The 56832-nt window shown below is 68.3% G+C and carries 50 protein-coding genes (2 of these 50 cut by a window edge); 30 read left to right on the top strand and 20 right to left on the bottom strand.

Annotation, left to right across the window (positions count from 1 at the left end):
* Together HL658_RS29350 and HL658_RS29345 are read left to right on the top strand one after the other, a co-directional pair.
* Nucleotides 1–428, top strand: the 3' portion of a protein-coding gene (locus tag HL658_RS29350; protein ID WP_180285935.1) for a MarR family winged helix-turn-helix transcriptional regulator. It extends 31 nt beyond the left edge of the window; only the last 428 of its 459 coding nucleotides appear in the window; its start codon lies beyond the left edge, outside the window; its stop codon occupies nt 426–428.
* 18 nt (nt 429–446) lie between these two features.
* Entirely contained in the window at nt 447–2936 is a 2490-nt protein-coding gene (locus tag HL658_RS29345) for a PAS domain-containing protein (protein ID WP_211109887.1), read from the top strand.
* Nucleotides 2937–2960: 24 nt separating this feature from the next.
* Here HL658_RS29345 and HL658_RS29340 read toward each other — a convergent pair whose 3' ends face one another.
* Together HL658_RS29340 and HL658_RS29335 are read right to left on the bottom strand one after the other, a co-directional pair.
* Complete coding sequence (locus HL658_RS29340; RefSeq protein WP_180285934.1) at nt 2961–3890, bottom strand: response regulator transcription factor; 930 nt, start codon at nt 3888–3890, stop codon at nt 2961–2963.
* On the bottom strand, nt 3880–7251 hold the full coding sequence (locus HL658_RS29335) for a hybrid sensor histidine kinase/response regulator (RefSeq protein WP_343055383.1): 3372 nt from the start codon (nt 7249–7251) through the stop codon (nt 3880–3882). The genes HL658_RS29340 and HL658_RS29335 overlap by 11 nt, the downstream gene beginning before the upstream one ends.
* A gap of 319 nt (nt 7252–7570) precedes the next feature.
* Here HL658_RS29335 and urtA (HL658_RS29330) point away from each other — a divergent pair, with 319 nt between their 5' ends.
* The 11 genes from urtA (HL658_RS29330) (at nt 7571) to HL658_RS29280 (ending at nt 20494) form a co-directional block, all read left to right on the top strand.
* Entirely contained in the window at nt 7571–8830 is a 1260-nt protein-coding gene (gene urtA / locus HL658_RS29330; protein WP_180285932.1) for an urea ABC transporter substrate-binding protein, read from the top strand.
* 122 nt (nt 8831–8952) lie between these two features.
* Complete coding sequence (gene urtB, locus HL658_RS29325) at nt 8953–9879, top strand: urea ABC transporter permease subunit UrtB (protein WP_180285931.1); 927 nt, start codon at nt 8953–8955, stop codon at nt 9877–9879.
* A gap of 10 nt (nt 9880–9889) precedes the next feature.
* Nucleotides 9890–11017: an urea ABC transporter permease subunit UrtC gene (urtC, locus tag HL658_RS29320; protein ID WP_180285930.1), complete on the top strand. Its 1128-nt coding sequence runs from the start codon at nt 9890–9892 to the stop codon at nt 11015–11017.
* Nucleotides 11018–11031: 14 nt separating this feature from the next.
* Entirely contained in the window at nt 11032–11778 is a 747-nt protein-coding gene (gene urtD, locus HL658_RS29315; RefSeq protein WP_180285929.1) for an urea ABC transporter ATP-binding protein UrtD, read from the top strand.
* Nucleotides 11779–11820: 42 nt separating this feature from the next.
* Nucleotides 11821–12510 carry an urea ABC transporter ATP-binding subunit UrtE gene (gene urtE / locus HL658_RS29310; protein WP_180285928.1) on the top strand — a complete coding sequence of 230 codons (690 nt, stop codon included), beginning with the start codon at nt 11821–11823 and terminating at the stop codon, nt 12508–12510.
* A 33-nt stretch (nt 12511–12543) separates the two neighbouring features.
* A complete protein-coding gene (urtA, locus tag HL658_RS38265; protein WP_180285927.1) occupies nt 12544–14973 on the top strand; it encodes an urea ABC transporter substrate-binding protein in 2430 nt (809 codons plus the stop codon).
* 52 nt (nt 14974–15025) lie between these two features.
* A complete protein-coding gene (fmdA, locus tag HL658_RS29300; RefSeq protein WP_180285926.1) occupies nt 15026–16255 on the top strand; it encodes a formamidase in 1230 nt (409 codons plus the stop codon).
* Nucleotides 16256–16269: 14 nt separating this feature from the next.
* Nucleotides 16270–16617, top strand: a complete 348-nt coding sequence (locus HL658_RS29295) for an FmdB family zinc ribbon protein (protein ID WP_180285925.1) — start codon at nt 16270–16272, stop codon at nt 16615–16617.
* Between the two features lie 882 nt (nt 16618–17499).
* Nucleotides 17500–19101 (top strand): replication initiation protein, encoded by a 1602-nt coding sequence (locus HL658_RS29290; protein WP_180285924.1) that lies wholly within the window; start codon nt 17500–17502, stop codon nt 19099–19101.
* 192 nt (nt 19102–19293) lie between these two features.
* Entirely contained in the window at nt 19294–19854 is a 561-nt protein-coding gene (locus HL658_RS29285; protein ID WP_180285923.1) for a sigma-70 family RNA polymerase sigma factor, read from the top strand.
* A gap of 4 nt (nt 19855–19858) precedes the next feature.
* Nucleotides 19859–20494 (top strand): ChrR family anti-sigma-E factor, encoded by a 636-nt coding sequence (locus HL658_RS29280; protein WP_180285922.1) that lies wholly within the window; start codon nt 19859–19861, stop codon nt 20492–20494.
* Between the two features lie 22 nt (nt 20495–20516).
* Here HL658_RS29280 and HL658_RS29275 read toward each other — a convergent pair whose 3' ends face one another.
* On the bottom strand, nt 20517–21473 hold the full coding sequence (locus tag HL658_RS29275; RefSeq protein WP_180285921.1) for a glycoside hydrolase family 26 protein: 957 nt from the start codon (nt 21471–21473) through the stop codon (nt 20517–20519).
* Nucleotides 21470–22444, bottom strand: a complete 975-nt coding sequence (locus HL658_RS29270) for a glycosyltransferase family 2 protein (RefSeq protein ID WP_180285920.1) — start codon at nt 22442–22444, stop codon at nt 21470–21472. Before HL658_RS29270 ends, HL658_RS29275 begins: the two co-directional genes overlap by 4 nt.
* A gap of 200 nt (nt 22445–22644) precedes the next feature.
* Here HL658_RS29270 and HL658_RS29265 point away from each other — a divergent pair, with 200 nt between their 5' ends.
* Nucleotides 22645–23880 carry a glycosyltransferase family 4 protein gene (locus HL658_RS29265; protein ID WP_180285919.1) on the top strand — a complete coding sequence of 412 codons (1236 nt, stop codon included), beginning with the start codon at nt 22645–22647 and terminating at the stop codon, nt 23878–23880.
* A gap of 42 nt (nt 23881–23922) precedes the next feature.
* Nucleotides 23923–25422 (top strand): lipopolysaccharide biosynthesis protein, encoded by a 1500-nt coding sequence (locus HL658_RS29260; RefSeq protein ID WP_180285918.1) that lies wholly within the window; start codon nt 23923–23925, stop codon nt 25420–25422.
* Between the two features lie 39 nt (nt 25423–25461).
* On the opposite strand, the gene HL658_RS29255 is transcribed toward HL658_RS29260, so the two are convergent.
* Nucleotides 25462–26487 carry a glycosyltransferase family 2 protein gene (locus HL658_RS29255; RefSeq protein ID WP_180285917.1) on the bottom strand — a complete coding sequence of 342 codons (1026 nt, stop codon included), beginning with the start codon at nt 26485–26487 and terminating at the stop codon, nt 25462–25464.
* A gap of 380 nt (nt 26488–26867) precedes the next feature.
* Here HL658_RS29255 and HL658_RS29250 point away from each other — a divergent pair, with 380 nt between their 5' ends.
* From HL658_RS29250 to HL658_RS29235, 4 genes are all read left to right on the top strand, one after another.
* The gene (locus HL658_RS29250; RefSeq protein WP_180285916.1) at nt 26868–29063 is read left to right on the top strand and encodes a GumC family protein; all 2196 of its coding nucleotides are present in this window, start codon (nt 26868–26870) and stop codon (nt 29061–29063) included.
* 481 nt (nt 29064–29544) lie between these two features.
* Nucleotides 29545–31413: a sugar transferase gene (locus HL658_RS29245; RefSeq protein WP_180285915.1), complete on the top strand. Its 1869-nt coding sequence runs from the start codon at nt 29545–29547 to the stop codon at nt 31411–31413.
* Between the two features lie 28 nt (nt 31414–31441).
* The gene (locus tag HL658_RS29240) at nt 31442–32614 is read left to right on the top strand and encodes a glycosyltransferase (RefSeq protein ID WP_180285914.1); all 1173 of its coding nucleotides are present in this window, start codon (nt 31442–31444) and stop codon (nt 32612–32614) included.
* Nucleotides 32611–33918 (top strand): hypothetical protein, encoded by a 1308-nt coding sequence (locus tag HL658_RS29235; protein WP_180285913.1) that lies wholly within the window; start codon nt 32611–32613, stop codon nt 33916–33918. The genes HL658_RS29240 and HL658_RS29235 overlap by 4 nt, the downstream gene beginning before the upstream one ends.
* 15 nt (nt 33919–33933) lie before the next feature.
* On the opposite strand, the gene HL658_RS29230 is transcribed toward HL658_RS29235, so the two are convergent.
* Nucleotides 33934–35535, bottom strand: a complete 1602-nt coding sequence (locus tag HL658_RS29230) for a glycosyltransferase family 39 protein (protein WP_180285912.1) — start codon at nt 35533–35535, stop codon at nt 33934–33936.
* Nucleotides 35536–35735: 200 nt separating this feature from the next.
* On the opposite strand from HL658_RS29230, the gene HL658_RS29225 reads away from it, so the two are divergent.
* The gene (locus tag HL658_RS29225; protein WP_180285911.1) at nt 35736–37478 is read left to right on the top strand and encodes a uracil-xanthine permease family protein; all 1743 of its coding nucleotides are present in this window, start codon (nt 35736–35738) and stop codon (nt 37476–37478) included.
* A gap of 6 nt (nt 37479–37484) precedes the next feature.
* Here HL658_RS29225 and HL658_RS29220 read toward each other — a convergent pair whose 3' ends face one another.
* The 3 genes from HL658_RS29220 to HL658_RS29210 all read right to left on the bottom strand — a co-directional run bounded on the left by HL658_RS29220 (nt 37485) and on the right by HL658_RS29210 (nt 39395).
* On the bottom strand, nt 37485–38615 hold the full coding sequence (locus HL658_RS29220) for an ATP-grasp domain-containing protein (protein ID WP_180285910.1): 1131 nt from the start codon (nt 38613–38615) through the stop codon (nt 37485–37487).
* 96 nt (nt 38616–38711) lie between these two features.
* On the bottom strand, nt 38712–39062 hold the full coding sequence (locus HL658_RS29215) for a hypothetical protein (protein WP_180285909.1): 351 nt from the start codon (nt 39060–39062) through the stop codon (nt 38712–38714).
* 30 nt (nt 39063–39092) lie between these two features.
* Nucleotides 39093–39395, bottom strand: coding sequence for a hypothetical protein (locus HL658_RS29210; RefSeq protein WP_343055382.1), 303 nt, complete (start codon nt 39393–39395; stop codon nt 39093–39095).
* Nucleotides 39396–39621: 226 nt separating this feature from the next.
* Here HL658_RS29210 and HL658_RS29205 point away from each other — a divergent pair, with 226 nt between their 5' ends.
* Together HL658_RS29205 and HL658_RS29200 are read left to right on the top strand one after the other, a co-directional pair.
* Nucleotides 39622–39873, top strand: coding sequence for an antitoxin (locus HL658_RS29205; protein WP_180285908.1), 252 nt, complete (start codon nt 39622–39624; stop codon nt 39871–39873).
* Nucleotides 39804–40280: a type II toxin-antitoxin system VapC family toxin gene (locus tag HL658_RS29200; RefSeq protein WP_343055381.1), complete on the top strand. Its 477-nt coding sequence runs from the start codon at nt 39804–39806 to the stop codon at nt 40278–40280. The genes HL658_RS29205 and HL658_RS29200 overlap by 70 nt, the downstream gene beginning before the upstream one ends.
* Before the next feature lie 79 nt (nt 40281–40359).
* Here the strand turns inward: HL658_RS29200 and HL658_RS29195 are convergent, their stop codons facing one another.
* The 6 genes from HL658_RS29195 to HL658_RS29170 form a co-directional block, all read right to left on the bottom strand.
* Nucleotides 40360–41127 (bottom strand): KilA-N domain-containing protein, encoded by a 768-nt coding sequence (locus HL658_RS29195; protein ID WP_211109886.1) that lies wholly within the window; start codon nt 41125–41127, stop codon nt 40360–40362.
* Between the two features lie 352 nt (nt 41128–41479).
* Entirely contained in the window at nt 41480–41788 is a 309-nt protein-coding gene (locus HL658_RS29190; RefSeq protein ID WP_180285906.1) for a hypothetical protein, read from the bottom strand.
* The gene (locus HL658_RS29185; protein WP_180285905.1) at nt 41789–41995 is read right to left on the bottom strand and encodes a hypothetical protein; all 207 of its coding nucleotides are present in this window, start codon (nt 41993–41995) and stop codon (nt 41789–41791) included. It lies immediately after the preceding gene.
* Between the two features lie 232 nt (nt 41996–42227).
* On the bottom strand, nt 42228–43694 hold the full coding sequence (locus tag HL658_RS29180; protein WP_180285904.1) for a nickel-dependent hydrogenase large subunit: 1467 nt from the start codon (nt 43692–43694) through the stop codon (nt 42228–42230).
* A complete protein-coding gene (locus HL658_RS29175) occupies nt 43691–44689 on the bottom strand; it encodes an NADH-quinone oxidoreductase subunit B family protein (RefSeq protein ID WP_180285903.1) in 999 nt (332 codons plus the stop codon). The genes HL658_RS29180 and HL658_RS29175 overlap by 4 nt, the downstream gene beginning before the upstream one ends.
* On the bottom strand, nt 44686–46059 hold the full coding sequence (locus HL658_RS29170) for a sensor histidine kinase (RefSeq protein WP_180285902.1): 1374 nt from the start codon (nt 46057–46059) through the stop codon (nt 44686–44688). The genes HL658_RS29175 and HL658_RS29170 overlap by 4 nt, the downstream gene beginning before the upstream one ends.
* An 844-nt stretch (nt 46060–46903) precedes the next feature.
* Between HL658_RS29170 and HL658_RS29165 the strand changes: the two genes are divergently transcribed.
* The gene (locus tag HL658_RS29165) at nt 46904–47329 is read left to right on the top strand and encodes a hypothetical protein (RefSeq protein ID WP_180285901.1); all 426 of its coding nucleotides are present in this window, start codon (nt 46904–46906) and stop codon (nt 47327–47329) included.
* Nucleotides 47330–47346: 17 nt separating this feature from the next.
* On the opposite strand, the gene HL658_RS29160 is transcribed toward HL658_RS29165, so the two are convergent.
* From HL658_RS29160 to HL658_RS29150, 3 genes are read right to left on the bottom strand one after another with little or no spacing between them, the layout of a single operon-like run.
* The gene (locus tag HL658_RS29160; protein WP_180285900.1) at nt 47347–47949 is read right to left on the bottom strand and encodes a hypothetical protein; all 603 of its coding nucleotides are present in this window, start codon (nt 47947–47949) and stop codon (nt 47347–47349) included.
* A 14-nt stretch (nt 47950–47963) separates the two neighbouring features.
* Nucleotides 47964–49016, bottom strand: a complete 1053-nt coding sequence (locus tag HL658_RS29155) for a hypothetical protein (RefSeq protein ID WP_180285899.1) — start codon at nt 49014–49016, stop codon at nt 47964–47966.
* A 30-nt stretch (nt 49017–49046) separates the two neighbouring features.
* Complete coding sequence (locus HL658_RS29150; protein WP_180285898.1) at nt 49047–49277, bottom strand: DUF6471 domain-containing protein; 231 nt, start codon at nt 49275–49277, stop codon at nt 49047–49049.
* A 114-nt stretch (nt 49278–49391) separates the two neighbouring features.
* Here HL658_RS29150 and HL658_RS29145 point away from each other — a divergent pair, with 114 nt between their 5' ends.
* The 3 genes from HL658_RS29145 to HL658_RS29135 all read left to right on the top strand — a co-directional run bounded on the left by HL658_RS29145 (nt 49392) and on the right by HL658_RS29135 (nt 51405).
* The gene (locus HL658_RS29145; protein WP_180285897.1) at nt 49392–50375 is read left to right on the top strand and encodes an IS1595 family transposase; all 984 of its coding nucleotides are present in this window, start codon (nt 49392–49394) and stop codon (nt 50373–50375) included.
* A 186-nt stretch (nt 50376–50561) separates the two neighbouring features.
* Nucleotides 50562–51026: a Panacea domain-containing protein gene (locus tag HL658_RS29140; RefSeq protein WP_180287688.1), complete on the top strand. Its 465-nt coding sequence runs from the start codon at nt 50562–50564 to the stop codon at nt 51024–51026.
* A complete protein-coding gene (locus tag HL658_RS29135; protein ID WP_180285895.1) occupies nt 51007–51405 on the top strand; it encodes a hypothetical protein in 399 nt (132 codons plus the stop codon). Before HL658_RS29140 ends, HL658_RS29135 begins: the two co-directional genes overlap by 20 nt.
* Before the next feature lie 955 nt (nt 51406–52360).
* On the opposite strand, the gene HL658_RS29130 is transcribed toward HL658_RS29135, so the two are convergent.
* On the bottom strand, nt 52361–53059 hold the full coding sequence (locus HL658_RS29130) for a TetR/AcrR family transcriptional regulator (protein WP_343055380.1): 699 nt from the start codon (nt 53057–53059) through the stop codon (nt 52361–52363).
* A 216-nt stretch (nt 53060–53275) separates the two neighbouring features.
* Between HL658_RS29130 and HL658_RS29125 the strand changes: the two genes are divergently transcribed.
* The 4 genes from HL658_RS29125 to HL658_RS29110 are packed head-to-tail and all read left to right on the top strand — an operon-like array spanning nt 53276 to nt 56632.
* Entirely contained in the window at nt 53276–54055 is a 780-nt protein-coding gene (locus HL658_RS29125) for an SDR family NAD(P)-dependent oxidoreductase (RefSeq protein ID WP_180285893.1), read from the top strand.
* Nucleotides 54056–54069: 14 nt separating this feature from the next.
* Entirely contained in the window at nt 54070–55272 is a 1203-nt protein-coding gene (locus tag HL658_RS29120; protein ID WP_180285892.1) for an acyl-CoA dehydrogenase family protein, read from the top strand.
* On the top strand, nt 55269–56270 hold the full coding sequence (locus HL658_RS29115; protein ID WP_180285891.1) for a phosphotransferase family protein: 1002 nt from the start codon (nt 55269–55271) through the stop codon (nt 56268–56270). The genes HL658_RS29120 and HL658_RS29115 overlap by 4 nt, the downstream gene beginning before the upstream one ends.
* Nucleotides 56270–56632 (top strand): DUF6285 domain-containing protein, encoded by a 363-nt coding sequence (locus HL658_RS29110; protein WP_180285890.1) that lies wholly within the window; start codon nt 56270–56272, stop codon nt 56630–56632. Before HL658_RS29115 ends, HL658_RS29110 begins: the two co-directional genes overlap by 1 nt.
* 105 nt (nt 56633–56737) lie before the next feature.
* Here the strand turns inward: HL658_RS29110 and HL658_RS37880 are convergent, their stop codons facing one another.
* Nucleotides 56738–56832, bottom strand: the 3' portion of a protein-coding gene (locus HL658_RS37880) for a carbohydrate-binding domain-containing protein (protein WP_180287687.1). 3115 nt of this gene lie beyond the right edge of the window; 95 of the gene's 3210 nt are visible here — the last part of the coding sequence; the start codon falls outside the window, past its right edge — the gene reads right to left on this strand; its stop codon occupies nt 56738–56740.

Below are 56832 nucleotides of genomic sequence, written 5' to 3'. Positions count from 1 at the left end.
TCGCCAACCAGACCTGCTTCGCGCTCTACGCCGCCCAGCACGCGATGACCCGCGTCTACCGCCCGCTGCTGGAGGCGATCGGCCTCACCTACCCGCAATACATCGTCATGCTGCTGTTGTGGGAGGAGGATGGTCCGGCGGTGAAGGGGCTGGGGGAGCGGCTGGGGCTGGACAGCGGCACCCTGACGCCGCTGCTGAAACGGCTGGAGGGGCAGGGGCTGGTGCGGCGCACGCGCGACCCGGTGGACGAACGGATCGTTCGTATCCATCTTACCGCCGAAGGAAAGGCTTTGCGGGAAAAGGCCGTCTGCATGCCCGAGCGCATCCTCGCCGCGTCCGGCCGGTCTCCAGCCGAGCTCGCGGCGCTCCGCGAGGAGTTGTTGCGCCTGCGCACAGCGCTCGACCGTGCCGCCGGACAGACGGGCTGACGGAATGACGGAGCGGATGTGAGCGGTACGGGTGCGGCGGGCCACGGGCTCCATTTTCTCACCGGCGGCGGTGCCATGGGGCGGATGATCCGTGACCATGACTGGGCGGCCACACCGCTCGGGTCCCCGGAGGGCTGGCCGCCGGCCTTGCGCGCCGCCCTGTCCATCTGCCTGGGCGCCACCATCCCGACCGCCATCTATTGGGGGCCGGAGCTGCGCCTGCTCTACAACGACGCCTGGGCGCCGATCCCGGCGGAAAGGCACCCGTGGGCGCTCGGCCGCCCGGCGCGGGAGGTGTGGTCGGACATCTGGCACGTGGTCGGCCCGCAATTCGGGCGGGCGATGGACGCGGGCGAGGGCTTCACCACCTACGACCAGATGCTGCCGATGGAGCGCGGCGGCGCGGTGCGGGAGACCTACTGGAACTACAGCTTCACGCCGATCCGCGACGACGACGGCACCGTCGTCGGCGTCTTCAACCAGGGCAACGAGACGACCACCCGCATCCTGACCGAGCGTGCGCTGCGCCAGAGCGAGGAGCGGCTGGCCCTGGCGCTGGCCGCGGCCAACAGCGTCGGCATCTGGGATTGGGACGTGCGGGCCGATGTCGTCACCACCGACGCGCGCTTCGCCCGCCTCTACGGGGTGGAGCCCGCCCCGACCGGTGCCAACGCGCCGCTGAAGGACTTCTTCGCCCGCATCCATCCCGACGACGCGGCGCGTGTCGAGAGCGCCCTCGCCGAGGCGCTGCGCAGCGGCGACGAGTTCGCCGAAGAGTACCGGCTGCTGGCGCCCGACGGCAGCGTGCGCTGGGTGGCCGCGCAGGGGCGCTGCACCCTGGCCGAGGACGGCACGCCGCTGCGCTTTCCCGGCATCACGCTCGACATCACCCGCCGCCGCCAGACCGAGGAGGCGCTGCGCGAGGGCGAGGCGCGTCTGCGCGCCATCACCGACAGCATCGACCACATGGTGTGGTCGACCCGCCCCGACGGCTTCCACGACTACTTCAACCAACGCTGGTACGATTTCACCGGCGTCACCCCCGGCACCACCGACGGGGGGGGCTGGATGGGCCTCTTCCACCCCGACGACCACGAGCGCACGCGCGTCGCGTGGGCGCACAGCCTGTCCACCGGGGAGCCCTACCGCATCGAATACCGGCTGCGCCACCGCAGCGGCGCCTGGCGCTGGGTGCTGGGCCGCGCGCAGCCCGTGCGCGACGCCGACGGGCGGATCGTCCGCTGGTACGGCACCTGCACCGACATACAGGACATCGTCGACGCGCGCGAGGTGCTGGCCCGCTCCCGCGAGGATCTGGAACGGCAGATCGAGGCGCGCACGCAGGAGCTGATGCGGGCGGAGGAGGCGATGCGCCAGCTCCAGAAAATGGAGGCGGTGGGCCAGCTCACCGGCGGCATCGCGCATGATTTCAACAACATGCTGGCGGTGGTGCTGGGCGGGCTCAGCCTGATGGAACGCCGCCTCGCCCGCGGCGACACCGACGTCGGCCGCTATCTGGAAGGCGCCAAGGACGGCGCGCTGCGTGCCGCGGCGCTGACCCAGCGGCTGCTCGCCTTCTCCCGCCAGCAGCCGCTGGCGCCCGAGCCACTGGACGCCAACCGTCTGGTCACCGGCATGACCGAGCTTCTGACCCGCACGCTGGGCGAGCACATCCGGGTGGAGACGGTGCTGTCGGCCGGGCTCTGGCGCATCCACGCCGACGCCAGCCAGTTGGAGAACGCCGTGCTCAACCTGTCGGTCAACGCCCGCGACGCCATGCCCGCGGGCGGGCGGCTGACCATCGAGACGGCCAACGCCCACATGGACGACCGCTACGCCGCCGAGCACGCCATCCCGGCCGGACAGTATGTGCTGATCGCCGTCAGCGACACCGGCACCGGCATGGAGCCGGCCGTGGCCGCCCGCGCCTTCGACCCCTTCTTCACCACCAAGTCGGTGGGCCGCGGCACCGGTCTGGGGCTCAGCCAGGTGTTCGGCTTCGTGCGCCAATCCGGCGGCCACGTGAAGATCTATTCGGAGGTCGGGGTCGGCACCACGGTGAAGCTCTACCTGCCCCGTTTCTACGGCACGGCGCAGCCCGCCGCCGTCCGCCGCGCGGCACCACCACCCGGCCTCGGCCACCCGTCGGAGGTGGTGCTGGTGGTGGAGGACGACGACCGCGTCCGCGCCTGGTCGGTGGAGGCGCTGCGCGAGCTGGGCTACACCGTGCTGCACGCCGCCAACGGTCCCGAAGCGCTCACCCGCCTGCAAGCCGGCCAAGCCATCGACCTGCTGTTCACCGACGTGGTGATGCCGGACATGACCGGCCGCGAACTGGCCGACCGGGCGCTCGCCCTGCTGCCGGACCTGAAGGTGCTGTTCACCACCGGCTACACCCGCAACGCCATCGTCCACAACGGCATGCTGGACCCCGGCACCAACTTCCTTCCCAAACCCTTCAGCCTCGACCAGCTCGCCGCCAAGGTGCGCAGCGTGCTGGACGGGTAGCGGAGCCGTCGCGGGGATGACGCGTCACCCGCCCTCCAGCGTCCGCAGGGCGAGCGCCGCGGCGGCGGTGCGGTTCTCCACGCCGAGCTTGGCGTAGATCTGCTCCAGGTGCTTGTTCACGGTGCGCGGGCTGAGACCGAGGATCTGGCCGATGTCGCGGTTGGCCTTGCCGCGGGCGATCCACAGCAGCACCTCCGCCTCGCGCGCCGTCAGGTTCAGGCGCTGGCGGATGGCCTGCTCCTCGCCGCTCGGCTGTCCCTCGACCAGCCGCAGCAGCACTTCCTGCGAGCCGATGCGGCTGACCACGCCGACCTGGAAGGGCGGGCCGCCGGTGGGCGAGGACAGGGACATGCGCTCCGGCACCGCACCGGCCGGCCCCTCCACCCGCTTCACCAGCCAGTCCAGCAGGGCCGGCGGCAGCCGGAAGCCGCCCTCGTCCGGGCCGCCGGGGTCGCCCAGCAGCCGCCCCGCCTGCGGCGTGCACCACAGGATGCGGCCGTCGAGATCGACCGAGAGCAGGAAGCGGCCGGTGGCGTCCAGCGCCGCCTGGGCGCCCTGGGCGATGCGGGCGTTCACCAGATGCACCCGCATGCGGGCGAACAGCTCCTCCGCGATGATCGGCTTGGTGAGGTAATCGACGCCGCCGGCGGCGAAGCCCTTGACGATGTGCTCGGTCTCGCTGAGGCCGGTCATAAAGATCACCGGGACGTGGGCCAGCGTCTTGCTGGCTTTCAGCCGGCGGCAGGTCTCGAACCCGTCCATCCCCGGCATCACCGCGTCCATCAGCACCACGTCGGGCGTCAGCCGCTCCAGCAGCGACAGGGCGCTGGGGCCGTCCATCGCCACCAGCACGGTGGCCCCGGCCTCCTCCAGCGCGTCGGTCAGGAAGCTCAGCGTGTCGGGGCTGTCGTCCACGACCAGCACGGTTTCGCGCGATGTCCGGTCATCCGTCATGACGGCGGTGGGCCTCCAGCGTGGCCATGAAGCGGTTGAGGGCGAAATCGCGGACATGTTGCCTCAAGAGGTCGATGAAGGTTCCGGCTTCGGGGTGGAGATGCGCCAGCTCTTCCAGCTTCGCCTGGATGCCGCGCACATAGCCGATGCGCCCCAGTTCCATCAGGTCGTCGAGCTGGTGGGGCGGCGGCACATGGTCGGGGTGGAAGGCGCCCGCCGACAGGGCGGAGGAGGGCGACGGGGGGGCGGACGGGGCGTCGGCCTCGCGCACCCAGACGACGCCGGTCACGTCGTGCACCAGCGTGAGCAGGCGTGACACGTCCAGCGGCTTGCAGGCGAAGGCGTCGTGGTCGTCGCCCGGCTGCCCGCCCGGCCGCATCTCGCCGGCGTTCGCCGACACCATGACGATGCCGGCGGTGGAGCCGGCGGCACGCAGCGCGCGCGCCACCTCCCACCCGTTGCGGCGGGGCATGGTGATGTCGAGCAGCACGAGGTCGGGCCGGGTCTCCGCCGCCATCTCCAGGCAGCGCTCGCCATCCTCCGCCGCCAGCACGGTGAAGCCGAGCGGCGTCAGGAACTGGGCAACGAGGTCGCGGTGGGTGGCGTCGTCGTCGGCCACCAGCACGGTCAGCCGCGGCCCCTCGTAACCGGTGATGCGCCCGCCGCTGGGGAGGACGCGGCGGGGCGCCATCACCTCCGACAGCAGGATCTTCACGCGGAAGACGCTGCCGCGCCCGACCTCGCTGGTGACCGAGATGCCGCCCCCCATCACCTCCACCAGCAGCTTGGTGATGGTGAGGCCGAGGCCCATGCCCGGCACGTCGGGGCGGCCGGTGCCGCGCGAACGCACGAAGGGGTCGAAGATGCGGGGCAGATCCTCCTTGGGGATGCCGGCCCCGCTGTCCTCGATCTCCACCTCCGCCACCTGCCCACGGTAGCGCACGCGCACCGCCACATGGCCGCGGTCGGTGAACTTGATGGCGTTGGACAGCAGGTTGATGAGGATCTGCCGCAGCCGGCTCTCGTCGGTGTGGACCACCGCCGGCAGCCCGTCCGGCGGCTCGAAGCGGAAGGCGATGCCCTTGGCTTCCGCCTGCAGCCGGAACATGTCCATGATCTGGGCGAGGAAGGCGTGGATGCGCACCTCCTCCCGGTGGAGCTGGAGCCGCCCCGCCTCGATCTTGGAGATGTCGAGCAGCCCGTCGATCAGGCCGGACAGATGCTCCACGCTGCGGCGGATCACCCGCACCGCGTTCTGCCGGTGGTCGGGGATGGTCGGGTCGCGCTCCAGGAGCTGGGCGTAGCCGAAGATGGCGTTCAGCGGCGCGCGCAGTTCGTGGCTGATGCCGACCACGTAGCGGCTCTTGGCGAGGTTGGCCGCCTCCGCCGCCTCCTTGGCGCGCTGGAGCTGGGCGTCGGTGCGCTCGTGCGCCTCGATCTCGCGCACCAGAAGCTCGGTCTGGCGGCGCGACTCCTCCTCCGCCACGCGCCGGCTCTCCTGCGCCAGCACGAACAGCCAAGCGGCGACGCCGATGATCAGGACCAGCACCAGGAACACCTTCCACAGGATGGCGCTGACCACCGCCCGCTCCAGCCCGATGCCGGCCACCGTCTGCTGGAACACCAGCCACAGCACCACACCCGTGACCGCCCCCATCGCCAGCACCAGCGCGATGTAATGGCCGAGCCGGGAGTTCAGCCGCACCACCACCCGCTGCGGCGCCACCGCCCCCAGAGCGGCCAGCACCTGCTCGGGGAAGCGCGCGCCGGTCTTGCACAGGTCGTGGCAGCGGGCGTCGAGCGAGCAGCACAGCGAGCAGATCGCCCCGCCATAGGCCGGGCATTGCGCCATGTCCTCCGGCTCGAACACCAGCTCGCACACCCGGCAGCGCGCCGGCCCCGCCGCCGGGGGCGAGCGGCGCGCGATGTAGTGGCGCCCGCCGGTCGCCCAGGCGATCAGCGGGGCGGTCACGAAGGCGACGGCGAGCGCGATGAAGGGCGACAGAACCTGCGCCACCGCCCCGAACAGGCCGGAGAAGGCGGCCACCGACAGCACCGAGGCGATCAGCATCGCCCCCACGCCCACCGGGTTGATGTCGTAGAGGTGGGCGCGCTTGAACTCGATGTGCGGCGGGCTGAGGCCCAGCGGCTTGTTGACCACGAGGTCGGCGACCAGCGCCCCCACCCAGGCCACCGCGATGTTGGAGTAGAGCCCCAGGATCTGCTCGATGGCGTGGTAGATCCCCATCTCCATCAGCAGCAGCGCGATGGCGACGTTGAACACCAGCCACACCACCCGCCCCGGATGGCTGTGGGTCAGCCGCGAGAAGAAGTTCGACCACGCGATCGAGCCGGCGTAGGCGTTGGTCACGTTGATCTTCATCTGCGAGACGATGACGAACAGCGCGGTCAGCACCAGGGCGACCTGCGGGTGGGCGACGAACTGCTCGAAGGCGGCCAAATACATCCGCGTCGGTTCCGCCGCCTGATCCGCCGGCACCCCGTGGCCCAGCGCGAAGACCACCAGGAAGGACCCGGCCAGCAGCTTCACCACTCCCAACAATATCCAGCCGGGACCCGCCGCCATAAGCGCTGTCCACCAGGCGAGCCGCCCCCGGCGCCCCTTTCTCGCCGGCGGCGGCAGGAAGCGCAGGAAATCCACCTGTTCCCCGATCTGCGCCACCAGCGAGAAGACGACCGACGCGGCGGCGCCGAACATCATCAGGTCGAAGCCGTGGCCGCGTTCCGGGTCCGGCCCGGCGTGGTCCAGCCAGCGCGAGAAGGATCCCGGATCCTGCACCGCCACGAACAGGAAGGGGGCGACGTGCAGCACCAGCCACAGCGGCTGCGTCCACAGCTGGAAACGGCTGATCCCGGTGATGCCGTGCGTCACCAGCGGGATCGCCACCAGCGATCCGACGATGTAGCCGAGCCACAGCGGCAGCCCCGTCAGCATCTCCAGCGCCATGGCGAGGATCACCGCCTCCAGCGCGAAGAAGATGAAGGTGAAGGACGCGTAGATCAGCGAGGTGATGGTGGAGCCGATGTAGCCGAACCCGGCGCCGCGCGTGAGCAGGTCGATGTCCACCCCGTAGCGGGCGGCGTAGTAGCTGATCGGCAGGCCGGCGGCGAAGATCAACGCGCCGACGGCGAGGATGGCGTAGATGGCGTTGGTGGCGCCGTAACCCAGCGTGATGGCGGCGCCGATCGCCTCCAGCGCCAGGAAGGAGATGGAGCCCAGCGCCGTGTTCGCCACCCGCAGCGGCGACCAGCGCCGCGCGCCCTTGGCGGTGAAGCGGAGCGCGTAGTCCTCCAGCGTCTGGTTCGCCACCCACCGGTTGTAGGTGCGTCGTACCGGCACGATTTTTTGCGGCGCCGCATTGACGGACGCCTGCTGATTCAAGTCCCCGAACCCCGTCCCACCGTCTGCCATTGTATTGCGCACTCGCAAAGTCGAACGTCCGCACCGGCACGGACGCATCGTGCAAGAGTTGGCTGCCCCAATCTTTCTGGGGCACGGTTCTTATCTTATGGGCGGAAGGATGAGCGCGTCGAGCGATGTTTCATATACGTCATTGTGCGTATTGCTGCGACGCACACATCGGCCGGACGATCCCCCCGACACCGCGAATTCGCGAAGCCGACCGCTTCCCCCAATCGCCAAAAATTCAGGAGGGTTCATGTCCTCGGACGATATCCGCAAGGATTCGCACGACGCGCTGCGTCGCAAGCTGCTCCTCGGCATGGCGGCACTCCCCGCCGCCGCGATGATGCCGCGCCTGGCCTTCGCCCAGGCCCCGGCGACCGCCGCCATCAACACCACCGGCCTTGCCGTCACCGACAGCACGGTCAAGGTCGGCATCCTGCATTCCGTCACCGGCACCATGTCGATCAGCGAGACCGGCTCGGTCGAGGCGGAGAAGCTGGCGATCCAGCAGATCAACGAGATGGGCGGCGTGCTCGGCCGCAAGATCGAGTTCATCCAGGAGGACGGCGCCAGCGACTGGCCCACCTTCGCCGAGAAGTCGCGCAAGCTGCTGGTCAACGACAAGGTGGCGGCCGTGTTCGGCTGCTGGACGTCCGCCTCGCGCAAGGCGGTGCTGCCGGTGTTCGAGCAGTACAACGGCATGCTCTACTACCCCACCTTCTACGAGGGGCTGGAGCAGTCGAAGAACGTCATCTACACCGGGCAGGAGGCCACCCAGCAAATCCTGGCCGGGCTGGACTGGGTGTTCAAGGAGAAGGGCGCCAAGTCGTTCTACCTGATCGGCTCCGACTACATCTGGCCGCGCACCTCCAACAAGATCGCGCGCAAGCACATCGAGAAGAACGGGTTCAAGGTCGCCGGCGAGGAATACTTCCCGCTCGGCCACACCCAGTTCAACTCGGTCATCAACAAGATCAAGCTGACCAAGCCGGATGTGATCTACGCCATCGTGGTGGGCGGCTCGAACGTCGCCTTCTACAAGCAGCTCAAGGCGGCCGGCATCGACCTGAAGAAGCAGACGCTGATGACCATCTCCGTCACCGAGGACGAGATGCTGGGCATCGGCGGCGAGAACATCGCCGGCGCCTACGCCTGCATGAAGTATTTCCAGTCGCTCGACAACCCCAACAACAAGGCCTTCGTCGAGGCCTTCAAGAAGATGTGGGGGGCCGACAGCGTCATCGGCGACGTGACGCAGGCCGCCTATCTCGGCCCCTGGCTGTGGAAGCTCACCGTCGAGAAGGCCGGCAGCTTCGACATCGACAAGGTGGCGGCGGCCTCGCCGGGCATCGAGTTCAAGGGCGCGCCGGAAGGTTACGTGCGCATCCACGAGAACCACCACCTGTGGAGCAAGACCCGCATCGGCCTCGCCAAGGCCGACGGCCAGTTCGACGTGATCCACGAGACCGCCGAGCTGATGGAGCCGGATCCCTTCCCGAAGGGCTACCAGTAAGCGGCGTTGCCGCGGCCGGCCCCCACCCCGGCCCTCCCCCGTCGAAGATGGGGGAGGGCCGGGGTGGGGCCGAATGCGACCAATCCCCCGCCCACAACGCACCACCCGCCGCGGAGGGCTCCATGTTCGACGGCTACAGCCTCAGCGAGCTCGGCTCGATCTTTGCGATGCAGGGATTCGCCGGCCTCATCCTCTTCTCGGTCTTCGTCCTGATGGCGCTCGGCCTCGCGATCATCTTCGGGCAGATGGGCGTCATCAACATGGCGCACGGGGAGTTCATGATCCTCGGCGCCTACGTCACCTTCGTCTGCTCGCATCTGGTCGGCGAGCACGCGCCCTGGCTGTTCCCCGGCTATTTCTTCATCGCCATGGCGCTGGCCTTCGTCGCCAGCGGGTCGCTGGGCATGCTGGTGGAATGGTCGCTGATCCGCTTCCTCTACCGCCGGCCGCTCGACACGCTGCTGGCGACCTGGGGCCTCAGCCTGATCATGCAACAGATCTTCCGCTCCACCTTCGGCGCGCGCGAGGTGGGCGTGACCCTGCCGGACTGGCTGATGGGCTCGCTCAGCCTGACCGACACCATCGAGGTGCCGATCAACGGCCTGTTCGTCATGGCGCTGACCATGACGATCAGCGCGGTGGTCTATGCGGTGCTGTTCCGCGCCCGCTGGGGCCGGGGGGTGCGGGCGGTGATGCAGAACCGGGTGATGGCCGGGGCCGTCGGCATCAACACCGAGAAGGTCGACCGCTACACCTTCGGGCTGGGCTGCGGCATCGCCGGGGTGGCGGGCAGCGCCTTCACCATGGTCGGCTCGACCGGCCCGACCTCGGGCCAGCTCTACATCGTCGACACCTTCCTGGTGGTCGTCTTCGGCGGCGCGCAGAGCCTGATCGGCACCATCGCGTCGGCCTTCACCATCTCGCAGGCGCAATCGACCATGGAGTTCTTCCTGAGCGGCTCCATGGCCAAGGTGCTCACGCTGCTGACGGTGGTCGGCATCCTGATGCTGCGCCCGCAGGGTCTCTTCGTCCTCAAGGTCCGTCGCTGAGGGAGCCGCCATGACCCGCTCATTCCTTACCGGCACCCGCGGCGAGCTGCTGGGCGTGGGCGTCCTCGCCCTCCTCGTCCTGCTGGTGCTGCCGCTGTCGCTCGACGTTTTCCGGCTCAATCTGGTGGGCAAATACCTGACCTACGCCTTCGTCGCGGTCGGGCTGGTGCTGTGCTGGGGCAGTGCCGGCATCCTCAGCCTGGGCCAGGGCATCTTCTTCGGGCTCGGCGGCTACTGCATGGCGATGTTCCTGAAGTTGGAGGCGTCCAACCCCGAGGCCACGAAGATCCAGTCCACCCCCGGCATCCCGGACTTCATGGACTGGAACCAGCTGACATCCCTGCCGTGGTTCTGGGAGCCGTTCCACAGCCTGACCTTCTCCCTGGCGGCGGTGGTGCTGGTGCCGTCGGCGCTGGCCTTCGTGATCGGGGTGGCGATGTTCAAGCGCCGGGTGGGGGGCGTGTATTTCGCCATCATCACCCAGGCCATCGCCGCCATCCTGACCATCCTGATCGTCGGCCAGCAGGGCTACACCGGCGGCATCAACGGCATCACCGACCTGCGCACGCTGAAGGGCTGGGACATCCGCACCGACGAGGCGAAGCTGGTTCTCTACTTCGTCAACGCCGCCCTGCTGCTGGGCTGCATCCTGCTCTGCCTGGCCGTGCGCCGCTCCAAGCTCGGCCGCATCCTGGTGGCGCTGCGCGACAAGGAGGACCGGGTCCGCTTCTCCGGCTACGACGTGGCGAACTTCAAGACCTTCGTCTTCTGCCTGGCGGCGGCGCTGGCCGGGGTCGGCGGGGCGATGTTCACGCTGCAGGTGGGGTTCATGTCGCCGTCCTTCGTCGGCATCGTGCCGTCCATCGAGCTGGTGATCTACTGCGCGGTCGGCGGCCGGCTGTCGCTGCTGGGAGCGGTCTACGGCACGCTGCTGGTCAACTGGGCCAAGACCAGCTTCTCCGAAAGCTTCCCGGAGCTGTGGCTGTTCGCCATGGGTGCGCTCTTCATCGGCGTCGTCATGGCCTTCCCCAACGGGCTCGCCGGCCTCTTCCAGACCCATGTGGTGCCGCGGCTGGACCGGCTGCGGGGGCGCGGCCTGCCGCCGGTTCCCGGCCCCACCCGCATGGCGGCCGAGTGAGGAGGGCTCAACCCATGACCAACGCGACCGATTTCCTGCTGTCGGTGGAGGGGCTGACCGTGTCCTTCGACGGCTTCAAGGCGGTGGACGATCTCTCCTTCTATGTGGACGAGAACGAGATCCGCGTGATCATCGGCCCCAACGGGGCGGGCAAGACCACGGTGCTCGACCTGATCTGCGGGCGCACGAAGGCGTCCGGCGGCTCGGTCAAGTTCCGCGGCAAGGAGCTGACCGCGATGCGCGAACACCAGATCGTGCACGCCGGGGTGGGCCGCAAGTTCCAGAACCCGTCCATCTACGACGACCTGACGGTGTTCGAGAATCTGGAGATCTCCTACCCCCGTGGCCGTTCGGTTTGGGGGGCGCTGGCCTTCAAGCGCGACGCCGCGGTGCGCGAGCGCATCCACGAGATCGCCGAGATGATCTTCCTCGCCGACCATCTGGAGCAGCGGGCCGAATATCTCAGCCACGGCCAGAAACAGTGGCTGGAGATCGGCATGCTGCTGATCCAGGACCCGCAGCTCCTGATGCTGGACGAGCCGGTGGCGGGCATGAGCGTGAACGAGCGGGTCAAGACCGCCGAGCTGCTCAACCGCATCATCGCCGACCGCTCGGTGATCGTGATCGAGCACGACATGAAGTTCGTCGAGGACATCGCCCACAAGGTCACCGTCCTCCACCAGGGGAAGATCCTGTCCGAAGGCTCGATGGAGCGGGTCAAGAACGACCCGAAGGTCGTCGAAGTCTATCTCGGCCACTGAGCCGCCCACCCGATCACCCCACCGGATCACGAGGAGGATCGCATGCTGTCGGTCACCGACCTGCGCGTCGCCTACGGGCAGAGCGAGGTCCTGCACGGCCTGACCTTCACCACGGCACCCGGCGAGATCGTCGCCATCATGGGGCGCAACGGCATGGGCAAGACCACGCTGATGAAGTCCCTGATGGGCATCGTGCCGTCGCGCTCCGGCGCCATCCGCATCGGCGGCGACGAGCTGACGGGGCTGAAGAGCTACGAGCGCGTGGCGAAGGGTGTCGCCTACGTGCCGCAGGGCCGCATGGTCTTCCCGGCCATGACGGTCCGGGAGAACATCGAGACCGGCCTGACCGTGCGCGGCGAACGGCAGGTGCCGCCCGACATCTACGAGCTGTTCCCGGTGCTGCTGGAGATGCGCGGCCGGCGCGGCGGCAACCTGTCGGGCGGCCAGCAGCAGCAGCTCGCCATCGCCCGCGCGCTGGCGAGCCGGCCCAAGGTGCTGCTGCTCGACGAACCGACGGAGGGCATCCAGCCCTCCATCATCCGCGAGATGGCCCGCACGCTCCGCCGCATCCGTGACGAGCGCGGGCTCAGCATCATCGTGTCGGAGCAGGTGCTGAGCTTCGCGCTCGACATCGCCGACCGCGTGCTGGTCATGGAGAACGGCGAGATCGTTCACGAGGACAGCCGCGACCGGGTGGACGAGGCCAAGGTCGCCCGCCTGCTGTCGGTCTGACCCCCGGTTCCCCCAAAAGGAGGACGCGGCCCGATGCGGATCGCCCATCTCACCACACTGGTGTCCGTCGCCACCCCGCTGCTCGCGGCAGCGGCGGCGGCCTGCCTTCTCTCGCTCAGCGGACCCGGCACGGCGTCGACGCTGGGGCTGCTGCTGCTCGCCGCGATCGGTGTCGGCGTGCCCGCGATCATCGGCACGCTGGGCGGCCGGCTGGCCGGGGGCCTCACCGCCCTGGCCATGGACGCCGCGCCGGTGCCCTCCGGCCTCGCCGAGCTGGACGCGGTCGCCACCGTCCTGCGCCGCCTGCGCGACGAGGCGGCGGCGGACGCCGCCCGCAGTGCCGGGCGCGACACCGAACGCACCACCATGGAGGAGCGCGCCCGCCGGCTGGAAAGCCTGACCCGGGATTTCGAGAGCCGGGTCGGGCAGCTCACCCACGCCCTGACGGTGGCGGCGTCGGAGATGACCGACACCGCCCGCAACATGGCCGGTACGGCGGAGGTCTGCAGCCGGCTGTCCGGCACCGCGGCGACCGCGTCGGGCGAGACCTCCGCCAGCGTGCGGACGGTGGCGGTCTCGGCCGAACAGCTGTCCGCCTCGATCGCCGACATCGGACGCCAGGTCGCCGGCTCCGCCGAGATCGCCGGGCAGGCGGTGCAGGACGCCCAACGCACCGACAGCGTGGTCAAGGGGCTGGCCGACGGCGCCCAGAAGATCGGCGAGGTGGTCACACTGATCCAGGGCATCGCCGGCCAGACCAACCTGCTGGCGCTCAACGCCACCATCGAGGCGGCCAGGGCGGGCGAGGCCGGCAAGGGCTTCGCCGTGGTGGCGAGCGAGGTCAAGACGCTGGCCAACCAGACCAGCAAGGCGACCGAGGAGATCGCCGCCCAGGTCTCCGCCATCCAGACCGCAACCGCGGAGGCGGTGGAGGCGATCCGCGGCATCGCCCAGACCATCGGCCGCATCAGCGACATCGCCACCGGCATCGCCGGCTCCGTCCGCGAGCAGGGCGGCGTCACCGGCGCCATCGCCGAGAACGTGCGGACGGCGTCGGCCGGTGCCGCCAGCATGGCGCGCAGCCTCGCCGACATGACGGACGCCACCGGCAGCGCCGGCACTGCGGCGGGGCAGGTGCTCAGCGTCGCCGGAACGGTGGCCGGCCACATCGAGCAACTGACCCGCGAGGTCGACGGCTTCCTGTCGGAGGTCAGCCTGCAATCCGCCCTGCGCCGGCGGCGCACCGGCAACGGGCTGACCATCGGCAGGCCAGGGGCCGGCCCCGCCATCCCGCGCGGCCCCGCGACGGCGCTGGTCAACACCCGCGGCCTCGCCGTCACCGACGACACGGTGACCGTCGGCATCCTGCATTCCGACACCGGCACCATGGCGATCAGCGAGGCCGGCTCGGTGCAGGCGGAGCTGCTGGCGATCCAGCAGATCAACGACAGCGGCGGCGTGCTCGGCCGGCGCATCGACGTGGTGCAGGCGGATGGCGCCAGCGACTGGCCCACCTTCGCCGCCCGCGCCGACACGCTGCTGGGGCGCGACCGCGTGGCCGCGGTGTTCGGCTGCTGGACATCGGCGTCGCGCAAGGCCGTGCTGCCGGTGTTCGAGACGCACAACGGCCTGCTCTACTACCCCACCCAGTACGAGGGGCTGGAGCAGTCGCGGCAGGTCATCTACACCGGCGAGGAGGCGACCCAGCAGATCTTCGCCGGGCTCGACTGGGTGATGCGGGAGAAGCGGGCGAAGACCTTCTTCCTGATCGGCTCCGACTACGTCTGGCCGCGCGCCTCCAACGCCATCGCCCGCCAGCACATCGAGTCCAAGGGCGGCCGCGTGGTGGGCGAGCAGTATGTGGAGCTGGGCGACACCCGCTTCGCCGGCGTCGTCGCCCGCATCAAGGCGGCGAAGCCGGATGTGATCTACGCCATCGTGGTGGGCGGCTCCAACGTCGCCTTCTACAAGCAGCTCAAGGCCGCCGGCGTCGGGCTCGACCAGCAGATCGTGCTGACCAACTCGGTGGGCGAGGACGAGGCGCTGGGCATCGGCGGCGAGCACATCGCCGGCGCCTTCTCCTGCTGCAAGTATTTCCAGAGCATCGACAGCGCCGACAACCGCGCCTTCGTCGCCGCCTTCAAGGCCATGTGGGGCGAGGACAGCGTGATCGGCAACGTCAGCCACAACGCCTATCTGGGCCCCTGGCTGTGGAAGCGGACGGTGGAAAAGGCCGGCAGCTTCGACATCGACCGTCTGGTCGCCGCCTCGCCCGGCGTGGAGTTCCCCACCGCCCCCACCGGCTTCGTCCGCATCCACGACAACCATCACCTGTGGAGCAAGACCCGCATCGGCCGGGCCCGCGCCGACGGCCAGTTCGACGTGGTCCACGAGACCCCCGACCTGATCGAGCCCAATCCCTTCCCCGCGGGCGTGTCCGCCGACGCGCTGCGCGCGGCCTGACCGTCCCCCCCGCAACCCGACAACGACGAACGAAACGCAAAAGGAGAGCATCGTGGCCGAGACCCTGATCAAGATCGACCTGTCGGAGACTCCCTACAAGAACGACATGATCCACAACCGCTGGCACCCGGACGTGCCGATGGTGGCGACGGTGAAGCCGGGCGACGATTTCATCGTCGAGTGCTACGACTGGACCGGCGGGCAGATCAAGAACGACGACAACGCCGCCGACGTGCGCGACGTCGATCTCAGCCAGGTGCATTTCCTCAGCGGCCCGATCGGAGTCGAGGGGGCGGAGCCGGGCGACCTGCTGGTGGTGGACCTGCTCGACATCGGCGCCTTCCCCTCGATGACCTGGGGCTTCAACGGCTTCTTCTCCAAGAAGAACGGCGGCGGCTTCCTGACCGACCATTTCCCGCTGGCGCAGAAGTCGATCTGGGACATCTCCGGAGTCTACACCCACTCCCGCCATGTGCCGGGGGTGAAGTTCGCCGGGCTGGTCCATCCCGGCCTGATCGGCTGCCTGCCGTCGCACGACCTGCTCGCCAAATGGAACGCGCGCGAGCAGGCGCTGATCGACACCAACCCGGAGCGGGTGCCGCCGCTCGCCAACCCGCCCTTCGCGCCGACCGCCCACATGGGCCGGCTGAAGGGCGAGGCGCGCGACAAGGCGGCGGCCGAGGGTGCGCGCACCGTGCCGCCGCGCGAACATGGCGGCAATTGCGACATCAAGGACCTGTCGCGCGGTTCGCGCATCTATTTCCCGGTCTATGTGAAGGGCGGCGGGCTGTCGCTGGGCGACCTGCACTTCAGCCAGGGCGACGGCGAGATCACCTTCTGCGGCGCCATCGAGATGGCGGGATGGGTGCACATGAAGGTCGACCTGATCAAGGACGGCGTGGCGAAGTACGGCATCCGCAACCCGATCTTCAAGCCCAGCCCGATCGTCCCGACCTACAACGACTACCTGATCTTCGAGGGCATCTCGGTGGACGAGGCGGGAACGCAGCATTACCTGGACGTGCACGTCGCCTACCGCCAAGCCTGCCTGAACGCCATCGAGTATCTGAAGAAGTTCGGCTATTCCGGCGCCCAGGCCTACGCCATCCTCGGCACGGCCCCGGTGCAGGGCCACATCAGCGGGGTGGTCGACATCCCCAACGCCTGCGCCACCCTGTTCCTGCCGACGGAAATCTTCGACTTCGACATCCGCCCGAACGCCAAGGGCCCGGTGAAGCACATCACCGGCGAGGTCGACGTGCCGCTGGCTCCGGACCTCTGAGGCGGGAGACGCCGATGCCCGCCTACGACTACGCCTGCGCCGCCTGCGGCGGCGACTTCACCGCGATCCGGCCGATGGCGGAGTCGGCGGCCCCGCAGCCCTGTCCGGGTTGCGGGGCGTCGGCCCCACGGGTGATCCGCACAGCCCCCGCCTTCTCCGGTCTGCCCGCCGCGACGCGGAACGCCCACACCCTCAACGAACGCAGCGCCGACCGGCCGGCGCTGCTGTCGGAGGGCGGGCGCAAACATGGGCCGGGTTGCGGCTGCTGCGGCGGCAGCGCGAAGAACGCGCGTCCCGTCCTGCGCGGGCTCGACGGGTCCAAGGCCTTCCCGACCGCAAGGCCCTGGATGATCAGTCACTGACCACCATCGCCACGTTCTGAACGCCAAAGCCCGGATCGTTTCCATGATCCGGGCTTTGCTGCGTCTTTGTCAAGCCGATGAAAAGCGGCTGTTACGAGAATCATATGATTCAAGGATCCTTATGATCATCATTCTCTCGCGAGCAGATGCATGATCATGCAATCCCTTGATTCACAGCAATTGTGGAAGTTGGGGGATGGAAGACTGTGGGATTGTCGCGGCGGGAAGCGGAAGCGGGTGGGAATGGCGAATCGGGTGGGGTGGAAGCCCGTGGGAATCGGCCTGCCGGCCGTGATCGCCAATTGTGGAAGCCGGTGTGACACCGACCTGGAAGCCGGTGGGAATGGCCAGGCAAATATGGAAGCCCGTGGGACAAGCGACTGTGCCCGGTCCGCTGCGGCAAAGGTGGAAGCTGGTGGGATGCCGACAGGTTTCCCGGGCGAACCATGGAAGCCCGTGGGATGACAACGAGGTTGGCCGGCGGTGGTCGTCGGCGGATCACCCTGCCGAGCCTTGCTGCACAAATGGCTGAAACGCAATGTTGTTTTCGGTATAGGCGGCGTCGATCCGGCGATCGGGCGGCGGCGGGCTTTCCCACGGGCTTCCACATTCGGCCGGCGAGTCCGGCCGCCCGTCCGTCCCACGGGGTTCCATGTTTGAGCGTACGACGGTGGCCGGTCTTCCCACGGGCTTCCATCTCTCGCGCGGCGGCGGCATCGCTTTCCCACGGGCTTCCATGTTTCCCGCCCAGGGCCGGGCCGGCTGCCGGTGCTGCGAATCGGACCCTGCGAAACATGGAACGGGGCTTCCACCTTTTGGCCTTGACTCCGCGCGCCGCGGATCGGGAGAATCCCCGGCATCCGCGAACGGGAAGACACGAGCATGCGCCACGAGATCAGCCGGATCGAGCTGGAAAAGCCGGACGACCTCATCAACTCGCCAAACCTCGTGTCGATGGCGGCGGCCTATCTGGTCAACGCCGTGCTGCTGAACGAGCAGTTGAACCCGTCCGACGCCAACGACATCCGCCGCATCCCGGTGCGCGACGTCCGGCTGCTGCTGGGGGCGGAGAACAGCCACAACACCCAGTTCCTGGAGCGCGTGTTGGACGAGCTGCTGACCACCAAGATCACCTGGGGCAGCCTCGTGTGGCCGGGGGAGGGGGGCGAGGCGGCGGAGGACGCCGACGCGGACGTCGATCCGGAGGGGGAGATGACGGTCACCGCCACCACCTTCCTGTCCGAATACGCCTACCGTGTCCGCAGCAAGGACGGCATGCTGCCCGAGAAGGGCTTCATCAAGTACCGGCTGAACCCGCGCATCCACCAGATCATGCGGGAACGCCGGCTGGTCACCAACATCAACCTCGTCACCCAGCGCGCCTTCGCCTTCCAGTACAGCCAGAAACTCTACGAGGTGCTGCAGCGCGCCCTGCAACGCAACCCCGACAAGCCGGCCCCGACCGAGATCATCCGGGTCGCCGACCTGCGCATCCTGCTGGGGGTGGGGCCCGACCGCTACCCGGTCTTCGCCGACCTCAACCGCTATGTGCTGAAGCCGGCGGTGGACGAGATCAACCAGGCCGCCGACATCGCCGTCGCCACCAAGACGCTGCGCCAGAACCGCGCCGCCTACGGCATCGAGTTCACCGTGACCCGCAAGCGGGAGTTCCAGTTCAGCCTGGCGCTCGACGCCAACACCCTGCCGGAGCTGTTCCGACAAGCCATGCTCGACAAGCGCAACGATGCCGAGCGCGGCCACCTCGTGCGCAAGCTGTCCAACTACAACATCGCCAAGGCGGCGGCGGTGGAGTTCATCGAGCAGCTCGGCCTCGCCCAGGTGGAGGAGACGCTCAAGCTGTGCGAGGCGGATTTCAAGGCCGGCTACAAGCCGATGAACAAGAACGCCTATGTGCGGAGCTGCCTGAAAGGCAACAGCACCCCCGGCGACTTCGCCGCCCGCGCGACCCTGACCGCCGTCGATGAGGACAAGCAGCCCTTCGTGCGCATCCTGTGCGAGGAGTTCGGTTTCACCGAGGCCGAGGCGACCCGCGCCGCGCGCGAGCATGCGTTGGAGCGGCTGTCCGGCAACATCGATTATGTCCGCGGGAAGCGCGCCGCCGACGGACGGCGCATCGGCAAGGGCTACATGAAGGCCGCGCTCCGCGACGACTACGCGGCCAGCCTCAACGGCCCCGCGCCGGAGGAGGGCGGCGACGCGGGGGGCCCCAACGGCCAGGGCGCGGACATCCAGGGCGCCGACCTGATCGCGCGCATGCGCGCTCTCTACGAGGCCCTGCCGGAGGCCGCGCGGGCGGAGCTGCGGGAGGAGTTCCAGGGGCTGCAGCCGCCCGGCTTCACCGACCGGGCGCGCCGCGACTTTCGGTCGCAGGGGCCGGAGCACCCGCTGGCGGTGTGGCCCTTCTTCGCGTGGTTCCTGGGGCAGCGGAAGGGCTGGGCCGAGCGCAACGGCGACGCGCGTTAACGTGCCGTCAAACGCTTCACCCTAGACTGTACCAACCGGAACGGAACCGCACGGATCGCCCGATCCTGCGGTACAAATTGTCGCTGGTCTGGTTGGGCCTTCCGACCGAAGTTCGGGTCTTCGGGCGACGGACGGGCGCGGTGTGGGCGGTACCGGTGAATCCTCAGGGCGGGTAGGCGAGCACGGACGGTGATGACGAGCGTGGCTGACAGAACGAACGAGGAACTGGTGTCCGCCATCGCCGTCGACCGGGATCGTACGGCGTTCGCGGCGCTGTTCCGGCAGTACGGCCCGAAGATCGAAAGCTACGCCCTGCGCAATGGTGCCGGCCGCGCCGCGGCGGAGGAGCTGGTGCAGGACGTGATGCTGACCGTCTGGCTGCGGGCGGACAGCTTCAACCCGGCGCTCGCCTCGGTCGGCACCTGGATCTTCACCATCGCGCGCAACCGGCGCATCGACCGCATCCGCAAGGAAACCCGCCCGGAGATCGATCCGAACGACCCGGCCCTGCTGCCGGTTGCCGATCTGCCCCCCGACCGGGTTCTCGAATTGTCGGAGGATCGCAGGATTCTATCCGTCGCCATGAATTCTCTTTCGCCGGAGCAATCCGAAGTGCTGCGCCTTTCGTATTTCGAGGGAAAGACGCAGACGGAGATTGCCGAGGAGCGGAACATTCCGCTCGGAACCGTCAAGACCCGGATGCGTTTGGCGCTTGGACACCTCAAGCGCACCCTGCAACCGCGCATGGTCTGATGGAATGGTCGCTGTCCTGCCGAACCAGCATCCCGAGGAGGAACGCCTCCTCGCCTACGCCACCGGCTCCCTTGGGGAGGTCAAGTCCCTGCTCGTGGCCACCCATCTCGCCCTCTGTCCGCTCTGCCGGGCGAGTGTGGAGGCCTATGAGGCGGAGTGCGGCGGCTGGTTCGACGGGCTTGGCGGCGGGGCCGAAGACGACCGCTGGAGCGCGATGCTGGCGGCCTGCGACGCGCGGCTCGACACCGCCGTCCTGCCGCCCCCGGCGCCGCGGTCCACCCTGCCCATGACCGGCCCGCTGGTGCCCGAGCCGCTGCGCGGCCGGCTCGGCCGTCCGCTGTTCGATTTCGGCTGGAACGAGATCGCGCCCGCCGTCTGGCTGTCGGACTGGACGGTCAAGGACGCGCAAACCACCGGCTGTCTGCTGCGCATGGGGCCCGGTGCCCCGGTCCCGCCCCACCACCACAGCGCCAACGAGATGCTTCTGGTCCTGACCGGCGCCTTCCACGACGAGTACGGGCATTACCGCGTCGGCGATGTGGCCGACATCCCCGCCGACACCGATCATTACGCGGTGGCGGAGCATGGCGGCGACTGCGTCTGCCTGTTCCTGCTGGACGGGGAGATCCGGTTCCTCTGACGACTTCCTCGGAGCGGCGGCCCTACCCGGCCCGCCCGAACTGCCGCCGCAGCTCGGCGCCTGCCTCCGGCAGCTTGCCGCGGGAGACCTCGGCGTTGAAATCGTGCGCGGGGTAGTCCCAGTAGCCCTGGTAGAGCACGGGGTGGGCGCGGATCCAGGCGGCCATGTTCCTCACGAACAGCGGATCGTCACCGCCGCCGTGACCGTCGGGGCGGGTGCCCGTGCCCCATTCGGCGAAGGACATGGGCTTGCCGTGCTTGCGGGCGAAGTCGGCGTGCCATTTCAGGCCGAACGACTGGTTCATCAGGTCGTCCCAGCGCTGCTCCGGCGTCTTCACCCCCTTGGTCCAGGTCTGGTTGTAGACGTCGAGGCCGATGATATCGACGTAGGCGTCACCGGGATAGACCTGGTCGGACGGGACCTGCTGCCAGCCGAGCGTCGGGTTCCAGTCGAACTTGAAGTCGGCGCCCGGCACGTCGCGCATGGTGGTGACGATCCGCTGCCAGAACGCCACCCACGCCTTGGGGTCCTTCTTGGCGGCCCAGGGATACCAGCCGCCGTTGAACTCCCACCCCAGCCGGATGACGGCGCCGGCGTGGCCGTCGGCCACCAGAATCCGCGCGATCTCCTGGAAATACCGGTCGTAGGCGCCCTCGGCCCCGGCGCGCAGCGTGTTGTCCTTGCCGTTCGGCAGCATCGGCACGGACAGCGCCAGAGCGTAGGGCGCGCCGCGCCAGCAGCCGGAGATCCAGCGGGAACTGTCGACCATCTTCTGCCAGCTGTCGCGCGCCAGGAAATCGACCACCCGGTCGATGGGGCGGCCCAGCCACTGCTCGAAGCCGGCGATGCGCGGCTTGCCCTCGCAGCCCGCCCCCTTGTAGACGGCCAGATCCTGCGCCCCGGCGGGGGTGGCGAGGGCGACCAGCGCGGCCAGCAGGGCAGGGCGCGCGACGGACATCAGGGCGTGCGCCGTTCTCATCCCTTCACCCGGTCCAGGTCGTTGAAGCGCAGCCGGTTCGCCAGCGGCCGGTCGAGCAGCCGGCTCGCCTCCGCCAGCGCGAAGAGGGCGAGGCGCTTGGGCGTCGGCCGGATGGCGAGTGCGCGCATCATGTGCCGGCGCGCGTCGCCGAAATTCCGTTCGCAGAAATTCACCCGACCGACCTCCCACAGGACCGAGGCGCGCACGCGCCGTTGCAGCGCCGTCCAGCGCGCCGCGCCCAGCTTCCGCCCGATCTCGGCGTTGCCGGCCAGCGCCGCCAGGAACGGCTCGTGGTTCGCCCAAACGCTCGCCAGCGAGCGGCTGGCACTGCCCGGCGTCAGCCGGTGGAACAGCACGTTGGGCACCGGCCCGGCGAAGCGGAACGGACCCTGCGCCGCCAGCCGGGCGCAGAACTCCCAGTCCTCCGACAGGCGCAGGCCGGCGCGGAAGCCGCCGGCGGCGACCGCCGCCTCCGTCCGCATGAGGATCTGGCCGACGTTGAGGAAACCGTTCTCCACCATCGCCGCCAGCACGTCGCCGTCGGGGTAGGTGTGGCGGGGCAGCGGCTTCTGCCCCGGCTGCGGGCTGCCGTCGCCGAGGATCTTCACCACCGTGCCGAAGGCCGCCACGGCACCCGCGTCCCCCTTCAGGAAAGCGCCGAGCCGTTCCAGCGCGCTGTCGTGCAAACGGTCGTCGGCGTCGAGGAACATCAGGAAGCGCCCGCGCGCCAGTTCGAGCCCGCGGTTGCGCGCCGCCGATACGCCGCCGTTCGCCTGCCGCACCACCCGGATGCGCGGATCGCCGGTGGCGGCGGCGCGCTCCGCCGTGCCGTCGGAGGACCCGTCGTCCACCACCACGCACTCCCAGTCCGCGACGTTCTGTGCGATCAGGCTGTGCAGCGCGTCGCCGATGAAGCGCTCGGCGTTGTAGGCGGGGATGACGACGGTCGTTTCGACCAAGCGGGCGGGCATGCGGGCGGGCTCCATGCTGCGACCGCACAGCATCTTTGGCGCGGCCTGCCGCCTGTCAACGCATCAATGGGGGAGCCTCCGGACGCGCGCCGGGGATGGGGGTAACGCCTTTCCCCCGGACACCGGCGGCGGCCGCCGTCCTTATGTTGCGGTTGCACCGCGGTACGCGCGGTGGAGCGCCAACCGTTCCGGACACCCGCATGACCGAGCCCGGCAAGCCGCCGAAGATCCTGTTCGTCAGCACGCTCTATTACCCGCACCATGTCGGCGGCGCGGAAGCCACCGTGCGCATGCTGGCGGAGGCGGCGGCGGCGCGCGGGCAGGAGGTGGTCGTGGTCACCCTCGCCCCCGACGGGCGGGAGGCCGAGGACGTGGTGAACGGGGTGAAGGTCGTCTACCTGCCGCTCGCCAACCTGTTCTTTCTGCATGGCCCCGGCCGCAAGCCGCGCTGGCTGCGCCCGCTGTGGCATCTGATCGACGCCTGGAACCCGGTGATGGCGCGGCGGCTGGGCCGGGTGCTGGACCGCGAGAAGCCGGACGTGGTCAACCTGCACAACGTGCAGGGCTTCTCCGTCGCCGCCTGGGGGGCGGTGGCGCGCCGCGGCATCCCGGTGGTGCAGACGCTGCACGACTACTACACCGGCTGCGCCAACTCCTCGATGTTCCGGCACGGGCGCAACTGCGAGCGGCCGTGCGCCGCCTGCGTGGCGCTGGGCACGCCGCGGCGGCGGTTGTCGCGCCACGCCGCGGTGGTCACCACGGTCAGCCGCCGGTTGTTCGAGCGCATCCGCGCCGCCGGCGTCTACGCCGGGGTGGGCGACGTGCGCGTCATCCACAACTGCAACGCCGGGGAGGCGCAGGTCCCCCGCGAGCCGCCGCGCCCCGGCCGCCCCCTGCGCTTCGGCTTTCTCGGCCGGCTGGAGCCGGTGAAGGGGCTGGAGCTGCTGCTCGACACCGTGGCTTCCCTGCCGGACGGCCGCGCTGTCGCCATCGTCGGCGGCACCGGCGCGCCTGAGTACGAGGCGGCGGTCCGCGGTCGCTACGAGGGGCCGGGGGTACGCTTCCTCGGCTGGGTCGACCCGCCCCGCTTCTTCCAGGAGATCGACGTGCTGGTCGTCCCCTCCATCTGGGAGGAGCCGCTGTCGCGCGTCTCGCACGAGGCGATGGGTTACGGCGTGCCGGTGGTGGGTGCGCGCACCGGCGGCATCCCGGAGATCGTGCGCGACGGGGACACGGGCTTCCTGTTCAAGGCCGGCGACGCCGACGACCTCGCCCGCGTGCTGCGCGGCCTGATCGAGGCGCCGCCGGACTGGGCGGCGCTGTCCGAACGCTGCCGCAGCCACGCGGAATCCTTCCGGCTGGAGCCGGTGTTCGAGAGCTACCGCGCCGCCTGGGAGGACGCCGCCACCCGGCGCGCGCCGCGGCGGGCCGCCTGAATCGCCACCATCGGCCACCACCACGTCGGGGAACGACACGCCTTGTCCACACCGAACCAGACCGCGGATGGCGGCAATCTGCGCGCCCGCGCCATCCGCGGGGGTGTCTTCTCGCTGGCGTCGCAGGGCGGGCGGCTGGTCATCCAGATCGGCACCACCGCGATCCTGGCGCGGCTGCTCAGCCCCGGGGAGTTCGGGCTGGTTGCCATGGTCATCCCCTTCGTGGCGCTGGTCCAGCTCCTCCAGGACGCCGGGCTGCCGTCGATCACGCTGCAGCGCCAGGACATCACCGAGGAGCAGATCGCCACGCTGTTCTGGACCAACATGCTGCTGGCGGCGGTCATGTCGGGGGTGCTGGCGCTGTGCGCACCGCTGGTGGCGGCCTTCTTCGACGACGGGCGGCTGAACGCCATCACCATCGCCTTCGCCGCCTTGCTGATCCCGGCGGCGGCGGGGGTGCAGCACCGGGCGCTGCTCCAGCGCACCCTGAACTTCCGCGCGCTGGCTGTCATCGACATCTCCATCCAGCTCATCGCGACCGCGGCGGCGGTGGTGGTGGCGTGGTACGGTTACGGCTACTGGGCGCTGGTGGTGCACGCGGCGACGCTGCCCATCGCGCAGCTGCCGATGCTGTGGCTGACGGTGCGCTGGAGCCCCGGCCGGCCGCGCGGCTTCCGCGAGGCGCGCCACCTGCTGCGGGCCGGCGGCGAGATCGCCGGCTTCAACCTGCTCAACTACTTCGCGCGCAACCTCGACAACATCCTGATCGGCAAGGTGTGGGGGGAGGCGGCGCTGGGCCTGTACGGCCGCGCCTACAACCTGATGCTGACGCCGGTCAACCAGATCAACGTGCCGGTCGGCCATGTGGCGGTGCCGCTGCTCAGCAAGCTGGCGCACGATCCGGCGCGCTACCGCAACGCCTACCGCCAGATCCTGGAGAAGATGCTGCTGGTGACCATGCCCGGCATCGTCGTGCTGATCGTCGCCGCACCGTCGGTGGTGCTGCTGCTGTTCGGACCCAAGTGGCTGGAGGCCGCCCCCATCCTGGCCGCACTCGGCGTGACGGCGCTGGTGCAGCCGGCCAACAACTCCACCGGCTGGCTCTATGTCAGCCAGGGGCGCACCCGCGACCTGTTCCGCTGGGGCTTCATCGGCACACCGTTGCAGGTGGCGGCCATCGTGGCGGGGCTGCCCTGGGGGCCGATGGGAGTGGCGATCAGCTTCGCCGCGGTCAATGTGCTGGTCATCACGCCGCTGATCTGGTGGCGGGTGGACAGCCCCTGCTTCCGCGCCAAGGACTTCGCCGCCGCCGTGGCGCCCTTCGCCGCCAGCTCGATCCTGTCAGGCGGGGCATTGATGCTCGGCGGCGGGCTGTTTCCCGGCTATCACCCGCTGCTGGTGATCCTGGCCTCCTGCGTCTGGACCTACGGCTGTCAGCTCGCCATCCTGCTGGCCCTGCCGCGCCACCGCCGCGTGGTGCTGGAACTGGTGACCATGGCCGCCGACGCCATGCGCATGGCGACCCGCCCGCGGGGGGCGTGAGAAAAACTCCCTCTCCCGCCGGAGGTGGGCGAGGGTCTTCTACGACCCCGCGCGGTAGCCGCCACGCAGCGCCTTCGCCAGCACGATGGGGAGGTTCCAGGCGCCCAGCCGCAGGACGTCGGCGGCGCTGGTGCCGCTTTCCAGGAGGAGCGCGCGGGCGGTGGCGAAGCGCTTCTCCTTCAGCGCGTCCACGAAGCGGCGGTAGTGGTAGCGGCGCTCCACGCTGCGCCGGTGCGCCTCCAGCGCGCTCCTCGCCGCCGGGTCGCGCCCCACCGCCGGATCGTCCAGCAGGCGCCGGTCAAAGGCGACGATGCGGCCGAGATCGCCGGCGGTCTGCACGTGAGTCGCCGTTCCCGGCCGCACGGTGTAGAGATAGCCGGCCTCCGGCGTCAGCCACCAGGAACCGCCGGCGGCCAGCGCGCGGGCGGCGAACATGAAATCCTCGGCGTAGCGGTTGCGCTCGTCGTAGCGCAGGCCGTGACGCTCCAGGAAGGCACGGCGCAGCATCGGCTTCAGGAAGCCCATGTTGAAGCAGGGCAGCTCCCGCAGCCGCCGGTCCAGCCCGCCCTCGTTCAGCGCCACGAACTCGGCGAGCGTCAGCCGGCGCGGTTCGGCCAGCAGGAAGCTGGGGACCATGGCGCCGGTCTCCCGTCCGTCGCCGTCGCACAGCATCAGGTTGTCGGCCACCAGATCGGCCCCGGTCCGCGTGGCGAGGTCCAGAAGACGGGCGAGCCGGTCGGGTGCCATGCGGTCGTCGGCGTCGAGCAGCGCCACCCAGTCGCCGCGCGCCGCCTGAAGCGCGCGGTTGCGCGCGGCGGACGGGCCGGCGTTGGCGGGCTGGCGCAGCAGGCGCACGCGCGGGTCCGCCGCGGCCAGCCGCTCCACCACGGCGGCGGTGCCGTCGGCCGAGGCGTCGTCCACCACCAGAACCTCCAGCGTGGGCAGTACTTCCAGCGCGGGGCCGCCCGCCGTGTCCGACTGGTCGAGGGCCGAGCGCACGGCACGTTCCACCAGATCGGCGGCGTTGTAGGCGGGGATGACGACGGAGACGTCGATGGCTGGCATGCTCCTCACGCGATGTGGCGGCGATCGCAGGCCGGGATACGGCAAGAGCTGGGTGCCGGCACGGGTGCAATGGGTTTACCCCACCCCTTCGGTGCCGTCGCCCCTTCGTCCGGAAGAGGTACGACGAAACCCGCCTTTTCCGGCCCTATCCGAAATACCACGTTCCGGATGCGGTGCATCGCCCCTAATGCTCCATCCCACCACACAAGATAGAGGTATGGATTAGACAATCCGTAACCGCGGTGATTATAAAGAAGATTTTGCGTCCTTCCCAGCACCGTGCTAGTCCGGGTGCTGTTTACAGGTATCCGAAAGGCCATGTATTCGGGCGACAATGCTCGGGTTTTCGGTTTGATTGCCCCTTAGCCGGCAGGTCGCAAATGGATCATACGGAACTGACGATTCCGCAGCTCGCTCGCGTGCTCTGGCGCAAGAAGTACATTCTGGGAATCGCGGTGCTGGCCGCGGCGATCGGCGGATACCTGATCGCACGCCAGCTTCCCGAGACCTACACGGCGCGCGGGCTGCTGGTCGTGGAACCGCGGCAGATTTCGATCTCCGAGTTGGGAGCCGGCCTGAACGGCTCGGCGGGCGACCTGATCCGCACGCAGACGGAGGCGCAGGTGCTGCGCTCCCGCGCGCTGGCCGAAGGGGTGGCGCGCGACCTGAAGCTGGCCGACAACCCGCTGTTCATGAAGCCTGACGAATGGTCGCCGATCGACGCGGCCAAGACCTTCGTCCTGTCGCTGCTGCCGAGCGGTGATGCGGCCGAGGGTGTGCCGGTCGATCCCAACGCCATCGCCGCCAACATCGTCCAGGCCAACCTGGACATCGCGGCCAGCGAGAAGTCGGCGGCAATCGGCGTGGAGTACACCGCCGAGGATCCGGGCCTGGCGTCGCAGATCGTCAACCGCGTCATGGAAATCTACATGGCGGGGCAGGTGCGCTCGAAGAGCGAGGTGACCCAGCACGTCAACGAGGTGCTGTCCGGCCGCGTCGGGAGGCTGTGGCAGGAGGTGGCGGACGCCGACCGCCGGGTGCAGGAGTTCCGCGCCGCCAACGGTCTGCTGGAGACCAACGGCAGTGACATCAACGCGCTGGCGCTCGCCGACCTGCAGGCCAAGCTGGACACCGCGCGCGGCCAGGTGACCAGCCTGGAGGCGAGCGTGCAGAGCACCACCCGCGCGCTGGAGACGGGCGGCGTCGATGCGTCGGCGGAGGTGCTGGCCTCCCCCCTTATCCAGGGGCTGCGCCAGCAGGAGGCACAGGTCGCCCGCAACCTGTCCAGCATGTCGGAGCGGCTGGGTCCCAGGCATCCGCAGATCCGCGCGGTCACCGAGGAGCTGGGCAACGTCCGCGGCCAGATCGCCGGCGAGATCCGCAAGATCTGGCAGTCGCTGCGCCGCGACCTGACCATCGCCCAGGCGCAGGTCCGCGGGTTGGAGCAGCGCATCGCCGAGGTGCAGTCGCGCGCCCAGGTGTCGGCCGGCAAGGACGTCGAGCTTCAGCAGCTCGTCAAGGAGGCCGAGGCCAAGCGCGTCATCTACCAGTCCTACATGGCCCGCGTCGAGCAGACCGCCGGTGGCGAGACCGGGCCGCTGCCCGATGTGCGCATCGCGTCGGCCGCGGTGGTGCCGATCAAGCCCAGCGGTCCCAACAAGAAGGCGATCGCCGCCTTCGCGGGCATGGCGGGGCTCAGCCTCGCCGGGGCCGGGGTGCTGCTGCGCGACGCCACCAGGGGCCGGGTGTTCACTGGCGACGAGCTGGCGAAGCTCACCCATTTCCCCGCCTTCGGCACCATCCCGGTGGTGCGCGGGCGGCGGCACGGATCGTCGCGCCTGCCGGACGCGGTGGTCATGGCACCGCAGCTCGACGCGGCGGAATCGGTGCGCGGGCTGTGGGCCGGGCTGCGCTCGGCGCGGCATGGCTGGACGCCCAAGGTGGTGATGGTCACCTCCAGCGTGCCGGGGGAGGGCAAGACCAGCCTGGTCACGGCACTTGGGCGCATCGCGGCGCTGGACGGTGCCAGGGTGCTGCTGATCGACGCGGATTTCCGCATGCCGACGGTGGGCAGCTTCCTGCGCCAGGAGCCGGGCGAGTATGTGGACGAGCTTCTGGCCGAGAACGAGCCGCCGGAGGCGGCGCTGCGCATCGACCACCAGACCGGCATGATGTATCTGCCGGCCAGCGGGCGGGTGAAGAACCCGCAGGCGGTGCTGACCAGCCAGTCGATGGCGATGCTGCTCCAGGACGCGCGCGCCAACTTCGACCTCGTGCTGATCGACAGCCCGCCGGTGCTGCGGGTGTCGGACCCGGTCATGCTGGCCGCGCACGCCGACGCCATCCTGTTCGTCGGGGCCTGGGCGCAGACCCACCGCAACACCGCCGCCGCCGCCGCCCGCCGGCTGAAGGCTCCGCCGCATGTGCTGGTCGGCTCGGTGCTGAGCCGTGTCGGCCGCAAGGCCGGCACCCACGACTACTACGCCGGCTACCACCGGGGGCGGAAGGCGCTGCCGGCACCGCGGCCGGCCAACGCCGACCAGGATGCGGCCTACGTGGCGCGTTCGTCCGGCTGACGCCGGCTGTTCGACAGGAGCTTCGGCCCGGCGGGAGCGCACGTCTCCCGCCGGGCCTGTTACGTGCAATGGGGGTACGATGGCAATGATTCCATGATTAAGCGGCAGTGAGCCAAAGATGTGATTTTATGGTTCATTGACTTGCGTCTGTCGAAACCTTCGAGACATATTTTAAATTTTGGAGATCGTCAGGGCGATGCGCGATCATCGTCATGCGGATTTTTTTGGGAATACGGAGCGAGGCGATGGTGTTTAGGGTTAGGCGGCGCAGGGGCGGGTAACCCTTTTCCGTTTTTGCACCGCAGCATGAATGAGTTTATACAATATAGAGACCATACCAACACAGAATATTTTGTTTAATAGGCCAGCAAATCAATATTGCGCGCAAATTTTACCGAAAATCCCGACTGACCAATACCACAGCTCCAAAGGGCGATCACAGGCGGCGATCACAGGCAATCTGAGATCCGAACCGGGGGACATGAACGTGGACGAGTATCTTTTGGCGTCCTTCGCCATTCTATTCCTGGCTCTGGCCGTGCATCCGTTCGCGACCTATCCATTGTCGTTGATGATGTTGCGCAAGAAGAATTCGGGAGCGGCGGCCGTCCAGGCCGACGACGAGATGGTGGGAGCGCCCGTCTCGATCTGCGTCTGCGCCTACAACGAGGAGGCGGTGATCCGGCGCAAGGCGGAGAACCTGCTGGCGATCAAGCGCTCCACCCCCAACGTCGAGCTGCTGGTCTATGTCGACGCTTCGACCGACGCCACGGCCGACATCCTGCGCGCCTTCGAACCGGAGATCACCGTGGTCGTCGGCCCGAAGCGGCAGGGCAAGACTTATGGCATGGAGCGGCTGATCGCGCGGGCCACCGGCGACATCATCGTCTTTTCCGACGCCAACGTGATGTTTGCCCCGGACGCGGTGGCGGCGCTGCGCCGCCACTTCGCCGATCCCGAGGTCGGCTGCGTGTGCGGCACGCTGAGCTACACAAACGGCGAGGCCTCGGCCACCGCGGCCGTCGGCAGCGCCTACTGGCGGCACGAGGAGTGGGTGAAGCAGCTGGAGAGCGACACCGGCTCCGTGCTGTGCGCGGACGGCTCGATCTTCGCCGTGCGGCGCGCCCTCTACCCGGCGGTGCCCAGCGACATCATCGACGACTTCTATGTCTCCCTGTCCATCCTGTGCGACGGCTACCGCATCGTGCGGGCACCGGACGCGCTGGCGTGGGAGCAGTCGACCACCGCCAGCGGCGACGAGTTCCGCCGCAAGGTCCGCATCGCCTGCCAGGCCTTCAACGTGCACCGGCTGCTGTGGCCGCGGGTGGTCCAGCGCGGCGCCTTCACCGTGTACAAATACGTGTCGCACAAGCTGCTGCGCTGGCTGGGCGCCTTCAGCCTCGCGGCTTCCGGCGGCTTCGCCTTCGCCTTCCTGGTGACCGTCTTCGGGTGGGAAGCGGCGCTGCTGACCACGCTGGGCGGCGTCACCGCGCTGGCGCTCGGCCACGCGCTGCGTGTCGGGCCGGTGCGGCGGGTGACGGAGATCCTGTCGGCCTTCGCCGCCACCGCGCTGGGCGTCGTCAAGTCCTTCCGCGGCGAGCGTTTCCAGACCTGGACGCCGGCCGGTTCCGTGCGGGTGGACGCGCTGATGGGCGAGCCCAGCTTCGCCGGCTATCTCGGCTGGGGCTCGCTGTCGGCCCCGCCGATGGACGCGGCGGCGGTGCGGGCGATCCGCCCCATCCACGCCAGCCGCATGAAGCGCGTGCTGGACGTGGTGGGTGCGGCCGGGCTGCTGGTGCTGTTCGCGCCGCTGATGCTGGCGGTGGCGGTGCTGGTGCGCCGCGACGGCGGGCCGATTCTGTTCGCCCATCGGCGCATCGGGGTGGGCGGGCGCCGCTTCGGCTGCCTGAAGTTCCGCACCATGCATGTGGACGCCGAGCGCATGCTGGAGGAGCTGCTGGCCAGCGATGCCGACGCGCGGGACGAGTGGGAGCGCACCTTCAAGCTGCGCGACGATCCGCGCGTCACTCCGGTCGGCCGCTTCCTGCGCAAGACCAGCCTGGACGAGCTGCCGCAGCTCTTCAACGTGCTGCGCGGCGAGATGAGCCTGGTGGGGCCGCGGCCCATCGTCGAAAAGGAGGTCGCCTTTTACGACAAGTTCTACCCCTTCTACGAGCAGTGCCGTCCGGGCATCACCGGGCTATGGCAGGTGAGCGGCCGGTCGGACGTCGACTACGACCGCCGTGTGGAGCTGGACTGCACCTACGTCACCACCTGGAGCGTGTCCAGGGACGTGGTGATCCTGCTGCGCACGCCCGGCAAGGTCCTGCGGCGGCGGGGCGCCTATTGACCCCGCGCCGCCTCGGAAGGGAGTTTCCATGCGCGTCGCCCTGATCGACCCGTCGAACTTCACGCTGCCCTATGATCTGGCGCTGGCGCGCGGCCTTGTGGGGCGCGGGCACGAGCTGCACATGGTCGGCCGCTGGCTGTCCGACGGCGACGCGTGGCCGGAGCCGTCCATCCCCTTCCACAAGCCCTTCTACCGCGGCCTCGACCGGCTCCAGGCGCTGCCGCGGCCGGTGTTCCTGGGCCTGAAGGGGGCCAGCCATGTGGAGAGCATGGCGCGGCTGCGCGGCCTGCTGCGGGAGCTCAAGCCGGACGTGATCCATGTCCAGTGGTTCCCCTTTCCGATGGTCGACCGCGGCTTCCTGCCGTCGCTCCAGGCGCTGGCGCCGGTGGTGCTGACCATGCACGACACCGAGCCCTTCAACGGCAACCCCAGCTCCGTCCTGCAACGGCTGGGCGCCATCGACCTGCCGCGCCGCTGCGACCGGGTGATCGTGCACACCAGCCTGGGCGTGCGCCGGCTGGAGGCGGCGGGGGTGGAGCCGCGCCGCATCGCCGTGGTGCCGCACGGGCTGCTCGGTTCCGTGCCGGCGATGCCGCCGCCGGCCCCTGATCCCGTGACCTTCGTTCTCGTCGGCAAGATCAAGCCCTACAAGGGCGTCGACCTGTTCATCGAGGCGGTCGCCCGCATGCCCGACGCGGTGCGCCGGCGCTGCCGCTTCGTGGTCGCCGGCAAGCCCTACATCGACACCGCCCCCCTGACGGCGGCGGTGGAGCGGCACGGCCTGTCCGACCTCGTCACCCTCGACTTCCGCTTCCTGGACGATGCGGAGATGGCCGACCTGATGGCGCGCGCGGCCGTGCAGGTCTTCCCCTACCGCGAGATCGAGGCGAGCGGCGTGCTGTCGCTGGCCTTGGGGCAGGGGCGGGCGATCCTGGCGTCGGACATCGGCGGCTTCAAGGAGACGCTGACCGACGGTGAGAGCGCGCGGCTGGTGCCGGCCGGTGATGTGGACGCGCTGGCCGCCGCCATGACCGCGCTCGCCGAACAGCCGGACGAGCGCGTACGCCTCGGCGCCGCGGCGCGGGAGCTGGCCGTACGCATGCAGGATTGGGGCGGCATCGCCGACCGTACGCTGGCGCTGTACGGGGAGGCGCTGGCCGAACGGGCCGGCGGCACCCGCAGCGCACCGCGCGCCGCATGACAACGCAGCTTCCCCCCCTGGTGGCCTTGCCGGAGTTCGCCCCGGCACGACGCCCCGCCACCGTCGGCGTCACCATCGACGACCGGGAGGAGCGGGACCGCCGGCTGCTTCTGCGTTGCCTCCAGGTCATGCTGTTCGCGGCCATCCCCTTGCAGCGCTTCGGCTTTCCGGTGGGCGGATCGGCCATCGCGCTGGGGCTGCTGGTGACGCTCGCCACGGTCGGACTGATGGCGGTGCGCGGGCTGTTGCAGGTGGACACCGCCCGGCTGGCGCTCTTCGCGGTGGTGGCCGCCGCGGCGGCGGTCAGCGCGATGGTCAACCCCTCCACCGCCTCGGCCACCTCCTACCTGCTGTTCGTGGCGCTGTACGTTCCCTTCGTCTTCGTGACGACCACCGACCGCGCCTTCTTCCTCGCCACGCTCCGCACCTTCCAGACGCTGGTCTTCGTCTGCGCGGTGCTGGGCGTGATCCAGTTCCTGGCGCAGTTCGTCGTCCAGTCCGAGTTGCTGTTCACCTTCAAGGGGCTGCTCCCCGACGCCATCCTGATGCCGGGCTTCAACACCGCGGTGCCGCTGACCTATGGCGCGGCGCTGATGAAGAGCAACGGCTTCCTGCTGCTGGAGCCGTCGATCTTCAGCCAGCTTCTGGCGCTGGCGCTGCTGGTGGAGATCCTGTTCTTCGGCCGGGTCCTGCGGCTGGCGCTGTTCGGGCTGGCGCTGCCGCTGTCCTACTCCGGCACCGGCATCCTGCTGCTGGCGGTCTTCCTGCCGCTGGTGGTGCTGCACCGGCGGGCGGTGGGGCTGATGATCGCCGGGGCGGTGGGGGTGGTGGTGCTGATCCCCTTCGCCGGGGCGCTGCACCTGGACGTCATCCTGCAACGCGCCGGGGAGCTCCAGTCCACCCAGACCAGTGGCTTCGCCCGCTTCGTTTCCGCCTTCTGGCTGCTGCGCGACTTCGTGGTCGACAACACCCCGGCGCTCTTCTTCGGGCTTGGCCCCGGCAGCATCACCGGCGTGCTGCACGACGTCCCCTACGAAGCGCACGACCCCACCTGGGGCAAGCTTCTGTTCGAATACGGCATTGTCGGCACGCTGGTCTTCTCGGTCTTCTTCCTGGCCTGCGTCTTTGTCGGTGCCCACTCCAAATGGGTGTCGGGATTCCTGCTGTTCGGCTTCCTGTTCTTCGGCGGCGTGCTGCTCGACCCGCGCGTCAACGCACTGCTCATCGCCTTCTGCACCCTGCAGCGGGTGGCCGGCTATGGCCGCGCGACGGAGGAGGACGCGGTCACCGGCGCGGAGCGGTGACCGGTCCGGCGCCCCCTATGGGAGCGCGGCGGGCTTCAACACCACCATTGCCCCCACCTCCCGCGTGCGGTCGAACAGGCGGCAACGCGTCGGCCAGCAATCCCACTGCCGGGTGTTGGGAAAGGTGATGATGCGGGTGCCGGGCGCGGCGCGGTCAAGGACGGCGCGGATCTCCGGCAGGTCCAGCTCGCGCGCCGCCCACAGCAGGATCGGGCAGTCGCCTTCCGGCTGCGCCCCGGCGTTGCCGGGGTTGCGGATGTTGACGAAGCGGTAGCGGTCCGGGCGGGTCAGGTAGAAGCCGTAGAAATGGTCGGCGTGCGGGCCGAAGGGCGCGTGCACGGCGGCGGGTCCCGCCACCGGGATCGCCGTGTCCCGGCAGGCGGCCAGCGTCTCCACGAAGGCGGCGGAGTCCCGCCACTCCTCCTTCACCGCCCCGCCCGTGGCCGCAGCGAAGACGGCACCAACGCCGATGGAGACGGCGGCCCCGGCCGCCGCCGACCGCCGTGCCCAGGCGGAGGGGGAACGCAGCGCGGCGTCCACCGCCACCGCCAGACCGAACCACACCATCGGTACCGTGACCAGCAGGTTGCGCGACGTCACCGACGGTGCCCACAGCGCCGACAGCAGCATGCCGAACAGGATCACCAGCAGCACCGCCCCGGCGTAGGGCAGCACCGGGAGGGCGTGGCGCGCCAGGGCCGCCGCCGGGCCGGACCGCCGCACCGCCACGGCGAAAGCCACGGCGAGCCCCAGCAACACGGCCAGGATGCCGTGCTGCCCGCCCCCCGCCAGCCACGCGAATTCCTTGATCTGGAGCGCGTACCAGCCGGCGGATTCGCCGATCCACACCTCGTCCAGCCCGTTGGTGGCCTGCGGCAATTGCCACAGCGCGTAGCCGGCATCGACGGCGAACACCACCGTCCCCACCGCCGCGATCAGCGCCGCGTCGCGCCAGCGCCGCACCGCCAGCGCCCCCGTCAGGATCACCCCGAACACCGCGCCAGCCAGCAGGAAGCCATAATAATGCGTCAGCCCGGCCAGCGCCGCGACCGCGCCCAGCCCGGTCAGCAGCCCTGCGGACAGCCGCCGCTCCGCGCCGATCCGGCGCAGCGCCTCCGTCATCAGCAGCGCCAGCAGGGTGCCGAGCGCGAAGACCAGCGCGTAGTTGCGCGCCTCGTGCGCGTAGACGATGAAGGCGTAGGAGGTGACGATCAGCGCCGACAGGAAGAGGGTGCCCGTCATCGACAGGAAGCGCCGGCCGAACGCCAGCACCGCCGCCACCAGCCCCGCCGCGCACAGCGCGCCGAGCAGCCGCGCGCCCAGCACCGGATCGTCGAACAGCCGCAGCCACTGGTTCTGCATCAGGTAATAGAGCGGCGGGTGCACGTCGCGCACGATGCGCTCATGCAGCAGCTCCGCCGGGGCCAGCGCGGGGTCGGACAGGTAGAGCGTCCACAGCTCGTCGCCCCACAGGCTGGCGTCGGTCAGCCCGATGAAGGGAAAGGCCAAGCCGGCCGCGGTGACCGCGGCGAAGAAGGCGGCCAACACAGCCGGCACCGCGATGGCGGAGGCCGCGCTGTCCCGGCCCGCCTTGGCGGTTCGGCTGTGCAGGGTCATGTCTCACCGGCTGGAAGGAGGGGCCATGCATCGTCTGACCAAATGGCAAGAGACCCCGTCCGGTCACGGTGTCATGCGGCCTAACCCGTTGGTCGTTCCATCAGCGGAACGAAGGGGTTGAGCGTGCGGCGCTTGACCGTTGGCAAGTGTGGTGCGCGCGGTATACCGTTGCCGTGACCAACCCCGCCGCAAGGGACCCCATGGCGAAACGCCCGGCCGAGCTGACCTACTGGGTCGATGAGCGTCCTTCCCTTCCCGTCACCGCCCTCCTTGCCGTCCAGCATCTCGCCATCGTCGCCATCTATCTGGTGGTCGCCGTCACCATCGCCCGGTTCGGCCAAATGCCGGCGGAGGACGGGGTGCGGCTGGTCTGCCTGACCATGGTGGCGGGTGGGGTCGGCACGATCCTGCAGTCCGCCGGGCGCTTCGGCATCGGCTCGGGCTACCTGATCCCGACGACGACCACCACCATCCTGCTTCCCCCCTCCATCCTGGCGCTGGAGCGTGGCGGGTTGCCGTTGCTGTTCGGGATGACCATCGTCGCCGGGGCGGCGGTGGCGCTGCTGTCACGGCTGATCCACCGCATGCGCCCGCTGCTGCCGGCGGAGCTGGCGGGCTTTGTGGTGTTCATGGTCGGGCTGTCGGTGATGACGCTGGCGGAGCGCCAGTTCCTGGGCCACGCGCTGCCGGCGGGCGACCGCACCGCGCACCGGGTCGTGGCCGTGCTGACGCTGGCGGTGATCGTCGTCGCCAGCGTGTGGGGAGGGCGGCACCTGCGCCTCTACTGCACGCTGGTGGGCATCGCGGCGGGCTACGGGCTGTCGGCCGTGACCGGCCGCATCGGCGCCGACGAGCTGGCCGGGATGGCGGCGGCACCGCTGCTGGCGGTGCCGGAGGTGGGCGGCTTCGGGCTGGCCTTCGACGCGGAGCTGGTGCTTCCCTTCCTGGTGGCGGCGCTCGCCATGGCGCTCAACGCCGTCGGCGCCGTGACCGCCGCGCAGAAGGCCAACGACGCCGGCTGGGTGCGGCCCGACATGCGCAACATCGGCCGCGGCGTGCTGGCCGACGGGCTGTGCAACGTGGTGGCCGGGCTGGTCGGCGGGGTGGGTCAGGCGGCGACCTCCGGGGCTGTCGGGCTGTCGGTGGCGACCGGGGCGACCAGCCGGGCGGTGGGGGTGGCGGTCGGGCTGTTCCTGCTGGCGCTGTCCTTCTCGCCCAAGGTGGCGATGCTGCTGCTGGCGATGCCGGCGCCGGTGATCGGCGCCGCGCTGATGTTCAGCGGCTGTTTCCTGGTGATGAACGGCATCCAGGTCATCGCGTCGCGCCTGCTGGATTCGCGCAAGGTGTTCACGCTGGGCATCGGGCTCGCCTTCGGTCTGGGGCAGCTGGTGCAGCCGGTGGAGGCGGAGACGCTGCCGGGATGGCTGGTGCCGCTGGTGTCCTCGCCGCTTGCCCTGGCGGTGACGCTGGCGGTGCTGCTGAACGCGCTGTTCCGCATCGGCATCCACAAGCGCAGCCGCTTCCGCATCGACGCCGCCCGGCTGGACGTGGAGCGCCTTGCCGACTTCATGACCGGGCAGGGGCGGCTGTGGGGGGCCGCTCCCGACACCCTGTTCCGCGCCCGCTTCGCCACCCAGGAGGTGGTGGAGACGCTGGCCGGAAACGGCATGATCGCCGACACCGCCATCGCTGCTGGCGGTGCGGAGGTGCGGCGCCCGGTGGAGGTGCGCACCAGCTTCGACGAGTTCACCTTCACCGTCACCGTCGCCTATGCGGGGGAGGTGCTGCACCCCCGCAGCGACCGCCCGACCGAGCAGGAGGTGCTGTCCGCCCCGGACGGCGCCCGCAGCCTCGCCGCCTTCCTGATCGGGCGCGCCGCCGACCGCGTCACCACCGCCGTGCACCACGACCGCTGCGAGATCACGCTGGTGTTCGACGCGTGAACCGGGTCAGCCGGGGCTGCGCAGACGCGGGGTCAGCGCCATGATCGCGGCGGTCAGCCGGGGCTCGTGCCAGGGCACGTCGTGATGGGCGGAGTGCAGGTATGGGCTGGCCGGGTCGCGCGTCCACTCCGCCGGAAACAGGGCGACGGTGGTCGCGCGGGCCGTGGGTGTGTCGGGGGCGGCGGCGGCGGCCCCGCTCACCGCCTGGAAGAGCGCCCGCGCGAGGTCGGCGCCGAACAGATGGCCGAGATGGGTGGTCTGCGGCGGGCGGGCGTTCAGCTCCAGGAACACGGGCGGGCCGCCGTCCTCGGGCAGTATGACGTCGATGCCGCCGAAGCCGCTGTACCGCAGGTCGGCCACCACCCGCCGGGCCATCTCCAGCAGGTCCGGCCGGTCGAGCGCCGCGATGACCGAGGCGGGGCCGAAGGGCTCGGGGTGGCGGTGCAGGGCCTTGTAGGCGAAGCCGTCCAGCAGCAGTCCGCCGCGCGCCACGAAACTCACCGACGCGGTGGCGCCCGCCACATGCTCCTGCGCCACCACCATCCCGACTCCGGCCGCATCGGTGCCGGACGGGAGCAGCCGCGCGGCGATGTCCAGCGCCTCGCCGGGCGTTGCCACCAGGGCGACCCCGCCGCCGCCGCTGCCGTGGTCGCGCTTGACCACGATGGGAGCGCCCAGTCCGGCCAGCGCCGCGGCGTCCGCCGGCGGCTCCAGCGCCACCTGCCGCGGCGTGCGGATCCCCAGCCCGCGCACCCGCTCCACCAGCGCCGAGCGGTGGAACGCGCAGCCGTCCACCCCGCCGATCCATGCCTCCAGCAGGGCGCGCAGCGGCGGTGTCACCACGTCGGCCTCCACACCGGTGAGCAGCGCGCGGGCGACGCCGGCCGCCACCTCGTCGCCGAACAGCAACGCGTCCGCCCCCGACCGCTCCACCGCGTCCGCCATCACCAGGGCGAGCCCACCCGGCCCGATGTCGTCCGGATAGGCGATGCCGCCATCGAGGTGGTCGCTGTAGCGCACCGCGGACACCTGCGGGCACACCGCCCACACCCGGAACCCCGCCCGCCGCAACGCATACGGCAACCGGGCCACCGCGTGCCGGTAGAGCGTGGCCGTTACGAGAAGGATGGTGGGCATGGATGGCGCGGCGCGGCTGATGGCGGGGTTGGGCGCTTGTAGCGCGGCGCGCGGCGTCAAGGGTAGGGGAAACAGTGGCGCGGCGGGCCCCGCCGGTCACCGCAGGCGGCGCAGGGTCATCAGGCCGCCGGTCAGCGGATCGCGCAGCCGCGCCAGATTTGCGTCGACGACCTCGACCTCCAGGATCGGCCCGAAGCTCTCCGGCACCACGGTGACGGTGTTTCCCGACACCGAATAATCCACCGGCACATCCACCCCCAACGTCCGCATGCTCGACCGCCGGAACTCGTACCGACCCAGCGCCAGCCCGCCGCCGCCCATCGGCGCCGTCAGCGTCCAGCTTCCGATCAGCGGGTTCCCCGGATCATAGGTCTCGCACCCCGCGAGAAGCAGCAGCGCGGCGGCGGCGGACAGGGCGGTGCGGCGGTGGCGGGGCGGGGTGGTCATGGTGGGACAACGCGGGCGGAGGCGTCGGGTTCACCGCGCGCTCATCATGCAGGTGCGGTCGGCCGGCATGATCACGGTCACCGCTTGTCCGTCCGGCCCGGTGCCGCGGACGATCCGCCCGCCGCCCTCGGCCGCCGGCCGCTCCGTCGTCTCGGGGTTGGCGATGTGGTCGGCCAGCACCCGCCATTGCCGGGTGGCGGGATCCTGGCAGCGGATCCGATGGACGCCTGGAACAGGTTCGGCGGCGGCGCCGTGAGGCAGCGCCAGCGTGCCGGCGCCGATGGCGGTCGCCACGGACGCGGCGAGCAGACGGAGGGCGAGGGGGCGTGGCACGGTTGCGATCTCCTCGGTCAAGATGTTGGTTGCGGTGAAGGTTCTCTCACTGGACCATGCTTGATCCGCGGTTGCGGGACATCCCCGAAACCGCATGGCGTGACACCGCATTATGCGTCAAACCGGGGCGGTGTGGCGGAACCTGTGTGGGGCCGTTCGGTCCCGGTCGGATTGACGGCACGGCGTTCTTTGGCATATGCATATGGCATATCCAAGGAGGGCCACCATGCCGCGACCCACGACCTCCCGCCCCAGGGAAGCCCGCCTGTTCCGCAACAACCGCAGCCAGGCCGTGCGCATCCCGGCGGAATTCGAACTGCCGGGGGACAGGGTGCTGATCAGCCGCGACGGTGACCGACTGATCATCGAGCCGGTGCGCCGCAAGGGTCTGGTGGCCTTGCTCGACAGTTGGGAGCCGCTGGACGAGGAATTTCCGGCCATCGAGGACCCGACTCCCGATCCGGAGGACATCCTCTGATTCGCTACCTGCTCGACACCAACATCCTCAGCGACCTCATCCGCAACCCGGCCGGCGAGGCTGCCCGCCATGTCCGGCGGGTCGGCGGCGATGCGGTGTGCACCAGCATCGTGGTGGCGGCCGAGCTGCGCTACGGCACGGCCCGAAAGGGTTCGCCCCGGCTGCGGCAACGGGTGGAGGCTTTGCTGGCCGATCTGCCGGTGCTGCCGCTCGACGTGCCGGCGGACGGCGAATACGGCGGCATCCGGGCCGAACTGGAAGCCGCGGGCCAACCCATCGGCGGCAACGACCTGCTGATCGCCGCCCACGCCCGCGCGCTCGGCCTGACGCTGGTGACCGCGAACGAGCGGGAGTTCCGTCGCATCGGGCGGCTGACGGTGGAGAATTGGCTGGCGACGGGGTGCTGAAACGCGAAGGGGCTTGGCGGTGGCCTTGCTGGCGCTCATTCCCATAATCCTGGGAAATGGTCGCGCTATTACATTGGGGTTAGCCTCTCGCGGGCTTTGGTAGAAGTTTGGGAAGGTATGTGAGCGCCGCTGGATCCCGCTTGCCAAAATAATCAGGGGATCTTTCGGGAATCCAAACCTCGGCAAAATGTTGACGAAATGCTGCTAGATATTGGTTGGGATAGGCCTTGGCTCGGACAGGCCGTCGCCCATCTTCAAAAACGTGCAAATATGTTGGAAGCGCATCAGTGTGTATGCCAGCTTCCTCGCGAAGCCAAGCACAGAATATTTTTCCTTCTGAGATGTCCGGCCATAGCGCTTCCGGCAACTCATATCCCATGGCTTCCATCGGAGCGATGAGAAGCTGTGTTATCTCAGTCAATATTGAGAAATGTCCGTGCGGTACATTCTGTTGGTTAGCCACGTATCGCCGCAGATGATAGGGCAGCCTCTGCGCACTTGGCATCTGCTTGCCAGACATCCAGTCAAAAACCCACTTGGACACGAGCACCGCAAAGTCAGGCGACAGCCACTGCGCCAAGTGAATTGCTACTCGCGGATGTACCCACGTTCCCTGTAGCGACTGCTCGCCACCTTTTACTATCTGAACCAGCTCCGATGTGTGAATCTGCACATCGACTGACAGGACCTTCAGAAATGCTTGAGTTGTATCCGAACGGTTGTAGGTGCTGAAGACGCGGAGAGCAGCATTACACATAGCGGTCGCATTGATATACCCGTCTTTAGCACGTTGCTGAATGACGGAGCCGGCGTATTCACGTCGAATCAACGGAAGCTGATACTGCACGACAGTTCTCCATGAGCGTTTCGCACATGCAAACTGCCTTACGCGGACCATGCTGCTATTGCAGTTTGGTTTCGATACCGACGGGCGTCACGGCAACTCGCCGCGAAGCTCTCGACTGGAAGGGCAGGCCCCCACGCCCGCCCTTTTTGTTTGAGCCTCACCGAACGAGCATGACTCCCTCGCCCGTTCTCGTCAATACCCCGAGAACATAGCGCGAATTGGAGGTATACTTTGGGTACGAAAGGTGATCATCTCGCCGCTCCTTATCCTCTATGGAGACCATTCGCGAGGCCACATGAAAAAGGGCCGCCCCGGGGGAGCGGCCCTATCATCCCGGAAGCCCGGATGAAGGCTATGCCTTGAACAGCGCGTGGAGGCTGTAGATGCCCCCGCATAGCCCGGCAAGGATGAGAAACGGTTTCAGATTTCCCATCAGGACAAGGACGTTCTTGTCAAAGATGCTCGCCAATGCAAACATTGACGTCGAAAACGTCACGGCGTCGAAGATTTTCCCTATGTAGTTGATAGGTGGATGGCTTCTCTTTTTTGCCATCCACATCAACAGCCACATGACATAGGCCGTAGCGATATAGACTGCGCAAATGATGAGCGATGCCTGATGCAGTTCGTCTTCTGTCTTCGGCAGTAAATCAACGAACATTCAAGACCGCCACGCCAGATAGCCACCCACCGCCGCACCGGCAAAGGTGACGAGGGCGCGCGTCCACTCCGAAGGGTCATAGCCGACCTGTGGCGCAAGGGCGCCGAATCCGACAGTAGCAAGGAAGGACAGGCCAACGACGCCCTTCAGCACCGTTGCCAACGACGGCCGATGGTGTTCAGCATGTTCGGTCATCGCAACCCTCATGGCATCCTCCATCGTGACGAACGTGCCTTCCGTTCCTTGGTTGCGACACTGGTCGGAAGGATACTCACTCCGACGCTCCAATGTACCACGATCGAATACACAATGGAGGTATATCTTTCGGTCCGAAATGACAAGCCCGACGCCGTGATGTTCGGTCTCGCTGGCAGGCGGATGACTTTCCGGAAAATTCCGGATGTCTAAGTCTAAAGCATTGTAATAAATAATAGAATTCTTAATGCACCGTGCACACCATGCACGGGTCGAAACTCCGCACCACATGCTGCACGGCCAGCGACGCCCCACCCTCGTCCCCCACCGGCACCCCCTCCAGCGCCTTCTCCAGGGGGCCTTGCACGCCGGCGGCGTCGCGGGGGGAGAAGTTCCAGGTGGTGGGGGCGATGATCTGGTAACCGGCGATGCGGCCCTGCTCGATGCGCAGCCAATGGCCGAGCGCGCCGCGGGCGGCTTCGGTCAGGCCGATGGATTGCGCCGAGGCGGGCAGGGGGGCGGTGGCGCACCAGGGGGCGGCGGGGTCCAGGGCCTGCAGCCAGCCCTCCATGGCGGGCACGGTGCGGGCCAGCTCCAGCAGGCGGGCGACGACGCGGCTGAACACGCTGCCGCCGTCGCGGGCGACGAGGTCGCGGACCAGCGGGTGACCGTCTGCCAATTGGCGGGCGATGGCGCCGGTCTCGGCGGGCAGGCCGGACAGGCGCGGGGCCTTGCACCAGCTGTAGCCGTCGGTGTCCGCCTCGTCGGGGATGGTGGAGCCGGCGAAGGGCGGGTGGGGGCGGTCGCGGCCGGTCATCCGGCTGTTGGTGTGGTCCTCCGCCACCTCCGCGGGGTCGAAGGGGTGCGGTGTCCCGCCCACCACTACGCCGCGGCGGTAGAGATGGCCGCCGGCCCCGTCCGGATAGGCGCCGTGGCTGAGGAAGCGGCCATGGGCGCGGCCCAAGCCGGCGAGATCGAGATCGGCGGCCAGCGCCAGGAACAGGCGGAAGTCGCCCGCCGGCCCTTCCGTCCGCCAGCGGTCGAGGTCGTCGGCCCCGGTCAGCGCTGCCACCGTCTCCAGCGCCGTGCCGAACAGGTGGGTTTCCAGGAAGCGGCGGAAGCTGCGGAGCTGGGCTTGCAGCCGCACGCGGTCGCGGGCGTCCAGCGGGCGGGCGACGCCGCCGGGCTGGATGGTCAGGGTGTGCGGCCATTTGCCGGCCATCAGCCCCAGCATGTGGTAGAGCGCCGTGCGCGCCTCCACCGCGCGGCGCAGGCTGCTGCCCTGGGTGGCCTTGAACCGCTCGCGCACCGCCCCGAACCAGGGCCGCGCGGCGTAGGCGTCGCGGGCGAAGTCCGGCATGAAGAAGGCGTGGAAGTGCAGGAGATGGTCGCCCAGATTCTCCGTCGCCAGGATCAGGTTGGTGGCGAGGCGGCCGTTGGCCGGCGGCTCGATCCCTTGCGCCGCGGCCAGCGCGCCCGCCGCCGCGTGCGACTGCGACACCGAGCAGATGCCGCAGATGCGCGGGGCCACGGTCAGCGCGTCGCGCGGGTCGCGCCCCTCCAGGATGCGCTCGAAGCCGCGGAACAGCGGGGCGTTGACGAAGGCGGCGCGCACCCGGCCGTCCTCCAGCTCGAGCTGCACCTCCAGATCGCCTTCCACCCGGTTGAAGGGGCCGACGATCAGGCGGCGCGTCGGGGCGGTGGCGGTCATGATTTCCCGGTGTTTCGGATGGTGGGCGGCACGACGATGCGGTCGGCGGCGGCGTTGCGGCGCACCCGTTCCGGCGTCGCCGCCTTCGACAGCGACGCGAGCGCCACGAACCACGCCTTGGGCATGTCGGTCGGCAGGCCGAGGGGGATGCCGGCGAATTTCGGCGTCTCCTGGAAGGGATGGCCCGGCTCCTCGAAAGACGGGGCCGTGCAGTTGATGCAGGCGTAGCCGCCGCGGGTGCAGGAGCCCTCGCCGTTCCACAGCCGCGTGTTGCAGTCGGCGTGCGCCTGGGTGCCGAGGCAGCCCATATGCTCCATCATGCAGCCGAGGTCCGACGGCTTCTCCGCACTCGCCTTGTACTCGTAATACTCGTTGCGGGTGCAGCCGTGGTGCACGAGATGGTCGGCGTAGAAGCGCGGCCGCTGGAAGGGGTCGAGGTCGGTGGCGCCCAGCGCCCCGCCGGCCAGCAGCATCAGCGTTTCCGTCACCCAGTTGGGGTGGGTGGGGCAGCCGGCGACGTTCACCACCGGCAGCCCGCCCCGCGCCGCGAAGCCCTCCCCCAGCAGCCCGCCGCGCCGCCGCCCGTCGTACTGGAGCCCGCAGGCGTCGGTGACGTTGGGCCCCGCCGCGGTGATGCCGCCATAGGCCGCGCAGGTGCCGACCGCCACCACATGGCGCGCCGCGGCGGCGAGGTCGCGCACCCAGTGGATGGTCGCCCGCCCGGTGCCGGCCAGCACATGGAAGCGCCCGCTGCCGCCGGGGCCGCGCAGCAGCGAGCCCTCCACGCACAGGATGTCGAGTGGCCGGGTGCCGGCGCACACCGCCTCCAGGATCGCGGTCGCCTCGGCCCCCGTCTCCTCCGACAGGGAGGGGTGCCAGAGCAGATCGATCCCCGCCTCCTCCAGCATCGGCAGCAGGCCGGGGCTCTCCGCGTTCAGCAGCGACATGGTGCAGCCGCCGCAGCCGCCGGACTGGATCCACAGCATCGAGGTCATGACCGCCGTCCTCCGGTCGCCCGCTCGTCGGGGGCGGGCAGAGTGAGGGTGAAGAGCGCGCCGCCGGCCGGGTGGTTCGCCGCCTCCAGCGCGCCGCCATGGTCGTGCACGATCTGGTAGCTGATGGACAGCCCCAGCCCCGTGCCCTTGCCCACCGGCTTGGTGGTGAAGAAGGGGTCGAACACCCGGTCGCGGATGGCGTCCGGGATGCCGGGGCCGCTGTCGCGGATGGTCACCGTCACCCGGTCGCCCTCCCGCCCGACATCCCTATGGCCGTGCAGCTCCAGCGTCTTGCGCGGGGCATCGACCATGGCGTCGATGGCGTTCTGGACGAGGTTCATCACCACCTGGTGCAGGTGGCCGGGGTGGCCCGCCACCTCCAGCCGCTCGGGCAGGTCGAAGACGATCTCCACATCCTGCATCTGCGCCTTCGCCACCCAGGCGACGGCGGAGCGCAGCAGTGCCGTCATGTCGAACAGCTCGAAGGCCTGCTTCTGCTCCGACGAGAAGCGGCGGAGGTCGGCGACGATGTCGCGCACCCGCTCCGCCCCCTCCAGCATGCCGGCCAGCGTGCCGGGCAGGTCGGCGCGGGCGCGGTCGATGCGCAGCTCGCCGCGCAGCCCGGCCAGCGCCTCGGCGTCCCGGCCCTCGTGGATGGCGTCGAGATAGGCGGTCAGCCGCTCGCCATAGCGGCGCAGCGCGTGGGCGTTGCCGTAGACGAAGCTGATGGGGTTGTTCAGCTCGTGCGCCACCCCGGCCACGAGCCGGCCGAGCGACGCCATCTTCTCCGAATGCACAAGCTTCTGCTGTGCCTGCTTCAGCCCCTCGTGCGCCGTCTCCAGCGCGCGGTAGGCGCGGCGCAGCTCGCCGATGGGGCGGCCGACCAGCACCAGCCCGATGGCCCGCCCGCGCTGGTCGCTGCGCACCGCGCTGTTGACGGAGACGGGGAAGGGCTCGCCGTCGCCGGCGAAGGTCAGCTCCACGTCCGCTGGCGGCTCCCCGCGCAGCGCCGCGGCGCGGAGCGCGTCGAACACAGGGCGCGAGGCGGGGTCGAGCAGGTCGCGCAGGCCGCATCCGGTCAGGGCGGCGGCGGGGCGTGCCAGCGCGCGTTCGGCGGCCCCGTTCACCTGCTCGATCCGCCCGTCGCGGTCGCAGGCGATCAGCACGTCGGTCATCGAGGCCATGACGCTGGCGATGAAGGCCTGAGCCTCCTCCAGCTCGGCGTTCTTGCGCTCCAGCTCCACCTGTTGGGAGACGAGGTCGGCGTAGGTCTCGTCGAGCTTCCGGATCACGTCGATCCAGGCACTCTCCATATCCGCCGCACCCGCCTCCTCGGGCAGCGTGACCGATGGGAACCGTGTTGCCGCCATGCCACCGTCCGCAACGGCGCGCGGATGCGCGCGCTCGGGAAGGCGCGAGGTTAGCACGCCGGGGGAGGCGGGGGCGAGGGTGGTTGGGGGCGCGCCATGGTGATCGCAATCAGCGATCATTGTCCTGAGGCAAGACCACCGTCATCCCCGCGAAGGCGGGGATCCAGGGAAAGCCGCGTCCGCGGCGACATGAGTCACGTGGCTCGCGGACGCTCGCCCTGGATTCCCGCCTTCGCGGGAAAGACGAAAAGTCCTGCTCAGGAAAAAAGATCAGCAAATGCGATCCCCGTGGGGCGGGTACCACCGAGGCCCCCGGCGGGTGCCGGGGGGCTGGTGGTCGCGGGGATCATGCTGTTGTTCCAGAACGCGCTTCAATGAGGCCCCGGCATTTCTGCCGGGGATAACTGGCGCGACAAGGATGGAGCGGTGCGCGCCGAAGAGGTGGCTTCAATGAGGCCCCGGCATTTCTGCCGGGGATAGGCTCCCTTGCCCACACCGCATGCCCAGCCAGAACGCGCTTCAATGAGGCCCCGGCATTTCTGCCGGGGATAGGCTCCCTTGCCCACACCGCATGCCCAGCCAGAACGCGCTTCAATGAGGCCCCGGCATTTCTGCCGGGGATAGCGCTGAAGAAGGCGGAATTATGTAGCACCCGCCACCAGCTCACCCTACCGCCTACGAACGATCTAGGGGACCATGGAAGCGGCCGGGAAGGGTGTTGGCGCACCCGACCCGGCCTGACCACAACCCGAGCTTCTGGAGAGCATCGGACCATGGCTGGTTCCCAGCATAGCACGTGCGCGCTCCGGCGCTGCGCGTCGATCCCCCATTGAGGTGCGGCACCATGGCCGAGCCTCACGTCGTCTCCGCCCTGCGGGACAAGCACGCCGAGATCCAGGGCCGCATCCGGGAAGCCGAGTGCGAGCTTGCCCGGCTCCGTGACGATCTCTCCGCCGTCGCCCGCGCCCTGATCGTCTTCGATCCCGACTTCGATCTCCGCACCGTCCGCCCCAAGCGTCCCGCCCGCCGGGGGAAGTGGTTCGGGCCGGGAGAGTGCGCCCGCTTCTGCTACGACATCCTCAGGCCGGCAACCGCCCCCGTCACCACACGGGAGATCGTGGAGCGCGCCATGGTCGCCAAGGGCCTGGACCCCGCCGACTCCCGCACCAGAGAGTGCGTCCAGAAGACCATCCTCGGGACGCTCAACAAGCTGGGGGAGGTGGAGCGTTTGACGTTGGACGGTGGGGCGGCGGCTTGGGAAGTAAGGTAACGGTTGGCTGTCTCTGTTTATTGCTTTCTGTTGGCCTGTAGCGCCACTCCATGATTATGGAGGGAAAAGCGCCCGCGGGTATTTGTATCACTCAGTGGAAATATTGTATCTCGCAGTGATTTCCTTCGTTCGTCCTCTGACCGTGCCTTCATCTCATCTCTGATTACGTTGAAGCGTAGATGCTGAAGCTTGATAATAGCCGACGGGATACGGAAGCTTCTTATGGCGGCAATGCAAGATGCGGCGATCACCACTCCAATATATATATGCTTTGTTAGTTCACCTTTCAAGAATTCTACGCCATTGTCTCCAAATAGATCAAGGGAGACGCAAAGGGCGACAACTATCACATACATCTTAAATTGAAGTTGCCACTCCATTTGCTGTTTTGTGAACGCCTTTTGAAGTGCTTCAACATGTTTAACAGGAACTCGTTCAGGAGTGACAATCATGGCGGTGAACACCATCACCTGCGCCAACAGTCCTGTAAGAATAGAAAATAGAACAAGCAGCGAACTGGCCATCTTCTCAAATGCGGTAAACGGGAGGAGAGTTGCCGACACTCCTCCAAGCGCAACCCCAACCAAAATGCCGAACCACCCATATTGCATGATCTTCATGTCACACCTCGATGCTATGGTTCTATTTTACCATCAGTGACAAGAGAATGAAAGTACAAAAGCATTGCGCGCTCCATTTCTTTCCAGTCTATAATTTTCGTAGCGCCGTTCGTTTTAACATGCACAAGCGTCTGAAGTCTTACTTTTCCATTCCTTACAGAAGAATTTTTTGTGTGTATTTCAATCATGTCGTCTGGAACATCCCTGAACACGTCAATGAACCTCAGAAAGTCACTTACATCCGCAGATGCGGCTTTGCGTTCGAACGAAAACCCAATATCGATTGCGATGTCATGTGTAGCACTAGCGTTATTATAGTCCTCATTTACATCCAATTCTCTACCAAGCAATCTGAATAGCGCCGACACAAGTTGACCTCGCGCCGATTTTTCAATCATCGGCGAATTATTCATTTTATTTGGCAGACTAAGAAGCGATGGCTCATGGAATGAAGGGACGTTCAATGGATCGATTATCTTTATTTTCTGAACATTCTCAAGTTCATTTCCAAGTACTCCGCGATCAAGCTCCCAACGAAGCGCCGCGCGCGACATATTCGGCGCGACTCTCGTGTGAGAAGAAAGAAACCATTGAAGATATTCTTCAAGCATTCGCTCTTTAAGAAGAAGAGATGTGCTTACTATCACGTGGTTTTCTATCACAAGAAAATATAGTGGTGTTGGAGCCCAATGTTTTCCGATTGGCGGTTCCAATTTGTGTACTGAAACTGCCGGATCAAATAGCTTATCGTCAATAGCTATTGGAAGATTTTTCTTTCCGAAAGATATAAGTTCTCCAAAGCAGTGGCCGCGCTCGCCATTGCTCGCAGGTACCGTGCAGAAATTATTAATAAATGTCAGATCATCAGTCTCCCAAAGTCTATTTTTGCAACAAGAAAAAGCTTCTGATGGGTTATCTTCCATGAAAGCTTGGAAAAGCATATCCTGTAGCGACAGAGAATTCTCATCTGTGTATCGTCGTTCAAATCTAAAATACTTAAGTAGTCTAGCCTTTGTCTTTTGATTTTGAATTATGCCGTGCTTGTTTCTCAGTTTATACGTTTTCATATTAGCCTCTATTGTTAGTTTGTATAATTATCACACATCATCTACCCGGATCTCTCGGCACCCGACAACCTTCATGCTGGCGAGCAGGAACCACGTCGGGAAAGCTCCCCGGTTGATCTTGACCGTGATGGAGCCTTCCGTCTCGGGAATGCCCATCTCCGTGAGCCGCCGGGCCAGCTCCTCATAGGTTACGTCCCGGCGCTTGAGTTCGGCCTTCATGAACCGCTTCGCGCGGCCGGCCCATTCGTTCTTGGCGTCCATGTCAGCTACCTTCCGTAAACACGCTGGTAGCTAACATATTCGATAGCTTTCCCGTTGACAACCCCACGGGCAAAAGCTAACATATCCGTACGCTTCATCACGGATGTGAACGCCATGTCTCAGCACTTCCTCCTCTCCGCCGCGGCCCGCACGCTCTCCCTGGCGAAGGTGCTGCGCATGAGCCAGACGGAAGCGGAGACGGTGTTCGCCCGCATCCGCTGGGAAGAGACGGAGGGGCGCCCGGTGTGCCCGGCTTGCGGCTGTGATGCCGTCTACGACTGCCGCCGGCCGAACGGCGCGCCGCGCTGGCGCTGCAAGGCGTGCCGCAAGGACTTCTCCCTCACCTCGGGCACGCTGTTCGCCTTCCACAAGCTGCCGCTGGTGATCTACCTCGCGGCCATCGCGATCTTCGTCAACGAGGTGAAGGGGAAATCGGCGCTGGCGATGTCCCGTGATCTCGGGGTCCAGTACAAGACGGCCTTCGTGCTGGCCCACAAGATCCGGGAAGCCATGGGCGCCGACATCAAGGGCGCCATCGTCGGCGGAGAGGGGAAGGCCGCGGAGATTGACGGAGCCTACTTCGGCGGGCACGTCCGGCCGGAGAACAAGAAGGCAGACCGCAAGGACCGCCGGCTTGCCGAGAACCAGACCGGCAAGCGCCGCTGCGTCGTCACCATCCGCGAGCGGGACGGCCGCACCCTGACGGGCGTCTTCCCCTCCGAGGATGCCGCCAACTCGTTCATCAAGACGCGGATCGCGAAGGGGACCGACGTGCACGCCGACGAGTCCCCCGCCTGGAACTCCCTGCATGCCCGCTACGCCATGCACCGGATCAACCACCAGGAAGCCTATTCTCTGGACGGGGCGTGCACCAACGAAGCGGAATCCTTCTTCTCCCGTCTCCGCCGGGCGGAGATCGGGCACCACCACCACATCAGCGGCATCTACCTGCATCGCTACGCGCAGGAAGCCGCCTTCCGGGAAGACTGCCGCCGGGACAGCAACGGCATGCAGTTCCGCCGAGTCGTGTCGCTGGTCACCAAGAACGGCCCCTCGGTGGACTTCTGCGGGTACTGGCAGCGGAGCCGGAGCATCTGATTCGAAGCTGGCGCCATGCCATTTCGCACAAGCGAGCTAACGCCTTCACGTCTCAGGCGCAGTTCCGTGAACGTTCTATGCTGGGGCGCGAATCAACAGCCTTGTCAACGAGAACGTTCCATGAACCTCTTGAACATACCACTAACGTGGAGTATCAATAGGGCCGGGAACTCGAAATGGGCGATCATGCCGCTTCACGACGCACGCGACGTTGCCAACCAAATCATCCGCCGGGCAGCAATGCACCGTCGGACGCTTACGCCTATGCAGGTGCTCAAGCTAGTATATATGAGCCAAGGCTGGATGCTTGGTTTGTATGGACGTCCGCTGTTCTCACAATCTGTTGAAGCTTGGCAGTATGGACCGGTTATTCCAGATGTGTATCATGCATTGAAGGGATACGGGAGTAGTCCTGTGCTCGCCACAATAAACTGCCCGCAAGAACATTACGATCCACAAGAAATAGACATAATAAATCAGGTAGTTGATATTTACAAAGACTGGAACGGCATCGAATTGTCTAATTGGACCCATCAACCAGGGAGCCCATGGCACACTACATGGCATATAAACGGTAGAAACTCGACCATTCCGATTGATACAATACAAGCATATTTCAATAGGTTGGCTCATGAGTCCGCCAGACAGTGAATTCTTGCATCCACCGCCAGAGCTAAAGCAAATTCCGCCTGTTACGGCTTTAAACAAGCCGGATGCTCTGGGCGATGGAGACGATAAGGCTGAAAAAGAAGCAAACGCCATTGCGCGCGGCGATCTAGAAGATATTGCCAGCAAGAAAGAACATGGCCGCAGAGAAGAGATAAGGGATGAGCTTCTTTGGCATGCTAAATGGACAATAAGATTTGTTGGCGCTATGTGTATTTTGGCTGTTGCGGTTTTTTCATTTCATTATTTGGCGCCTGCAAACTGGCACTGGCTAAACGAAGATCAACTTGGAAGCGTCAAGACATTTTTGTTTAGTGGCGCAGTAATCGGCGTTGCGTCAAAATTTTCGACGCGGTATTGGTAAACTGTCCGGAAGACAGGCGCCGCGTTGCCCCTATGCACTTCCCGATCACTTCGTATCACCATTGCTGAGCAAGAGGCGTATGGAGTCGCATACTGGCGCCACGCCGCTTTACTCTGTCAACCAGACCCCAGCGCCGGCCTTCACCACCCCCTTGCTCTCCATCCGTCGCAACACCCTCTCCGCGGCCCGCGTAACCACAGGCACGCCCCAGCTCGGGACATCCTTCCCCTCGCAAACGGCCTTGACGAGCTGTCCTGTGGTGGCGGTCCCGCCGGCCTTCCTGAGAGCGTCCAGAAGGGACCGGGAGAACTCCGGCCCCTTGAACCATCGGTCTATGCGGAAGCGCTTGGGGAGCTTCCCTACGGGCCGGGGGAGGTTCGGCAACCAGGTCTGTGCCTGGCTGTGCCCGAGGAGCTGGGATAGGGCGCCGTCCACATGGCGGAGAGCGGAGCGGAGACGGCGCCGCTCTCGATCAACGGCCGCGAGCTGCGCCAAGAGGGTGGACCGGCGGGATTCCAGAACCGCTATCGCGACGTCGTCAGGGGTGGGGCTCTCCATGGCGGGAGAGGATACCAGGGGGAGAACGGGGAACCGGGCGGGGGCTGGTGGCGGGTGCTACATAATTCCGGAAGAAGGAGAGGGACGAAGCCCTGGCGCAGAACGCGCTTCAATGAGGCCCCGGCATTTCTGCCGGGGATAGGGGGTACCTTGCAACCCGCTGAATCCGCCCCGCGAATCACCCTGTTTTCGAGAGGTCCGTGGAAGCGGTTGGACACGCGCCGGAAACGGTTCCGTTTCGTTCTCAACGATGTCAAAGAACCCAAAAAAATCAACGGTCCGCCGGATTCGAGCGGTGCCGGGATTTTGGCGTGCACCGGAGCGCTCGCAAAAAAGAACGGCAGTGGAACGTAGCATGGCGGCGCGAATTTGTCACCGTGCCTTCGCGGCTGGGTCGTCAAGCCCCGTCCGCCACCCCCAGCGCGCGCTCCACGAAGGCGGTCACGGTGGCGGCGTAGGCGTCGGGGGTGGTGCCGCGGCGGCGGTGTTTCCAGCGTTTCAGGTACCAGTCCTGGAGCAGCGGCTTGACCAGCGCCGCGGCCATCACCGGATCGTCCGCGCGGTAGACGCCCGCGCGCATTCCGGCGGCGATGGCGTCGGCGAACAGGTGTTCGGTCGCCAGCTCCTGGGCGATGGTGTGGTCGCGCGCCTCGCGGTGGAAGGCCTTCACCTCCATGTAGGCGAAGGCGAACCAGGGCTGCATGGCGTCACTCAGCAGCACGTGGCGGCGGATCAGCCCGGCCAGCCGGCGGCGCGGGTCCTCCTCCCCCGGCTCGTACGGGGCCAGCACCCGCTCCACCGCCTCCGTCACCGCGTCGAGGATCAGGGCGAGCAGCGTGTCCTTGTCCTGGATGTAGGTGTAGAGGGCGCCCATGCTCAGCCCGCTGGCCTCGGCCAGATCGCGCATGCTCATGGAGTGGAAGCCCTTGCGCCCGGCGATGTCGAGGGCCGCCGCCAGCAGCCGGGCGAGGTTGGGAACGGCGACCTTCGGCTTCTTCACCCGGATGCGCCCGCCGTGGGCGGCGAACAGCCGCGCGGCGATGGCCTCCGCGGTCAGCCCGTGGCGGGCGGCGAAGGCGGGGGTGTCGACGTCCACTGTGCCGTCATCCCCGCGCAGGCGGGGATCCAGGGCATTTCGGTCGCGTGTCGGCCCGGCTGGATTCCCGCCTTCGCGGGAATGACGGGAAGGGGATGGCTCGGCCTCTGGCGAGGGGGGCTCTGGTCGCGTGTCCATCGGCATACGAAATCACTTGCGGAATTCCGGCGCCATGGAATTATAGCGAACGCTCGCTCACAATTCGAGGCGGACATCATGACCCACCCCTTCGCACCGGGCCTACTGGCCGGCCGCGTCGCCCTCGTCACCGGCGCCACCTCCGGGCTGGGGCGGCATTTCGCCACCGTGCTGGCGGCGGCCGGGGCCACCGTGGCCGCCGCCGGGCGGCGGCGCGACGCGCTCGACGGGCTGGCGGCGGAGGTCGCCGCCGCCGGTGGCCGCTGCCTCGGCATCGCGATGGAGGTGACGGACCCGGAGTCGGTGCGCACCGCCTTCGAGGAGGTGGAGGCGCAGGCCGGCCGCGCGCCCGACATCGTGGTGAACAACGCCGGCATCACCGTGACCCGGCCCGCCATGGACCTGACGCCGCAGGAATGGTCGTCGGTCATCGACACCAACCTGACCGGCTGCTTCACCGTGGCGCAGGCGGCGGCGCGGCGCATGCGCGCGCAGGGGGGTGGGGGGAGCATCGTCAACATCGCCTCGATCCTGGGCCGGCGGGTCGCCGGCATGGTGGCGCCCTACGCCGCGTCCAAGGCCGGGCTGATCCAGCTCACCAAGGCGCTGGCGCTGGAATGGGCGCGCGACGGCATCCGGGTGAACGCGCTGGCTCCCGGCTACATCGAGACCGACCTGAACCGCGACTTCTTCGCCGGGGAGGCCGGGCAGCGCATGGTCAAGCGCATCCCGCAGCGCCGGTTGGGCCGCATGGCCGACCTGGACGGGCCGCTGCTGCTGCTGTGCTCCGACGCCTCCGCCTACATGACCGGCTCCGTCCTCGACGTGGACGGCGGCCACCTGCTCAGCACGCTCTAGAGGGAGACCGCCCCATGGACTTCGCCCTGCCGCCCGAGATCGACGACGTACGCCGGCGCGTACGCGCCTTCGTGGACACGACCATCCTGCCGCTGGAACGCGACCCGGCCGCCTACGACGAGCATGAGAACATCGCACCCGCGGTGCTGGAGGAGGTCCGCGCCAAGGCGAAGGCGGCGGGGCTGTGGTCGCTCCAGATGCCGAAGGAGCGCGGCGGCGGCGGGCTGAACACGGTGGGCATGGCCGCCTGCTACGAGGAGATGAACCGCTCGATCTTCGGCCCGGTCTGCTTCAACAGCGCCGCCCCCGACGACGGCAACATGGTGCTGCTGAACAAGGTCGGCACCGAGGCGCAGAAGGAGCGCTGGCTGCAGCCGATCATCGACGGCAAGGTCCGCAGCTCCATCGTGATGACCGAGCCGGACCCCGGCTCCGGCTCCGACCCCGCCGGCATGATGCTGACGCGGGCGGAGAAGCGCGGCGACCGCTGGGTGGTGCATGGCCGCAAATGGTTCATCACCGGGGCGGAGGCGGCCAGCCACTTCATCCTGCTGGCCCGCACGTCGGACGACCCGCGCAAGGGCCTGTCGGCCTTCCTCTACCACAAGGACCAGCCGGGCTGGCGCATCGAGCGGCGCATCCCGATCATGGGGCCGGAGGAGCATGGCGGTCATTGCGAGCTGGTCTTCGACGGGCTGGAGATCCCGGAAGACGATGTGCTGATGAAGATCGGCGACGGGCTGAAGGCCACCCAGATCCGGCTCGGCACCGCGCGGCTCACCCACTGCATGCGCTGGCTGGGCCTGTCCAAGCGGGCGCTGGAGATCGCCACCGAATACGTCTCCCGCCGGCAGGCCTTCGGCAAGGCGCTCGCCAAGCGCGAGAGCGTGCAGACCATGCTGGGGGACGCCGCCCTCCAGATCGAGATGGGGCGGCTCCTGACCATGAAGGCCGCCTGGAAGCTCGACCAGGGCGATTTCGCCCGCAAGGAGGTCAGCATGGCCAAGGTCGTGGTAGCCGACGTGCTGCACCAGGCCATCGACGTCGCCATCCAGCTCAACGGCGCCCGCGGCTATTCCAAGGACACGCCGCTGGAATGGATGTACCGCTACGCCCGGCAGGCGAAGCTGGTGGACGGCGCGTCGGAAGTGCACAAGATGGTGCTGTCGCGCTTCCTGATGGAGGAGGGCCAGGATTTCTGGCGCTGGGGCGTATGATCGAGGAGAAGCGGGAGGATCTGGCCGCCTGGATCGCCGGACAGGCGGGGGTGGAGCGGGTGACCGTCACCGGCCTGTCGAAGCTGTCGGGCGGGGCGATCCAGGAGAACTGGGCGGTCGATGTGGAGTTGCCCGGCGGGCCGCAACGCTACGTCCTGCGCACGGACTCCCCCTCCGGCGTGGCGGTCAGCCATGGCCGGGCGCAGGAATACGCCCTGTTCCGCGCCGCCTTCGACGCCGGCGTGACGGTGCCGGAGCCGCTGTGGCTGGAGCCGGCCGGGGACGTGCTGGGCAAGCCCTTCTTCGTCATGCGGCGGGTCAACGGCGTGGCCGCCGGCCACCGGCTGGTCAAGGACGACGCGCTGGTGCCCGACCGTACGGCACTCGCCCGCCGCATCGGGCGGGAGATGGCGCGCATCCACACCATCCGCCCGCCGCGTGCGGATCTGGACTTCCTGCCGCTGCCGGACGGGCCGCCGGCCCTGGCCGCGGTGCGGGGGTTCCGGGCCTGGCTGGACGGGCAGGGCACGCCGCAGCCGGTGCTGGAATGGGGCCTGCGCTGGCTGGAGCGCAACGCCCCGCCGGCCGGAGCGCTGGCGCTCTGCCACAACGATTTCCGCACCGGCAACTACATGGTGGCCGACGGCGAGCTGACCGGGGTGCTGGATTGGGAGTTCGCCGGCTGGGGCGACCCGCTGGCCGACATCGGCTGGTTCTGCGCCCCCTGCTGGCGCTTCGGCGCCCGCAAGCGGGAGGCCGGCGGCATCGGTGCGCTTGAGGATCTGCTGGCCGGCTACGAGGCGGAGGGCGGCGCGGCTGTCGACCGTTCGCTGATCCCCTACTGGATCGTGATGGCGACCATGCGCTGGGCCATCATCGCGCTCCAGCAGGCGGCCCGCCATGTGCGCGGCGGGGAGACCAGCCTGGAGCTCGCCTTGACCGCCCATGTGGTGCCGGAGCTCGAGCTGGACCTGCTGGCGATGACGAAGGAGGGGTGATGCGGCACGAACCCACCGCCGAGAACCTGCTGGAGACAGCCCGCGCCGTGCTGCGCGACCGCATCCTGCCGGCCCTGCCGCCGGAACTCCGCTACGAGGCGCTCATGGTCGCCAACGCCATGGCCATCGCCGCCCGCCAGATCGCCGCCGGCGACCAGCCGGTGGAGGAAGCCGCGGCACGGTTGCGCGCGCTCTACGATGCGTCGGGGGAGACGGCGGGCGCACTCGACGCCCGGCTGGTGGCGGAGCTGCGGGCGGGCGCCTTCGACGCCCCCGGCCCGCGGCGCGACGCGCTGTACGACCACCTGCTGGCGACCGCCCGCGCGCGCGCCGCGGAGAGCAACCCGAAGGCGCTGGGGTAGGCGCCGGGCACCGGGCCCCCACCCGCCCGCTGGCGCGGGCGACCTCCCCCGTCGAAGATGGGGGAGGGTCGGGGTGGGGGCACTCGGTGCCGACGCTGTGCGGATCTACATCGCCCCGAGATTGAAGATCAGCGCGGCGGGGTGGCCGATCTTCTCGGTGCCGGGCAACAGGTCGGGGTGGCCGCGATCGTAGGCGGCGT

Origin of the sequence: Azospirillum oleiclasticum, from assembly GCF_013423485.1 — a bacterium.
Lineage (GTDB): Bacteria > Pseudomonadota > Alphaproteobacteria > Azospirillales > Azospirillaceae > Azospirillum > Azospirillum oleiclasticum.
The sequence above is the reverse complement of the archived record's forward strand: the minus strand, read 5'-3'. Positions and strand labels throughout refer to the sequence as shown.

Coding starts and splice junctions, on each gene's coding strand:
- HL658_RS29340 (WP_180285934.1), bottom strand. CDS start 3,890: ATGACGGATGACCGGACATCGCGCGAAACCGTGCTGGTCGTGGACGAC.
- urtA (WP_180285932.1), top strand. CDS start 7,571: ATGTCCTCGGACGATATCCGCAAGGATTCGCACGACGCGCTGCGTCGC.
- urtB (WP_180285931.1), top strand. CDS start 8,953: ATGTTCGACGGCTACAGCCTCAGCGAGCTCGGCTCGATCTTTGCGATG.
- urtC (WP_180285930.1), top strand. CDS start 9,890: ATGACCCGCTCATTCCTTACCGGCACCCGCGGCGAGCTGCTGGGCGTG.
- urtD (WP_180285929.1), top strand. CDS start 11,032: ATGACCAACGCGACCGATTTCCTGCTGTCGGTGGAGGGGCTGACCGTG.
- urtE (WP_180285928.1), top strand. CDS start 11,821: ATGCTGTCGGTCACCGACCTGCGCGTCGCCTACGGGCAGAGCGAGGTC.
- urtA (WP_180285927.1), top strand. CDS start 12,544: ATGCGGATCGCCCATCTCACCACACTGGTGTCCGTCGCCACCCCGCTG.
- HL658_RS29295 (WP_180285925.1), top strand. CDS start 16,270: ATGCCCGCCTACGACTACGCCTGCGCCGCCTGCGGCGGCGACTTCACC.
- HL658_RS29290 (WP_180285924.1), top strand. CDS start 17,500: ATGCGCCACGAGATCAGCCGGATCGAGCTGGAAAAGCCGGACGACCTC.
- HL658_RS29285 (WP_180285923.1), top strand. CDS start 19,294: ATGACGAGCGTGGCTGACAGAACGAACGAGGAACTGGTGTCCGCCATC.
- HL658_RS29280 (WP_180285922.1), top strand. CDS start 19,859: ATGGTCGCTGTCCTGCCGAACCAGCATCCCGAGGAGGAACGCCTCCTC.
- HL658_RS29275 (WP_180285921.1), bottom strand. CDS start 21,473: ATGAGAACGGCGCACGCCCTGATGTCCGTCGCGCGCCCTGCCCTGCTG.
- HL658_RS29270 (WP_180285920.1), bottom strand. CDS start 22,444: ATGCCCGCCCGCTTGGTCGAAACGACCGTCGTCATCCCCGCCTACAAC.
- HL658_RS29265 (WP_180285919.1), top strand. CDS start 22,645: ATGACCGAGCCCGGCAAGCCGCCGAAGATCCTGTTCGTCAGCACGCTC.
- HL658_RS29255 (WP_180285917.1), bottom strand. CDS start 26,487: ATGCCAGCCATCGACGTCTCCGTCGTCATCCCCGCCTACAACGCCGCC.
- HL658_RS29250 (WP_180285916.1), top strand. CDS start 26,868: ATGGATCATACGGAACTGACGATTCCGCAGCTCGCTCGCGTGCTCTGG.
- HL658_RS29245 (WP_180285915.1), top strand. CDS start 29,545: ATGAACGTGGACGAGTATCTTTTGGCGTCCTTCGCCATTCTATTCCTG.
- HL658_RS29240 (WP_180285914.1), top strand. CDS start 31,442: ATGCGCGTCGCCCTGATCGACCCGTCGAACTTCACGCTGCCCTATGAT.
- HL658_RS29235 (WP_180285913.1), top strand. CDS start 32,611: ATGACAACGCAGCTTCCCCCCCTGGTGGCCTTGCCGGAGTTCGCCCCG.
- HL658_RS29230 (WP_180285912.1), bottom strand. CDS start 35,535: ATGACCCTGCACAGCCGAACCGCCAAGGCGGGCCGGGACAGCGCGGCC.
- HL658_RS29225 (WP_180285911.1), top strand. CDS start 35,736: ATGGCGAAACGCCCGGCCGAGCTGACCTACTGGGTCGATGAGCGTCCT.
- HL658_RS29220 (WP_180285910.1), bottom strand. CDS start 38,615: ATGCCCACCATCCTTCTCGTAACGGCCACGCTCTACCGGCACGCGGTG.
- HL658_RS29215 (WP_180285909.1), bottom strand. CDS start 39,062: ATGACCACCCCGCCCCGCCACCGCCGCACCGCCCTGTCCGCCGCCGCC.
- HL658_RS29205 (WP_180285908.1), top strand. CDS start 39,622: ATGCCGCGACCCACGACCTCCCGCCCCAGGGAAGCCCGCCTGTTCCGC.
- HL658_RS29190 (WP_180285906.1), bottom strand. CDS start 41,788: ATGTTCGTTGATTTACTGCCGAAGACAGAAGACGAACTGCATCAGGCA.
- HL658_RS29185 (WP_180285905.1), bottom strand. CDS start 41,995: ATGAGGGTTGCGATGACCGAACATGCTGAACACCATCGGCCGTCGTTG.
- HL658_RS29180 (WP_180285904.1), bottom strand. CDS start 43,694: ATGACCGCCACCGCCCCGACGCGCCGCCTGATCGTCGGCCCCTTCAAC.
- HL658_RS29175 (WP_180285903.1), bottom strand. CDS start 44,689: ATGACCTCGATGCTGTGGATCCAGTCCGGCGGCTGCGGCGGCTGCACC.
- HL658_RS29170 (WP_180285902.1), bottom strand. CDS start 46,059: ATGGCGGCAACACGGTTCCCATCGGTCACGCTGCCCGAGGAGGCGGGT.
- HL658_RS29165 (WP_180285901.1), top strand. CDS start 46,904: ATGGCCGAGCCTCACGTCGTCTCCGCCCTGCGGGACAAGCACGCCGAG.
- HL658_RS29160 (WP_180285900.1), bottom strand. CDS start 47,949: ATGAAGATCATGCAATATGGGTGGTTCGGCATTTTGGTTGGGGTTGCG.
- HL658_RS29155 (WP_180285899.1), bottom strand. CDS start 49,016: ATGAAAACGTATAAACTGAGAAACAAGCACGGCATAATTCAAAATCAA.
- HL658_RS29150 (WP_180285898.1), bottom strand. CDS start 49,277: ATGGACGCCAAGAACGAATGGGCCGGCCGCGCGAAGCGGTTCATGAAG.
- HL658_RS29145 (WP_180285897.1), top strand. CDS start 49,392: ATGTCTCAGCACTTCCTCCTCTCCGCCGCGGCCCGCACGCTCTCCCTG.
- HL658_RS29140 (WP_180287688.1), top strand. CDS start 50,562: ATGCCGCTTCACGACGCACGCGACGTTGCCAACCAAATCATCCGCCGG.
- HL658_RS29135 (WP_180285895.1), top strand. CDS start 51,007: ATGAGTCCGCCAGACAGTGAATTCTTGCATCCACCGCCAGAGCTAAAG.
- HL658_RS29125 (WP_180285893.1), top strand. CDS start 53,276: ATGACCCACCCCTTCGCACCGGGCCTACTGGCCGGCCGCGTCGCCCTC.
- HL658_RS29120 (WP_180285892.1), top strand. CDS start 54,070: ATGGACTTCGCCCTGCCGCCCGAGATCGACGACGTACGCCGGCGCGTA.
- HL658_RS29115 (WP_180285891.1), top strand. CDS start 55,269: ATGATCGAGGAGAAGCGGGAGGATCTGGCCGCCTGGATCGCCGGACAG.
- HL658_RS29110 (WP_180285890.1), top strand. CDS start 56,270: ATGCGGCACGAACCCACCGCCGAGAACCTGCTGGAGACAGCCCGCGCC.